Consider the following 56,214-nt stretch of genomic DNA (forward strand, 5'->3'; position numbering starts at 1 on the left):
CCCCGCTCCTGCGCGGGCCCCCGTACGGCCGACGACGTGCACCGTCAGATCAAGGGCTTCGCCACGACCGGCGCGGTCGCCCCCGGTGCGGCCATATACGAACCCAAGGTTCGTACCGGGCCTCCGGCGTCGGTCATCCCGCGGCGCAGCCGCCTATGGCAGCTGTGCTGCCCTGGCCTCGCGGCGGTTGTCGCGGAAGGTGTTCACGCGGCGGGCGGTCGCGAAGAGCGGGATCATCGCGGCCGTCACGACCTGCAGCGCGCAGCCCGTCTGGAGCAGCAGCTGGCCGGCCGGCGCGTCCAGCGCCCACGCCGCGAGCATGGCCATGCTCGCCACGATCCAGGAGAGCATCGCGACTGCGAGGCGCCCCCGCGGCTTCGGGTACTCCACCCGGCTGACCATCAGCCACGCCACGCCGATGATGGCGAGGAGCGTGGGGAGGAAGGGCAGCTCCAGCAGGACGATCGCCACGACCGTCAGCGCGCCGAACGGGCTCGGCATGCCCTGGAACATGCCGTTCGGCACCGTCACGCACGAGAAGCGGGCGAGACGCAGGATCACCGCCAGCAGCACCACCACGGCCGCCACCACCGAGACCCGCTGGTTCGCGTCCTGGGCGACCATGCCCCAGGTCACGACGAAGTACGCGGGTGCCAGGCCGAAGCTGATCAGGTCGGAGAGGTTGTCGAGCTCGGCCCCCATCGCCGAGGCCCGCAGCTTGCGTGCGACCAGTCCGTCGAAGAGGTCGAAGACCGAGGCGAGCAGCATCAGGATCACGACCATGGCGGCGCTGTGCCGCGCCATGCCGCCGTCGTCCGTGCCCGTGAGGTGCGGGATGAGGACGCCGGTGGTCGTGAAGTAGACGGCCATGAAGCCGCAGATCGCGTTGCCGAGGGTGAGCGTGTCCGCTATCGACAGCCGCGTCGACAGCGGCATGTCGTCGTCCTCCTCTTCCTCGGCCACCCAGCCCGCCTGGGTATCGGGATCAATCACGGTCAAGACGAGTCACCCCCGCTGTGGTGGCCTGGCCGACCTCGACCGCGGCCTCGACGCCCTCGGGCAGGTACACGTCCACGCGCGAGCCGAAGCGGATCAGACCGATGCGCTCGCCCTGCTCGACCTTGGTGCCCTGCGGGACGTAGGGAACGATGCGGCGGGCCACCGCACCGGCGATCTGCACCATCTCCACGTCGCCGAGCTCGGTGTCGAAGTGCCAGACGACCCGCTCGTTGTTCTCGCTCTCCTTGTTGAACGCGGGAACGAAGCCGCCGGGGATGTGCTCGACGGACGTGACCGTGCCGGCCAGCGGGGCGCGGTTCACGTGGACGTTCAGCGGGCTCATGAAGATCGCGACTCGGGTGCGCCCGTCCTTCCACGGCATGATGCTCTGCACCACGCCGTCGGCCGGGGAGATGACGCGGCCCTGAGCGATGTCGCGCTCGGGGTCGCGGAAGAACCACAGCATGCCCGCCGCCAGAGCGGTGGTGGGCACGGCGACGGCGGCCCAGCGTCCCGAGCGCCGGGAGCGGGCCAGGCTGACCGCTGCCGTCGCGACGGTCGGCAGGAGCCACGGCGACGCTCCGCGCGCGAGGCGGACGCGACCGCGGTGAGCAGAGGATTGGCTGTGGGGCATGGATGACCTTCGTAGCGGAGGATGCCGCGTAGGAATGGGGGACGCGCGGCTTTCCGGGGATGCTATCGGTTGCGAGCGGCAACTGGCCAAGAGCCAACGCCAATCCGTGGCCGAAGTCCCGTGACGGGGTGTGATCTTCTTCTCGAAGAAAACACCCCGAAACGGACATTCAGCCCTGGATTCGGTACTCCTCCAGTAGCCGGCGCCCAATGATCATTTTCTGGATCTCAGCGGTACCTTCACCGATGAGCAGCATGGGCGCCTCGCGGTACAGGCGTTCGATTTCATATTCCTTGGAGAAGCCGTAACCGCCGTGGATGCGGAAGGCGTCCTCCACGACCTCCTTGCAGTACTCGGAGGCGAGGTACTTCGCCATGCCCGCTTCCAGGTCATTCCGCTGACCCGAGTCCTTCTTGCGGGCGGCGTTGACCATCATCGCATGGGCCGCCTCGACCTTTGTAGCCATTTCGGCCAATTTGAACTGGATGGCCTGATGCTTTGCGATCGGCTTACCAAAGGTGTGCCGCTGCTGCGCGTAATCCACCCCCAGTTCGAATGCACGCTGCGCGACGCCGCAGCCACGTGCCGCGACATTCACCCGGCCGACCTCGACGCCGTCCATCATGTGATAGAAACCACGTCCGGTTTCGCCGCCGAGCACGCGATTCGCGGGGATCCGGAGGTCCTGCATGATGAGCTCGGTCGTGTCGACGCCCTTGTAGCCCATCTTCTCGATCTTGCCCGGGATGGTCAGTCCGGGGCGCACCTCGCCGAAGCCGGGCTCCTTCTCCACGAGGAAGGTCGTCATCGACTTGTGCGGCGCGGTGCCCTCGGGGTGCCCCTCGTCCGTCTTGCAGAGCACGGCCACCAGCGTCGACGAGCCGCCGTTCGTCAGCCACATCTTCTGGCCGTTGAGGACGTACTCCTCGCCGTCCCGCACCCCCTTGGAGGAGATGGCGGAGACGTCCGAGCCGAGCGCCGGCTCCGACATGGAGAAGGCGCCCCGTATCTCACCGGCCGCCATCCGGGGGAGGAAGTGGTCCTTCTGCTCCTGCGTGCCGTGCTGCTTGAGCATGTAGGCGACGATGAAATGGGTGTTGATGATGCCGGAGACGCTCATCCAGCCGCGTGCGATCTCCTCGACCGTCAGCGCGTAGGTGAGCAGCGACTCGCCGAGGCCGCCGTACTCCTCGGGGATCATCAGCCCGAAGACGCCCAGTTCCTTGAGTCCCTCGACGATCTGCGTCGGGTACTCGTCCTTGTGCTCCAGCTCGGTGGCGACCGGAATGATCTCCTTGTCCACGAAATCGCGGACGGTGGAGAGGATTTCCCGCTGGATGTCCGTCAGGCCCTCGGTCTGTGCCAGGCGCGCCATGGCTACTTCTCCTTCGCCGCGGGGGTCTTCAGCTCCGGACGGCCGGGCTGCTCGCCGCCGCGCTCCTTGATGTACGTGGCCGTCGGCACCATCACCTTGCGCCGGAAGACGCAGACCAGCGTGCCGTCCTGCTTGTAGCCCCTGGTCTCGACGTGCACGATGCCGCGGTCGTTCTTCGACTTCGACGGCGTCTTGTCCAGCACGGTCGTCTCGCCGTAGATCGTGTCGCCGTGGAAGGTCGGCGCCACGTGCTTCAGCGACTCGATCTCCAGGTTGGCGATGGCCTTTCCGGAGACGTCCGGCACGGACATGCCGAGCAGCAGCGAGTAGATGTAGTTCCCGACCACCACGTTCTTGCCGAAGTCGGTCGTGGACTCGGCGTAGTTGCTGTCCATGTGCAGCGGGTGGTGGTTCATGGTGAGCAGACAGAAGAGGTGGTCGTCGTACTCGGTGACCGTCTTGCCGGGCCAGTGCTTGTACACGTCGCCGACGGTGAACTCTTCGTAGGTACGGCCGAACTGCATGTCGTCACGCCTCCGGGGCTTCGAACTTGCTGGTGCGCTTCATGCCGGCGGCGCGGCCCTTGCCGGAGATGACCAGGGCCATCTTGCGGCTGGCCTCGTCGATCATCTCGTCGCCGAGCATCGCGGAGCCCTTCTTGCCGCCCGCCTCGGAGGTGCAGTACTCGTACGCGTCGAGGATCAGCTCGGCGTGGTCGTAGTCCTCCTGCGAGGGGGAGAAGACCTCGTTGGCCGCCTCGACCTGGCCGGGGTGCAGCACCCACTTGCCGTCGAAGCCCAGCGCGGCGGCGCGCCCGGCGACCTCGCGGAAGCCGTCCACGTTCTTGATCTGGAGGTAGGGGCCGTCGATCGCCTGGAGGTCGTTGGCGCGCGCCGCCATCAGGATCTTCATCAGGATGTAGTGGTAGGCGTCGGCGCCGTAGCCGGGCGGCTGCTCGCCGACGACCAGCGACTTCATGTTGATCGACGCCATGAAGTCGGCCGGGCCGAAGATGATCGTCTCGGTGCGCGGGGAGGCCTCCGCGATCTCGTTGACGTTGTTCAGGCCCCGGGCGTTCTCGATCTGCGCCTCGATGCCGATCTTGCCGACCTCGAAGCCCATCGTCTTCTCGATCTGGGTGAGGAGCAGGTCCAGCGCCACGACCTGGGAGGCGTCCTGGACCTTGGGCAGCATGATGCAGTCCAGGTTCTGGCCCGCGCCCTCGACGACGGTCACGACGTCGCGGTAGGTCCACTCGGTCGTCCAGTCGTTGACCCGCACCACGCGCGTCTTGCCCGTCCAGTCGCCCTCGTTGAGGAACTTGACGATGGTGTGCCGGGCCTCCGGCTTGGCGAGCGGCGCGCAGGCGTCCTCCAGGTCCAGGAAGACCTGGTCGGCGGGGAGGCCCTGGGCCTTCTCCAGGAAGCGCGGGTTGCTGCCCGGGACCGCGAGGCAGGAGCGGCGCGGGCGCAGACGGTTGACGCTGGTCATGCGGGGACCTCCAGGGGGTCGAGCTTGTTCGCGGTACGGATCTCGTCGACGATACGGCCGATGATCTCCGTGATACCGAAGTCCTTAGGTGTGAAGACGGCGGCGACACCGGCCTCGCGCAGCGCTGCCGCGTCCGCCGAGGGGATGATGCCGCCGACGATGACGGGGATGTCGTCGACGCCCGTGCGGTGCAGCCGGGCCAGTACGTCCGGGACCAGCTCGGCGTGCGAGCCGGAGAGGATGGACAGGCCGACGCAGTGCACGTCCTCGGCGACGGCCGCCGAGACGATCTGCTCGGGGGTCAGCCGGATGCCCTGGTAGACCACCTCGAAGCCGGCGTCGCGGGCCCGTACGGCGATCTGCTCGGCGCCGTTGCTGTGCCCGTCCAGGCCGGGCTTGCCGACCAGCAGGCGCAGCTTGCCGCTGCCGAGGTCGGCGGCGGTACGGGCGACCTTCTCGCGGACGGCGGCGAGCGGACTGCCCGCCTCGGCGGGGACCGCCAGCGGGGCGCTGGAGACGCCCGTAGGAGCCCGGAACTCGCCGAAGACGTCCCGGAGGGCCCAGGCCCACTCCCCGGTCGTCACACCGGCCCTGGCGCACTCCAGCGTGGCCGCGAAGAGGTTGGTGTCGCCGGCCGCCGTCTTCTTCAGCGCCGACAGGGCCTCCTGGGCACGCGCCTCGTCGCGGGCGTCCCGCCACTCGTGCAGCGCCCGCACCACCCGCGCCTCGTTGTCCGGGTCCACCGTCATGATCGCGGTGTCCAGGTCGGCGGTGAGCGGGTTGGGCTCGGTGGATTCGTAGCAGTTGACGCCGACGATCTTCTCCTCGCCGGCCTCGATCCGGCCGCGCCGCTCCGCGTGCGAGCTGACCAGCTGCGACTTGAGGTAGCCGGACTCCACGGCGGCCATCGCGCCGCCCATCTCCTGGATCCGGTCGATCTCGGCCAGTGCCTCCTCGACCAGCGCGTCCACCTTCGCCTCGATGACGTGCGACCCGGCGAAGATGTCCTCGTACTCCAGCAGGTCGCTCTCGTGCGCGAGCACCTGCTGGATGCGCAGCGACCACTGCTGGTCCCAGGGGCGGGGCAGGCCCAGCGCCTCGTTCCAGGCGGGCAGCTGCACGGCACGCGCGCGGGCGTCCTTGGAGAGCGTGACGGCCAGCATTTCGAGGACGATGCGCTGGACGTTGTTCTCCGGCTGCGCCTCGGTGAGGCCGAGGGAGTTGACCTGGACGCCGTAGCGGAAGCGGCGCTGCTTGGGGTTCTCGATGCCGTACCGCTCGCGGGTGATCCGGTCCCAGATGCGGCCGAAGGCGCGCATCTTGCACATCTCCTCGACGAAGCGCACCCCCGCGTTCACGAAGAAGGAGATCCGCGCGACGACATCGCCGAACTTCTCCGGCGGCACCTGCCCGGAGTCCCGTACGGCGTCCAGCACCGCGACGGCGGTGGACATCGCGTACGCGACCTCCTGCACCGGCGTGGCCCCGGCCTCCTGGAGGTGGTAGCTGCAGATGTTGATCGGGTTCCACTTCGGGATGTGCGCCACCGTGTACGTGATCATGTCGGTGGTCAGCCGGAGGGAGGGCCCGGGCGGGAACACGTGCGTGCCCCGCGACAGGTACTCCTTCACGATGTCGTTCTGCGTGGTCCCGGACAGCTTGGAGATGTCCGCGCCCTGCTCCTCGGCGACCACCTCGTACAGCGCCAGCAGCCACATCGCGGTGGCGTTGATGGTCATCGAGGTGTTCATCTGCTCCAGCGGGATGTCCTGGAACAGCCGGCGCATGTCGCCGAGGTGGGAGACCGGGACCCCGACCCGCCCGACCTCGCCGCGGGCGAGCACGTGGTCGGGGTCGTAACCGGTCTGCGTCGGGAGGTCGAACGCGACCGACAGGCCGGTCTGGCCCTTGGCGAGGTTACGCCGGTACAGCTCGTTGGACGCCTCGGCGGTGGAGTGCCCGGCGTACGTCCGCATCAGCCACGGACGATCCTTCTGACGCTCAGTCATGGTGTCTGTCTCCAGGACGATTCCGTCGGTCAGACGTTCCGGAAGCGGTTGATCGCGTCGAGGTGCTTGGCGCGCTTCTCGTGGTCGCGCACGCCCATGCCCTCCTCGGGGGCCAGCGCGAGGACGCCGACCTTGCCCTGGTGCAGGTTGCGGTGCACGTCGTACGCGGCCTGGCCGGTCTCCTCCAGGGAGTACGTCTTCGACAGCGTCGGGTGAATCTTGCCCTTGGCGATCAGGCGGTTGGCCTCCCACGCCTCGCGGTAGTTGGCGAAGTGGGAGCCGATGATGCGCTTCAGGGACATCCACAGGTAGCGGTTGTCGTACTGGTGCATGTAGCCGGAGGTCGAGGCGCAGGTGGTGATGGTGCCGCCCTTACGGGTGACGTACACGGAGGCGCCGAAGGTCTCGCGGCCGGGGTGCTCGAAGACGATGTCGATGTCCTCGCCGCCGGTCAGCTCGCGGATGCGCTTGCCGAAGCGCTTCCACTCGCGCGGGTCCTGGTTCTCCTCGTCCTTCCAGAACTTGTAGCCCTCGGCCTTGCGGTCGATGATCGCCTCGGCGCCCATCTTCCGGCAGATCTCCGCCTTGTCCTCGCTGGAGACGACGCAGATCGGGTTGGCGCCGCCGGCCAGCGCGAACTGGGTGGCGTACGAACCGAGTCCGCCGGACGCGCCCCAGATGAGGACGTTGTCGCCCTGCTTCATGCCGGCGCCGTTGCGGGAGACCAGCTGACGGTACGCGGTGGAGTTCACCAGGCCCGGGGCCGCCGCCTCCTCCCAGCTCAGGTGGTCCGGCTTGGGCATCAGCTGGTTGGACTTCACGAGCGCGATCTCGGCGAGGCCGCCGAAGTTGGTCTCGAAGCCCCAGATGCGCTGCTCGGGGTCGAGCATCGTGTCGTTGTGGCCGTCGGAGGACTCCAGCTCGACGGAGAGGCAGTGCGCGACGACCTCGTCGCCGGGGTGCCAGGAGTTCACGCCGGGGCCGGTGCGCAGCACGACGCCGGCCAGGTCGGAGCCGATGATGTGGTACGGCAGGTCGTGGCGCTTGCTGAGGTCGCTCAGGCGGCCGTAGCGCTCCAGGAAGCTGAAGGTGGACACCGGCTCGAAGATCGAGGTCCACACGGAGTTGTAGTTGACCGAGGACGCCATGACGGCGACCAGGGCCTCGCCCGGGCCCAGCTCCGGCACCGGCACGTCTTCGAGGTGCAGCGACTTGCGCGGGTCTTTCTCGTTGCTGGGGAGGCCGGCGAACATGTCGGCCTCGTCCTTGTGCACGGTGATCGCGCGGTACGACTCGGGGATGGGCAGGTTCGCGAAGTCCTCGCGGGTGCTGTCCGGCGCGGTGATGGCGTCAAGAATGTGGTTCACGGTGTGCCTCCGGCGAAGCCATATGAGGGACGGCTTGAGGGAACGTCGGGGGTGGTGCGAAGGCGGTGCCGTCGGTTCGGCTGTGTGGTGCTCGGCAGGCGCGGGTGTGCGCGGGAGGTTGCCTGTGACGCAGGCGCCCGGGCGCGCGGACCAGTGGTTCGCGGGGACAACCGGTACGCCGAAGATCGGGGTGTACCGGCCGCCCGGACAACATCAACGTATGACACCGCGTGCCAGCCGACAAGGCACTCGGTGCCAACAATTTCTCTCAGATGTCATCCGGGCGGCACGCATGAGCAACGCGAACCACCACGAAAGCGGATGTTCCGCCCCCGCTGGAGGGGGTGCGTGATGTTTGTTACTCGCGGGTTGCATGGGAACGGGGCGCACAGCAAAGCGCCGCCACGCCCATGGCGTGACGGCGCTCGGCCGACCGGTGTCAGCGGTGCTCGCGCAGCGCCTTCTGGATCGTGCGCATGACCTCGCTGAGCGGTGCGTCCGTACGGGCCACCGTCACCAGCACCTCGCCCTCCCGGGCCGCCGTCGCGGCGGGCGGCGGGCTCGCGGGCGTCCGGCCGGCCCCGATGCCCGTGCCGAACGTCTCGCGGACGATCGCGAAGGCGTGGTCGAGCTGCGTCTCCACATCGCCCTGCGCGCCGGCCCGCAGCCAGCGCCGCAGGACGTGGTTGTGCGCGGTGACCACCGCGGAGGCGGCGACCTCGGCGAGCAGCGGGTCGTCGTTGCCCTCGCGGTGCGCGCCCTCGTCGAAGTGGCCCAGGAGGTAGCGCGTGAAGAGGCGTTCGTAACGGGCCACCGAGGCGATCTCCGCCTCGCGCAGCGTCGGCACCTCACGGGTCAGGCGGTAGCGGGCCACCGACACCGTGGGCGAGGCCGCGTACATCCGCATGACTTCCTTGATGCCGCGGCAGACCGTGTCCAGCGGGTTCTCGTGTGCCGGTGCCGCGTCCAGCACCGCCTCGGCCCGTACGAGGGTGTCGTCGTGGTCGGGGAAGATCGCCTCTTCCTTGGAGCGGAAGTGGCGGAAGAACGTCCGCCGGGCGACGCCCGCCGCCGCGGCGATCTCGTCGACCGTCGTCGCTTCGTAGCCCTTTGTCGCGAACAGCTCCATCGCCGCCGCCGCCAATTCGCGGCGCATCTTGAGCCGCTGGGCGGCCGCGCGGCGAGAGCCGGGGGTGGTGCTGTCGTTTCCGTCGGAAGGCTGCGTACGAGCGGGCTGGGACATGTGGGGACGGTACTTCATATTCCCGCGGCCTGCGGCATTCGCCCGCGGAACGGGCGGCCGGGAGGCCGCGGGCGGGCTGCCCACGGGGTCGAGCAGCCCGCCCCAGCCACCCCCGGCGTCAGCGCTTGGCGTACTCACGGAAGCCGCGGCCGGTCTTGCGGCCGAGGCAGCCCGCGGCGACGAGGTGCTCCAGCAGCGGCGCCGGGGCCAGGCCCGGGTCGCGGAACTCCTGATGCAGCACCTTCTCGATGGCCAGCGAGACGTCCAGGCCCACCACGTCGAGCAGTTCGAACGGGCCCATCGGGTAACCGCCGCCCAGCTTCATCGCGGCGTCGATGTCGTCCGGCGAGGCGTAGTGCTCCTGGACCATCTTCACCGCGTTGTTCAGGTACGGGAAGAGCAGCGCGTTCACGATGAAGCCCGCCCGGTCGCCGCAGTCCACGGGGTGCTTGCGGACCTTGGCGCACACCGCCCGCACGGTGGCGTGCACGTCGTCGGCGGTCAGCACGGTCCGGACGACCTCGACCAGCTTCATGGCGGGCGCCGGGTTGAAGAAGTGCATCCCGATGACGTCCTGCGGGCGCGAGGTGGCCCGCGCGCACGCCACGACCGGCAGCGAGGAGGTGGTGGTGGCCAGCACCGCGCCCGGCTTGCAGACCTTGTCCAGCGTCGCGAACAGCTGCTGCTTGACCGCCAGGTCCTCGGCCACCGCCTCGACGGCGAGGTCCACGTCGGCGAAGGCGTCCAGCGAGTCCGCCGGGGTGATCGCCGCCAGCGCCGCGTCCCGGGCCTCCTCGGTCATCCGGCCCTTGGCCACCGACCGGTTCAGCGACTTCTCGACCAGACCCTTGGCCCGGTCCGCCTTCTCCTGGCTGCGGGCCGCGAGCACGACCTCGAAGCCGGACTTCGCGAAGACCTCCGCGATGCCGCTCGCCATCGTCCCGGACCCGGCCACGCCGACGCTGCGCACCGTGCGCGAGGCGGCCTGCTCGTGCTGCTCGGCGGGGGTCCCGCCGTCCGGCACGACCGTCGCGGAACCGGGCGTCTCGTACGTGTAGAAGCCGCGGCCCGCCTTGCGGCCGGTCAGCCCGGCCTCGGCGAGGTGGCCGAGGATCGGCGCGGGCGCGTGCAGCCGGTCGTGCGAGGCCGCGTACATCGCCTGCAGCACCGTGCGCGCGGTGTCGATGCCGATCAGGTCCAGCAGTGCCAACGGCCCCATGGGCAGGCCGCAGCCCAGCCGCATGGCCGCGTCGATGTCCTCACGCGTGGCGTACTTCGACTCGTACATGGCGGCCGCCTGGTTCAGGTAGCCGAAGAGCAGGCCGTCGGCGACGAAGCCGGGGCGGTCGCCCACCGCGATCGGGTCCTTGCCCAGCTCGCGGGCGAGCTCGGTGACGGCGGCGACGGCGGTCGGCGCGGTCAGCACCGAGGAGGCCACCTCGACCAGCTTCATGACCGGCGCCGGGGCGAAGAAGTGCAGGCCGACCACGCGCTCGGGGCGCTGCGAGTCGGCGGCCAGCCGGGTCACCGAGAGCGAGTTGGTGCCGGTGGCCAGCACGGTGTCCGGGCGGACGATGCCGTCCAGGGCGGTGAGGATCTGCCGCTTGAGCTCGTAGTCCTCCGGCACCACCTCGATCACCAGGTCGGCGTCGGCGGCGGCCTGCAGGTCGGAGAAGGTACGGAAGCGGGCGAGCACATCGGCCCGCTCGCGCTCGGTGAGCCGCTCGCGGCGCACGGCGCGGGCGGTGGACGATTCCAGTGCGGTGACGGAGCGGCGCACCGCGGCGTCGTCGATGTCGATGCCGATGACCTCGCGGCCGGCGCGGGCGAGCACCTCGGCGATGCCGGTGCCCATCGTGCCCAGGCCGACGACGGCGACGGTGGCGATGCCGGACGCGGCGGTGGCGGGGGACAGGGGCGAATCAGGGGTGGACGAGAAGCCCATCACGAGACTCCAGAGGGTGTTCCCCTGCGAACAGGGGAGAAGTGACGACTGAGGGTGAGCGCACACGCGGTCGACGCGGTCGAAGGGCGCGTACGGAGGGAGCTGCGCGGCGGACCCTGTCCCGGGATCGCTGCCGGTCACTCGCTGTGTGTCGTGCGTTGCGGTGCCGAACCGACTTCACTCTTGGCGGCTGCGTCACCAGGCCGCCCGAGCAGGGGTGCTGCTCGTGCCAGCAGATTAACTCGCGGGTAACGGCAAGCGCCAGGGGGAAGAGGGGGAATTAATCTGTGGCGCGGGCCACGCCGAGGCAGTGGGGGAGGAGCCACACAAATGGAAGAGCACTTCCACGAGTTGACCGACCGGGTACGGGGCGAGCTGCAGTCACCGGCCGACCTCGTCACGTACGAACGCCTGCTGGGCCTCGCCCGCAAGAACACCCCGGCCGGGCGCGAGGAGCTGGCCAGAATGCTCACCGCCGTCGAGCGTCCCCTGTGGACCCGCGAGATCGCCGCCTTCTCGCTCGGCTGCGCCGGTGACCGCCGCGCCTTCGAGACGCTCGTCCTGTTGCTGAACTACCGCGACCCCGTCCGCTGCGCCACCGCCGCGCACGCGCTGGCCCGCCTCGGCGACCCCCGTACGGCACGCGCCGCCGCGGCCCTCGCCACCAACCCCCTCCGCACCGCGTACGCCCTGCATCCCGTGCGCCTGCTGGTGGATCTCCGCGCCCCCGAGTCCGTCCCGGCGCTGATCTCCACTCTCGAACGCCTCCTCACCCCGCACACCCCCTACTGGCGCGTGGCACTGGCCTGCGTGGAGGGTCTGGGCGCGCTCGGCGACCGGCGCGCCGTCCCGGCCCTCACCTCGGCCCTGGACCACCCGCGGCTGGCGGCCGCGGCGGCGGCCTCCCTGGCGAGGCTGGACAGCGGGCGCAACGGCCGCGGCTGACCGGCGCTACAGAGAGCGGGCGTACCGGACCTCCGGTACGAGCGCGCCGGCCAGCTCCTCGGCGTCCTCCGCGCCGTCCGGGGCGAAGCCCGCGCGCTCGTAGAAGTGGCGCGCGCGGGCGTTGTGCTTGAGCACCCACAGGCGCATGCCGGAGTAACCGCGCTCCCTGGTGAGGTCGAGGGACGCGGTCATCAGCGCGCGGCCGATGCCGGTGCCGGCCTGCTCGGGCCGTACGTACAGCGCGTACAGCTCCGCGTGCGCGGGGTCCCGCCGGCCGGTCGTCTCGTCGCGGTACGGCCCGAACGCGGCCCAGCCGGTCACCGAACCGGCCTGCTCCGCCACGAGGTTGACCACCCCGGCCGGTGCTTCGCTGAAGAACTCCCGCCGCCGCTGCGCCTCTTCGGCGATGTCCAGCCCGTCCAGGAAGTGCTGGGGCACCAGCCCGGCGTATGCCCACTGCCAGCCCCGGACCCTGATCGCGCAGACCGCTCCGATGTCGTCCTCGGCCATCCGCCGTATCCGCAGCTCACCCATGGGGGCAGGCTAGGCGCGCGGGACACGGGTGTCGTGGGCATTTCGGGGGCGCGTCGCCGGGGAGTTGACCTTGACGCAGGCGGCAGGGTTCCAGACTGCCCGGCATGAGCGCAGAGAAGCAGGAGTTCGACGGGCGGGTCGTGGTGGTCACCGGGGCCGGGACCGGCATCGGGCGGGCCATCGCACGGGCCTTCGTGGCGGCGGGGGCGCGCGTGGTGGCGGTCGGGCGGCGCCCGGAGCCGCTGGCGGAGGCCGCGACCGGCCACCCGGCGATGACGCCGTACGCCGTCGACATCACCGCCGACGGGGCCCCGGAGCGGATCGCGGACCATGTGATCGCCACGCACGGGCGGCTGGACGTCCTGGTCAACAACGCGGGGATCGTGCGCAGCGGGGCGCTGGGGACCTGCACGAAGGAGTCGATCGGGCCGCAGCTCGCGACCAACCTGGTGGCGCCCGTGCTGCTGACACAGGCGGCGCTGCCGCACCTGGAGCGCGCCGGCGGCGTCGTGGTCAACGTCTCGACGGCCGTCGGCCAGCGCGCCTGGCCCGGCAACGCCGTCTACGCCGCGAGCAAGGCCGGACTCGACACGCTCACCCGCAGCTGGGCGGTGGAGCTGGCGCCGCGTGGCATACGGGTCGTCGGGGTCGCCCCCGGCGCCGTCGAGACGCCGATCGGCGAGCACCAGGGACTGTCGGCGGAACGCATGGCGGCAGTCCGCGCCTGGCAGATCGACCACACCCCGCTGGGCCGGCTGGGCGGCCCGGAGGAGGTGGCGGCGGCGGTGCTGCGGCTGGCCTGCCCGGAGGCCGCGTTCGTCACGGGCGCGATCCTGCCGGTGGACGGGGGCGCGATGGTGGCGTGAGCGGCGCCTCGGGCGGAGCCTGCGCCGCGTCCAGCGCGCGGGCCAGCCGGTCGCGGGCCTCCGTCTGCGCGGCGATCCGCGCGTCGATCAGGGCGAGCCGGTCCCGGGCGATGCGCAGGCCCTCGGGGGACGGCGGCGCGGTCGTCATGTCGCCGTCCAGGCAGCCCGCGAAGCACCGCACGTCGGCCAGCGTGAGCCCGGCGTCGAGCAGGTGCCGGATGTTCCGGACCCGTACCGCTGCCCGCTCGTCGTAGACGCGGTAGCCGTTGGCCTCGCGTACGGAGCCGATCAGCCCCTCTTGCTCGTAGTGACGCAGCGCCCGGGGCGTCGCCCCCGTGACCGCCGCCAGCTCCCCGATCCGCACCGGCCCAGCGTACGGGGGCGGGTGTCCGGGTGGTTTCTGACGGGTGGTTCCCGGCAGCCGGCAGCGGCCTGCCGTGGGGCGGGTCAGGCCTTTTCGAGGATCGTCTTCAGCTCCGACAGCATCATGGTCCAGCCACCGCTGACGCCCTCCAGCATCTTGGAGTCGGCCGAGGTGAAGCCGTCGTGGGTGATGGTCAGCTTCACGCCCAGCTCCGGCTCCTCGGCCGGTTCGATGTCGAAGGTGACCTTCGAGCGTTCCTTGACGGCCTCGGCGAACTCCGCGTCGCTCATGCCGAACATCTCCTGATGCATCGGCTGCAGCGTGTGCCAGGTGTAGGCGAGCCGCCTGCCGGGCTCCGCCTCGATGACGACCTGGCCGAGGTCCTGCGGCTCGCCGCCGTCCTCGACCGGCCACAGCACCTTGGAGCCGACCTGCCAGTCGGAGGAGGGTGCCCAGCCGCCGTGGTACTGCTTCAGGAACTCCGGGCTGGTCAGCCCCTCCCAGAGCTTCTCGGGCGTGGTGTGGATGTAGATCGTGTAGACGAACTCCGGCTTGGTCATCGCCGTTCCTTCCAGGGCGTGCTTCAGGTTGCTGAGCGCGGCCATCCGGCCTCGCTCGTACTGGCCGATCCAGCGGTCGGCGATTTCGTGGAGGGGTACGGGGTTGAGGTAGTGCAGCCTCTCCCGGCCGCGTCGGACCGTCGTGACCAAACCGGCCCCCACCAGGAGCGCCAGGTGCTTGGACACTGCCTGTCTGGACATCCCCAGCCCTGCCGACAGCTCGCGCAGGCTCTGCCCGTTTCGTTCGTTCAGCCGATCCAGCAGCCGCCGGCGGCTCGCGTCCGCGAGCGCCTTGAACACCTCGTCCATGTCGGTCCATCCCCTCACCATCAGATTGGCAACCTTTTGGTTGCGCGTCAAGCCGGCGCGGCGCGTGGCCGGCCGCAGAGGGTGCAGGTTCCGGCGCCGGCGCCGTACCGCCCGGGGGCGTCAGAGCAGCGTCAGCTGGGTGGCCTCGGCCGCCGCGGGGCCGGTGGGGGAGGGCAGGTCCGCGGGGCCGGCCTGGGCCGGTACCCGGGGCGCCGGGCGGGGCGCGACGCGGCGGTGCTCGGCGGCGTGTGCGGGGCCGATGCCGTACTCGGCGGCCAGCTCGTGGACCTGGCGGGTGATCCGCCGCTGGTACCACTTCGGGGCGTACGCGCCGTCCGCGTACAGGCGCTCGTACCGCCGCACCAGATGGGGGTGATGGCGCTCCAGCCAGGCCATGAACCACTCGCGGGCGCCCGGCCGGAGGTGCAGCACCAGCGGCGTCACGGAGGACGCGCCGGCCGCCGCGACCGCCCGTACGGTGGCCCGCAGCTGATCGGGGTGGTCGCCCAGGAACGGGATCACGGGGGCCATCAGGACGCCGCAGCCGATGCCGTGCTCGGTCAGGGTGCGGACGGCGTCCAGGCGGCGCTCCGGGGACGGCGTACCGGGCTCCACCGTGCGCCACAGCTCGCGGTCCAGGAAGCCGACCGACATCGAGATGCCGACGTCGGTGACCTCGGCGGCGGCGCGCAGCAGGTCGAGGTCGCGGAGGATCAGCGTGCCCTTGGTGAGGATCGAGAAGGGGTTCGCGTGGTCCCGGAGGGCGCCGATGATGCCGGGCATCAGGCGGTACCGGCCCTCGGCCCGCTGGTAGCAGTCGACGTTGGTGCCCATGGCGATGTGCTCGCCGCGCCAGCGTCTGCCGGACAGCTCGCGTCTCAGCAGGTCGGGCGCGTTGACCTTGACTACGATCTGGCTGTCGAAGCCGAGCCCGGTGTCCAGGTCGAGATAGCTGTGGGTGCGCCTGGCGAAGCAGTACACGCAGGCGTGCGTGCAGCCCCTGTAGGGGTTCACCGTCCATTCGAACGGCATGCGGGAGGCGCCCGGGACCCGGTTCACGATCGACCGGGCCCGTACCTCGTGGAACGTCACCCCGCGGAACTCCGGGGTGTCGATGGTCCGGCTGACCACGTCCGTGCCGAAGAGCGCGGGCGTGCGCGGCGGACCTGACGGGTCCGCCGAGCCCTCGCTCAAGTTCTCCCAGCGCATCGCGCCTCCTCATGGGTGCTGCGGCCCCCGCCGATCGATAATAGAACAGACGTTCCCATCGGTGCTGTCAACCCGGATTTGGGCGCGCCGCCCGGGAGTGGTTGGCTTGCCGCACACCGCACCACCAGCAAGCGAGCACCCTGGAGGGCAGCACACATGGGCCAGGTCGAGGCCACCACGCAGCGCGAGATCGCGGCGAACCCGGACGACGTCTTCGACGCGCTCGCGGACTACTCCGGCACCCGCCCGAAGCTGCTGCCCGAGCACTTCAGCGAGTACGAGGTCCGCGAGGGCGGCGACGGCAAGGGCACGCTGGTGCACTGGAAGCTCCAGGCGACCAGCAAGCGCATCCGTGACTGCCTGCTGGAGGTCGACGAGCCGACCGACGGCCAGCTGGTGGAGAAGGACCGCAACTCCTCGATGGTCACCACCTGGACCGTCACCCCCGCGGGCGAGCAGCGGGCCCGGGTCGTCGTCACCACCACCTGGCAGGGCGCGGGCGGCGTCGGCGGCTTCTTCGAGCGCACCTTCGCGCCCAAGGGCCTCGGCCGGATCTACGACGCGATGCTCGCCAACCTCGCGGCGCACACGGAGAAGTGACCGCGCCCGCGGGGGAGCGGGAGCCGGGCCACGCGCCTCACCGGATCGAGTGGTTTCCCACCCTGCCCGCATGACGCGCGCCGCCCGCGGCCGACGGGCTAAAGCCCTGATGGGGGCCGGACGTGCCGCCCCCGTAAGGCCGTTGGCGGCGCAATCTGCCCCGTACGCTCCGTTTCGTCACGCTTGATCGCAGTTGTCGCCCGATGCGAGAACAGGGCGCGGCACAGGCGTGACGAGGGGAGCAGCACGTGGGAGGGACCACACTGGCGGAGCCGGACGGGAGGTCGGGGCCACCGGCGTCCGGCGCGGCCACGGCCGGACCGGACGCGGCGCGGCCCGCCGAGCCCGGCCCCGCGGAGACGGAGCGGCCCGGACCCCGCCGCGTCCGTACGGCGACCGCGCTCGGTCTGGCCCCGGCGCTGCTCCTCGCGGCTCTGGGCCAGACCGTCGTGGCCGGCCCGCTCCCGGAGCTCGCCGGCCGGCTGGCCGGCACCGACCGGACCGCGTGGCTGGTGCCCGCGTACCTCCTCGCCTCGGCCGTGGCCCTGCCCCTGTACGGCAGGCTCGGCGACCGCTTCGGCCGCAAGCCGGCGCTCCTCCTCGCCCTCCTCGTCTTCGTGGCCGGCTCCGCGCTGGCCACCCGTGCGCACACGATGGACGCACTGCTCGCCGGCCGCGCCCTTCAGGGCCTCGGCGCCGGCGGCATCATGGGCGGCGTACAGGCGCTGGCCTCGGAGACCGAGCCGCGCCGGGCACGCGTCCGCGCCACGGTCCTCACCGGCGCCGCCTACGGGCTCGCCACCGCCGCGGGCCCGCTCGTCGGCGGCCTCCTCGCCGAACACGCCTCGTGGCGCTGGTGCTTCGGCGCCAACGTGCCCCTCGGGCTCTTCGCCCTCCTCGTGGTGGCCGTCGCCCTGAAGGTGCCCCGGCCCGCCCGGCGGCCGGGGACCGATCCCGTGGGCGTCCTGCTGCTCGCCGCGTTCTCCGTGTGCGTGATCCTGCTCGCCTGCTGGGCCGGCACGGAGCACGCCTGGGATTCGCGGGTCGTGCTCGGCCTCTCCTGCGGCGCGCTCGGCAGCGCCCTCCTCCTCGCGGCCGTCGGGTACTTCACCGCCGAACCGATCCTTCCGCCGCGCCTCCTCCGCGACCGGACGTTCCTCGCCACCGGTGCCGTCGGCGCGGCGGCCGGCGCCGCGCTCCTCGGGGCCGTCGTACACCTTCCGGCCTTCCTCCAAGGGCCCGGCGGCACTTCGGCCCTCGAAGGCGCGCTGCCGCTGCTCCCGATGGCGGGCGGCTTCGTCCTGGCGGCGGCCGTCGCCGGCCGGCTCACCGGCCGCACCGGTCACCACAAGCTGTTCCCGGTACTGGGCTGCGCCCTCGCCGCCGAAGGCATGTGGCTCCTCTCCCACCTCCGGGCGGACACCGCACACGCCACCGTGGCGCTCTGGACGGCCATCCTCGGGTTCGGCCTCGGCTTCGTCCTGCCGGTCCTCCCCGTGGCCGTGCGGCAGGCCGAGCGCCCCGACGGCTCCACCACCGCCCTCGCCGCCGGTGCGTACGCGCGACAGCTCGGCGCCGCCGCCGGCGCGGCCGCCCTCGGTGCCGTGCTCGCCGTACGGGCGGCCGGACCGCTCCACGAAGGCCACGTTGCCGCCCACGCCGAGGCCGTGCCCGGCCTCCTGCGCCTCCTCGTGCCCGTGCTCCTCCTCGGGCTGTTGCTCGCCTTCTTCCTCAAGGAGAACCCCCAGGTGTCCCACGCTGCCTACTCCCCGCACGACCCGCAGACCGCCCCGGGCGAGGGCGGCGCGGAGGCCGTCGCGACCGTCCCGGCGGCCCGCACCGCGCCCGCCGCCGCCCCGTACTCCCCGGCCGGCGTGCCCGTCTGCGGCACCGTGCAGCACCACGACGGCTCCGTCGTGCCGCGCGCCGCGCTCACCCTCATCGACGTCACCGGGCGGCAGATCGGGCGCGGCGCGACCGGCGAGGACGGGCGGTACGCGCTGAGCACCCCGGGCGCCGGGTCGTACGTGCTGATCGCGGCGGCCGGCGGCCATCAGCCCCGGGCCGTCAGCGTCACGGTGGGGGACCGGCCGGTCGACCTGGACGTGGTCCTCGGCGGCGCGGGGCGGCTCGCGGGCACGGTCACCACGGCCGACGGCACGCCCGTGCGCGACGCCATGGTGACGCTGACGGACGTGCGGGGCGAGGTGGTGGCCACGACGCGCAGCGGACGCGAGGGCGGGTACGTGATCGGCGAGCTGGTGGCGGGGGAGTACACGCTCGCCTCCAGCGCCCCCGCCTTCCGGCCGGCCGCGTTGCCGGTGACCGTCCAGGCGGCCCGCGAGACCCGCCAGGACGTCGAACTGGCGGGCGGGGCCGTGCTGCGCGGCACCGTACGGGCCGGCGGCGGGCGCCCCGTGGAGGACGCCCGGGTCACGCTCCTGGACGCGGGCGGCAACGTCGTGGACACCGCGACCACGGGCCCCGACGGCCTCTTCCGCTTCGTGGACATGGCCGCGGGCGAGTACACCGTGGTCGCCGCCGGCTATCCGCCGGTGGCCACGGTGCTCCAGGTGGCGGGCGGCGGCCGGACGGAACGCGATCTCCAACTCGGGCACGAGGACTGACCGCCGGCCCCGGACGGCACGCCGCGAGGCACCCGGAGCGCGGCACTCCGGAGTGCACGCGCGTCCACGGGGCGCACTCGGCGGAAATATGCACCTTCGTGCGTCCACGGCCCCCGCGACGCGCTCCTTTCCGCTACGGTCCCGTGCTCGTGGACGACGGTCGTCCACGGGACCGGCGGGAGGTGTGCGGGCGATGGGAAAAGCGTGTGTGTCGTGGAGTAACGCGAGGCAGGACGCCCTTCGGCCGCGGTACGGCACTTCCCGGAATGCGCCCCGTCAGGCAGCGTGTGGCCGTACCGTGGTAGCGGGACGCAGATCATGCGTACGCGTACGAAGGAGCAACCGCCCATGGAGCGTGGCCCGTCGCACGGCGACGACATGGTGAGCGCGGCACAGGGGGTGCCCGCGCCGCGGGACCCCGAGCCCGGCCGGATCCCCCTGGCCGTCGTCGTGGTCGATGCCCGCGGGCTGGTCTCCCACTGGAGCCGCGGCGCGCGCCGGCTCTTCGGTCCCTCGCGCGAGGAGGCGGTGGGCGCGCCCGCCGTGGAGCTGATGCCCGTCTCCGGGGCGCTGGGCTCGGACGAGTGGAGCGGCCCGGACGGCGTCGAGGACCCGCACGGCCCCGACCTGGAGTCCGCGCTCGGCGGCGAGACCTCCTACCCGCGGGCCGGGCGGGCCCGTACGGCGGATCCGGAGCGCGGCCGGGTCGACATCCTGTGGTGGGCATACCCCCTGGTCGGGCCCGGCCCCGAGCGGCTGCTCGTGCTGGCCGCCGACGCGGGGCAGCTGCACGGCGAGGGCGAGGAGCAGGAGGGGCGGGACCGGGAGCGGTACGCGCCGGGTTTCGCGCTGCACACGGACTTCCCCGGCTCCCAGGAGCTGGCCCGGCGGCTGCCCGAGATCCTGCCGAGCATGAGCCCGCAGGACAGCGCCCGGATCGTCTCCCAGGTGCTCGAACTGGGCTATCCCGTACTGGAGATCAGTCAGCAGGAGCGCTTTCCGGTCACGCCGGACTGGGGTGTGCCCCGGCGTGTGGAGCGGCGGGCCCGGCTGCTGCGCGCCGCCTCCGAGGAGGCCGCCGATCCGCAGGCCGCGGCGGCGGCCGCCGCCGAACTGGCGTCGGACCTCGAATACGCCGCGGTCCGCGAGCGCCTGGAGTTCCTGAACGAGGTCAGCGGCCGCATCGGCTCCTCGCTGGACCTGGCCCGCACGATCCAGGAGGTCAGCGAGGCCGTCGTGCCCCGCTTCACCGACGTCGCGGGCACGTATCTGCGCGAGCAGGTCATCGCGGGCGAGGGCTTCCCCGACGGCCCGCCGGACACCACGACCATGTGGCACCGCGTGGCGCTGGAGCACAACGACGAGCCGGGCCGCTGGGACGACGTGGTGCCGGTCGGCGAGTCGATGCCGTTCCCGGCGCACACCCCGTTCTTCCAGTGCATGACCACCGGTGAGCCCGTGCTGATCCCGCGGATCAGCGAGGAGATGGGCAACGCCATCGCGGCGCAGTTCGAGAAGCGCGACATCAGTCCGCTGATCAACCTGCGTTCCATGCTGGTCGTCCCGCTGAAGGCGCGGAACGTCGTCCTGGGGTTCATGATCCTGCTGCGCCACCCGGAGCGCGCGGAGTTCAACGACATGGACCGGGTCACGGGCGCCGAACTGGCCGCGCGTGCGGGCCTGGTGCTCGACAACGCCCGTATGTACACGTACCAGGAGAACGTCGCGGAGACGCTGCAGGACAGCATGCTCCCGCACATCGAGCCCCGGATGGCGGGCTGCGACACCGCCACCCGTTATCTGCCGGGCACCCGCCTCGGCCGGGTCGGCGGCGACTGGTTCGACACCATCAAGCTGCCCGGCTCCCGTACGGCGCTGGTGGTCGGCGACGTCATGGGGCACGGGCTGAACTCCGCAGCGATGATGGGGCAGTTGCGGACCGCCGTACAGACCATGGCCGCCATCGACATGCCGCCGGCGCAGCTGCTGCGCAGTCTGGACGACCTGGCTCAGCGCCTCGGCGACAACTACCTGGCGACGTGTCTGTACGTCGTCTACGACCCGATCGGGTCCCGGCTGACCATCGCCAACGCCGGGCACATCCCGCCTGTCGTCGTGCGCGCGGCGGACGGCCGCAGCGAGCTGCTGGACCTGCCGACGGGCGCCCCGATCGGCGTCGGCGGGGTGCCCTTCGAGGCGGTGACCCTGCCGGTCGCGCCCGGTGACCGGCTCGTGCTGTGCACGGACGGCCTGGTGGAGGTGCGCGGCGAGGACATCGGCGTCGGGATGGCCGCGCTCGCCGAGTCCGCTGCACACCCGGCAGCCTCCATGGACGACGCCTGCGACATGATCATCCGGTCGCTCGCGGCGACCCTGAACGAGGGCCGGGGCGGCCGCAAGGACGACGTCGCGCTGCTGATGGCCCGGCTGAACGGCATCGAGCGCGCGGACGTGGCCGAGTGGCGGCTGCCCATAGCGGCGAGCGAGGTCTCCCGGGCCCGCCGGCTGGTCCGCGGCCAGCTCGCCGTCTGGGGTCTGGAGTCCGCGTCGGACACCGCCGAGCTGCTGGTCAGCGAGGTCGTGACCAATGCCGTACGGCACGCGCACACGCAGCACGTCGTGCTGCGCCTGGTGCGGACGGACGCGCTGCTCTGCGAGGTGTCGGACGACGACCACAGCCTGCCGCAGCTGCTGAGCGTGAAGGACGACGACGAATTCGGGCGCGGGCTGCGGGTGGTGAGCAGGCTGGCCCGGGAGTGGGGCACGAGCCGTACGTCCACGGGCAAGACGGTGTGGTTCGAGCAGACGCTGCCGAGGACACGTCGGGGAGCAGGCTCGAACAAGAGGTGAAAGATCGACTACCACTCTTGAAAGAAGTGTTATCACTCTTGCGGCCTGGCGAAGCTCGGCAGTAGCAATTGGCCATGAGCGCGTCGAGGCACGGATCAACGGCATGGGAAGGCTTCTGGCGCGATGCGCCGGCGGGCGAGGGCGAGGTGTTCTGGGACGCGGCGCCCGCACAGGCGGTCGCGCTCCATCTCCCGCTCTTCGAGGAGCACTTCGACGCGGGGCTGCCCGTCATCGATCTCGGGTGCGGAAATGGCACACAGACCCGCTTTCTGGCCGAACGGTACCCGCGTGTGATCGGCATTGACGTCTCGGCTTCCGCAATTGACCGGGCTCGGTGCGAGGACCCTGCCCACCTGGCCGAATACCGACAGGTCGATGCCGTGGACACCGGCCAGACGACGGCGCTGCACGAGGATGTGGGCGATGCCAATGTCTACATGCGCGGAGTACTGCACCAGTGCGCCCCCGAGGACCGCCCGGCCATCGTCGCGAACATCGCCCGCCTTCTCGGCGCCCGCGGCAGACTCTTCCTCGTGGAGCCGTCCGAGGACGCCAAGAACGTCCTGATGTCCCTGGTGCAGCGCCCGGGCGGCCCGCCGCCCAGAGTGCGCGCCATCTTCCAGCACGGCATCGCGCCCGCCGAGATGCCGGACGGCTCCATACCGGACCTGCTGACCACCCACGGCCTGGAGACGGCCGGCTCCGGCCGCCTCCCCCTGATCACCACCGAAATCCGCCCCGACGGCACCGCCGTCGAGGTCCCGACCAACTGGCTGGTGGCGAGGCCCCGGACGGCGTGAGACCGGTACGCGGGTGACCGCCGCCGGGCTCAGGCGGGGTCGGCCGCGGTGGTGACGGCGTCCTGTACCCGCTCGGCGATCTCCGCCACCGAGCCGTCGGCGTCGACCGTCACCAGCAGGTCCGCGTACGTCGCCAGCAGCGGTGCGGTCTGCCGGCGGTACACCTCCAGTCGGTTGCGGATGACGTCCTCGGTGTCGTCGGGGCGGCCGCGGCCCAGCAGGCGGTCCACCACGACCTCCTCGGGCACGGCGAATTCCAGTACGGCGGTCAGCCCGGTGCCGTCCGCGGCCAGCAGGTCCGCGAGCACGCCGGCCTGCCGGACGGTGCGCGGATAGCCGTCGAGCAGGAAGCCGTCGCGGGCGTCGGGTTCGGCCAGCCGCCCGCGCACCATGTCATCGGTCAGCTCGTCGGGGACGAGGTCGCCGGCGTCGAGGTAGCGCCGGGCGGCCCGGCCCAGCCAGGTGCCGTCCGCGAGGTGGGCCCGGAACAGGTCGCCGGTGGACAGGTGCGGGACGCCGAGCCGTTCGCTCAGCACGGCCGCCTGGGTGCCTTTGCCCGCGCCGGGCGGGCCGATGAGCACGAAGCGCATGGGTGAGGGTGCCTTTCGGGAGGGGGAGGGGCGGGAAGAGCGCGGGCGCGTCAGCCGTCGGCGAGGCCCTGCTGGATCGAGGCCATGACGGAGGCGTCGGCCAGCGTGGTGACGTCCCCGATCTCGCGGTTGTCCGCCACGTCCCGCAGCAGCCGCCGCATGATCTTGCCCGAGCGGGTCTTCGGCAGCTCCGGCACGACCATGATCTGCCGGGGCTTGGCGATCGGCCCGATCTCCGCGGCCACGTGGGCGCGCAGCGGGCCCACGACGTCCGTGCCGCCCGGCGCGCTGCCGCGCAGGACGACGTACGCGACGACGGCCTGCCCGGTGGTCGCGTCGGCCGCGCCGACCACGGCGGCCTCGGCCACGCTCGGGTGCGAGACCAGCGCCGACTCGACCTCTGCGGTGGAGATGCGGTGCCCGGAGACGTTCATGACGTCGTCCACCCGGCCCAGCAGCCAGATGTCGCGGTCCTCGTCGTAGCGCGCGCCGTCACCGGCGAAGTAGTAGCCCTGGCGGGCAAATCGCGACCAGTACGTCTCGCGGAACCGCTCCTCGTCGCCCCAGATGCCGCGCAGCATCGCGGGCCACGGCCGGTCCAGTACGAGGTAGCCGCTCTCGCCGCGGCCGACCGGTTCGCCCCGGTCGTTGACGACGGCGGCCGAGATGCCGGGCAGCGGGGCCTGTGCCGAGCCGGGCTTGGGCGGCTTCGCGTCCGCCTCCGTGGGCAGCGGAGAGATCATGACGGCGCCGGTCTCGGTCTGCCACCAGGTGTCCACGACGGGTGTCCGGTCGCCGCCCAGGTGCGTGCGGTACCACCGCCACGCCTCGGGGTTGATCGGCTCGCCGACGCTGCCCAGCACCCGCAGCGTCGACAGGTCGTACCGGCCCGGCAGCTCCTCGCCCCACTTCATGAAGGAGCGGATCAGGGTGGGCGCGGTGTAGTAGAGCGAGACGCCGTACTTCTGGATGATCTCGAAGTGCCGCCCCTCGTGCGGGGTGTTGGGCGTGCCCTCGTAGAGGACGGAGGTCGCGCGGTTGGCCAGCGGTCCGTACACGATGTAGGTGTGTCCGGTGATCCAGCCGACGTCGGCGGTGCACCAGTAGACGTCGACGCCGGGGCGGTGGTCGAAGACGGTGCGGTGGGTGTAGGCGGCCTGGGTGAGGTAGCCGCCGGAGGTGTGCAGAATGCCCTTGGGGCTGCCGGTCGTGCCCGAGGTGTAGAGGATGAACAGCGGGTGCTCGGCGTCGAACGCCACCGCCTCGTGCATGTCGGACTGCGCGTCCACCAGCTCGTGCCACCACAGGTCGCGCCCCTCGGCCCACGCCACTTCGCTGCCGGTGCGCCGGACGACGAGCACGTGCTCGATGCTCGGGGTGTGTGCCGTGGCCTCGTCCGTACCGTCCTTCATCGGTACGGCGGTGCCCCTGCGGTACTGCCCGTCCGCCGTGATCAGCAGTTTCGCCCCGGCGTCCGTGATGCGGGACCGCAGCGCCGCCGGCGAGAATCCGCCGAACACCACGCTGTGCGGCAGCCCGAGCCGCGCGCAGGCCAGCATCGCGAACACCGCCTCGGGGATCATCGGCAGCTGGATGGCCACCCGGTCGCCGGCCGTCAGGCCCAGCGAGAGCAGGGCGTTGGCGGTGCGGCACACCTCGCGCCGGAGGTCGGCATAGGTGATCGTGCGGGTGTCGCCCGGCTCGCCCTCCCAGTGGAAGGCGACCTGCTCGCCGTGGCCGTCCGCGACGTGGCGGTCGACGCAGTTGTACGCGACGTTCAGCCGGCCGCCGGAGAACCACTGCGCGAACGGGGCGTCGGACCAGTCCAGCACCTCGGCCCACGGCCGTTCCCAGTGCAGCCGCCGGGCCTGCCCGGCCCAGAAGGCCGTCAGTGCCGGGTCGGACTGGGCGAGCGGATCGCCGGCCGGGCCGGACTGCGCGGTGCCGGCGGTCTGTTCGGTGGGCGGCGGGACGGACATGAGGGGGCCTCCGGGCGTGGCGTCGGGCAGCGGGGAGAGGTGTATGCGCTCAAGCGAGCGGGGGTGCACTCAATGTGGCGCGGGAAGGTTGGTGGAAGGTTGGTGCGCCGGGTGCGGTGCAGGAGGGTGCGGCGCTGAGCCGGGCCGCCGGGACGGTGCTGCGGCCGTCCGTACGATCCGCGGCAGCAGCGGGCCCGCGGTCCGGCGGCGGAGCGCACCGCGCCACACACCCCAGCCGTACGCGAGGTCGTCCAGGCGGCGGACCGCCACGTGTGTCAGCGGACCGAGGCCGGAGGCGGCGCGCCGGTGGTCGAGCAGCCCCTCGGCGAGTGCGGCGGCGAGCAGCACCCGGCGGGCCCGGCGGCTCGCCACGCCCGCTGCCAGCGCCAGCGGCCAGTGGTGCCGGGTCGCGCAGCGCAGCAACTGCTCGGCGGTGCCCCGCAGTCCGGCGAGGGTGAGCAGCGCGGCGGCGCGTACCGGTGTGTCGGCGTCCGGCATCCGGCGGGCCAGCCGCACCGCGGTCACCCCGGCCAGCGTCACCGCGGCCGCGGCCGGCAGCGGGCGCCCGCGCAGCAGCAGGGCGCAGGCCGCCACCGACCAGGGCGCGGCGTGCAGGGGTGGCACCTGCCCGGGGTGACGCAGTGCCAGTTCGGCCGCACCGGTGCCGTAGCCGGCTCGCTGCCCGAGCCAGCCGCGCAGGCCGGTGCGGTGGTGATGGCCCACGGTGACCTCGGGGACGTACCGCAGCCGCCAGCCCGCCTCGTGCAGCCGCATGCAGAGGTCCACGTCCTCGGCCACGCGGAGCCGTTGATCGAAACCGGCGCCCAGCGCGGCCCGCCGGACGACGAGCGTCGCGCTCGGCACGTACGCGAGCGCCGACAGCGGCACGACGGGGCCCTCCCGCGCGCCCATGTCCAGCGGCGATCTGACGTCCTCGTAGCGGTCCAGGACGCCGCGCCGCCCAGGGGCCGGTGCCGCGACGATCCGGGGCGCGACGAGCGCCACCGAGGGGTCGGCGAACTGTGCCAGCAGCGGCGCCAGCCAGCCCGGACCGGGCGCGACGTCGGAGTCGAGGAACGCGACGTACGGGGTGGCGGCGTGCCGCAGCCCGGTGTTGCGGGCCGCGGCGGGGCCGAGGTTGCGGGGATGGCGGAGGAGGGCGGCGCCGTGCCGGTCGGCGGCCCGCGCCAGCGCCAGTGCCGCAGGCTCGTGCGATCCGTCGTCGACGACGAGCACCGGCAGTCGGGCGGTCCGCGGATCGGCCCGCAGCCGGGCCAGCAACCGGTCCACGAGGTCGGCGCGGTCGTGGACGGGCACGACAACGGTCGTGCGGGGGGCCTCCTTACCGCTCTCCGGGCGCGCGGCCGCGGCTCCTGCGGGCGGCCGGGGGTGCACCGCACCGATGTCCAGCAGCCGCCGCGCGAGCGCCGCGGAAGTCCGGCCGGTCACCGTGAACCGGCCTCCGTCCAGCAGCCGCGCGGCCGTCGGCCCGAGCCGGAGCAGCCGGGGCGGGGCGCCGGCGAACAGTAGCCGCCCGTCGCGCGACCGGTGCGCGTCGGCGGCGAGTTGGACGGCGAAGCCGATGGGGAGGCGGGTGTCCCAGGGGCCGGGCAGGGGCGCGGGGAGGGGAGTGGCGGTCATCCGGTGAAGCCTCCGTCCGCGTGCAGGACCGATCCGGTGACGGCGCCGGCCTCGCGGGCGCAGGCCCAGGCGACCACGGTGGCCACCTCCTCCGGTGCCAGCACCCGCCCGACCAGTTGGCTCGCGGCGAGTTCGGCGGTGTCGTCGAGGCCGTACAGGGCGGCGGTGGCGTGCAACATGGCGGTGTCGGTGGAGCCGGGCGAGACCGCGACCGCGTTGACACCGGTGTCCCGGAGGTCGCAGGCGAGGCCGCGGACCAGGCCCAGTACGGCGTGCTTGGCCGCGCAGTAGCCGCCCAGGCCCCACAGGCCGCGGTGCGCGGCGGCCGAGGCGAGGGCGACGAACCGGCCGTGCCGGGGCTCCGGCCTGCGGAGCAGTGCGGGCACGGCGGCGCGTGCCAGGTTCAGTACGCCGGTGACGTCCACGTCGAAGAGCGTCCGCCAGTCCGCTTCGGGCAGCTCCCAGACCGGGCCGCCGCCCAGGATCACCGCGCCGGCGGCCACCGCCGCGTCCAGCCCGCCGAACTTCCGCTCGGCCAGCTCCACGGCACGCCGCAGGCCGTCGGCGTCGCGGACATCGGCCCGTACGGCATGAACATCGGCGAACTCCCTTTCCAGTAAGGCAAGTTCGACCGGATCGGCCAGGGCGTAGGGGACGCCGGGATCGTCCGCGCAGGCGTCGACCGCGACCACCGCCCAGCCCGCGCCGGCCAGCCGCCGTACGACCGCGGCGCCGATGCCCCGCGCGGCTCCGGTGACCACGGCCACCCGCCGCTCCGGCCGCGTCATCGGGCTGCCTCGCGCACCGCTCCGGCCGGCTGCGCGGTCCGTCCGCCCAGCCGTCCGTCCGCGCCCACCCGCCAGCCGCCGGCGTCCGCCGCCAGCCGCTCGGCCATCCCGGCGAGCAGCCGTTCGCCCTCGGCCGCGTGCGCACCGGCCGGGTCGCCGAGGACGCCCGACGGGCTGACCGCGCGGACCGAACTCGCCCGCAGCCGGGGCAGCAGCCGCTCGATGGGGTCGGTGGCTCCGGCGACCGCGCGACCGGTGCGTACCGCCGCAGGGCGCAGCCGCAGCATCATCGACGTCTCGGCGCGCCCGGCGTGCGCGTCGGAGCCCGGCGGCACGCACGGCCACCAGGCGGCGTCCCGGCCCTCGTACCGCAGCAGGGCCACCGCCCGGGACAGTGCCTCGACGTTGCCGCCGTGCCCGTTCACCACCAGCAGCCGGCCCGCCCAGCGCAGCAGCGAGCGCCCCAGCTCCACGACGAGCAGTTCCAGCGCGGCCTGCCCGAGGGAGACCGTGCCGGCGAAGCCTTCGTGCTCGCCGCTCGCGCCGTACGGCTGGACCGGCGCGACCACGACGTCCGGCGAATCCCCGGCGTCGGCGAGCCGCGCGGCGGACCGTTCGGCGACCGCTTCCGCCACCGCCGCGTCGGTGTCGAGCGGCAGGTGCGGGCCGTGCTGCTCGCAGGAGCCGAGGGGCAGGAGCACCAACGGGCGGCGATCCGTCAGTTCGGGCCAGGTGGCCCCGGCCAGCGGGGCGGGCTCGGCGGGCATCTCAGACCGCGCCCAGGGTGCGGGTGAAGCCGGGCGGGACCACCACGTCGTCGCGGGTCAGCTCGTGGACGGACGAGCGGCCCAGGCCCAGCAGGGCGGAGTCGACGCCGCCGCGCAGGATGTCGAGCACGTTCTCCACCCCCGCCTGGCCGTTGGCGGCCAGGCCCCACAGGTAGGCGCGGCCGATCATCACGGCCTGCGCGCCGAGCGCCAGCGCCTTGACCACGTCGCTGCCCCGGCGGACGCCGCTGTCCAGCAGCACCTCGATGTCGTCGCCCACCGCGTCCGCGACGGCCGGCAGCACGCGGATCGGGGCCGGGGTGCCGTCGAGGTTGTTGCCGCCGTGGTTGGTCACCGAGATCGCGGTGACTCCGGCGTCCACCGCGCGCCGGGCGTCGTCCACCCGGCAGACGCCCTTGAGCAGGAACGGCCCGTCCCACTGCTCGCGCAGCCAGCGCACGTCCTCCCAGGAGGGGGGCGGGGTCTGCATCCACTCGCCGTACGCCCCGAAGAATGTGGGCGCGTCGCGCCCCGGCTCGGTCAGGTTGGGCGTCGTCAGGTCGGGCAGGCTGCGGGACCTGACGAAGTCCCGCAGCCAGCGCGGGCGCGCGAGCGCCTCCGGGGCGAACCGCGCCATCGCCTTGAGGTTCAGCCGCTCGGGAATCTTCGGGCTGCCCCAGTCGCGGCCGTGCGAGAAGGACCAGTCGAGGGTGGCGATCAGCGCCTTGGCCCCGGCCTCGCGGGCGCGTTCCATCCGCTGGAGCATGTCGTCCCGGGTCCCCATCCAGTACATCTGGAAGAACGTCCGCGGGTTGGCCGCGACGACGTCCCGCAGCGGCTTGCTGGCGAAGGAGCTCAGGCCCATCGCCGTGCCGCGGGCCGCGGCCGCGCGGGCCACGGCCACCTCGCCGTCGGGGTGCACCGCCTGCACACCGGTCGGGGAGATGATCACCGGCAGCGCTATCCGCTCGCCCAGGACTGTCGTCGCCAGCTCCCGCTTGGCCGACAGCCCGGCGACGTGCGGGGCGAACCCGAGCTGCGCGAAGGCCGCGGTGTTGTCGTCGTAGGAGACGCCCTTCTCGGAACCGGCGAGCAACGCGCTGTAGACGGATTTCGGCAGCCGCTTCCGGGCCCTGCGCTGCGCCTCCGCCACCGTCTCGAACCAACCGCTCATGATCTTCCTCTCTCGTCGTCGCTGTCCGTTCGCGCGCCGCGGCGACCGCTCACCGCAGGTCCATGTCGGCCAGCGGGCTCTCGTCGCAGATGCGGTCCGGCCGGCCGACCCGCAGCGCGGGCATGCCCAGGGACACGGGGCGCGGCGCCGGGCTCGTACGGTGCGAGTGGTCCTTGCCCTGCGGCGGCAGGCCCTGCCGGTCGACGGCGGCCAGCGCGGCGGCGCCGTGGCCCTTGACGCACTCGGGGTCCGGGCCGTCCAGCGGCAGCCCGGTGAAGAACTTCGCGGCCATGCAGCCGCCCTGGCAGACGTCGAACGCCGAGCAGGACGTGCACGCGCCCGAGGACTGCTCACCGCGCAGCTCGGCGAAGAGTGCGGAGGAGCGCCAGACCTCGTCGAAGCCGCCGGGTGAGCGGACGTTGCCCGCCTTGAAGGCGTCGTGGATCGCGAACGGGCAGGCGTACACGTCGCCCACCGGGTCGATCAGACAGACCACCCGCCCCGCGCCGCACAGGTTCAGGCCCGGGATCGGGTCCGTGCCCAGTGCGTTGAGGTGGAAGAAGGAGTCCCCGGTGAGGACCCGCTCACCATTGCCGACCAGCCAGTGGTACAGCTCCAACTGCTGCTCGGCGGTGGGGTGCAGCTCGTCCCAGACGTCCGCGCCGCGTCCGGACGGCCGCAGCCGGGTGATGCGCAGCTGGGCCCCGTACCGGTCGGCGATGGCGGCGAAGTCGTCGAGCTGCGAAACGTTCTGCCGGGTCATGACCACCGAGATCTTGAAGTCCCGGAAGCCGGCCTCGGAGAGGTTCTCCATGGCCCGGATCGCCATGTCGTACGAACCGGGCCCGCGCACCGCGTCGTTGACCTCGCGGGTCGCGCCGTCCAGGGAGATCTGGATGTCGACGTAGTCGGTGGCGGCCAGCCGCTCGGCACGCTCCGGCGTCAGCCGCAGCCCGTTGGTGGAGAACTTCACGCCCACCTGGTGCGCGATCGCGTAGTCCAGCAGTTCCCAGAAGTCCGGGCGTACGGTCGGTTCGCCGCCGCCGACGTTGACGTAGAACACCTGCATCCGCTGCAGCTCCCGGATCACCGACTTGATCTCGTCGGTGGTCAGCTCCATCGGGTCCCGCCGGCCCGAGGAGGACAGGCAGTGGGCGCAGGACAGGTTGCACGCGTAGGTCCACTCCCAGGTCAGACAGATCGGGGCGTGCAGGCCGCCCTTGAACTGCTCGACCAGGGCCGGGACCGGCTCGGCGTGCGGGGCTTCGTCGAGGGTGGTCATCACCGGACTCCTCTTCCGCTTCTCTTCCGCATCACTGCGGGATGATCATGTCGGCGGCGGCCAGCGAGGCGAGGGCGCGCAGGAAGGCGGCGCGGCGCCCGCCGGGGACGCGGTCCAGCGCCTCTGTCACGCTGGGGTGCCGGTCGAGCCCGGTGACGAGCTCGACCAGCTCGGGTGCCTTCAGGAAGGACAGCCGCCGGTTGCCGAAGTGGTACGCCAGCGCCCCGAACGGCTCGGGGCGCAGCGCGACACTCGGGTTCAGCCGGTAGGGCCGTCCGGCGTCGAAGGGGCCACAGGGGGAGGTCACGGCGGGGCCTAGTAGACGCCGCACATGCCGTCGATGGAGACCTCCTCGACGAGCAGTTCTTCGACGATGCCGTCCTCCGGGCCGGCGGGGGCGACGGTGTCGGCAGGCTCGGTGGTACGGGTGTCCTCGTGCATCGCAATTCCTCTCGAGCTGGGTGATTCGGGAGCCGTCGTGCTCCTGGAACGACGCTAGGACGGCGGCCCGCACCGCCTCGCCGTGCCTTCGGCCGCCGTCGCCCCCTCCGTTCGGAGGGGGCCCGTGCCCTGCGTCCGTGCCGTACGCGTCGCCGGTCGGCCGGGATCGTCCCCGCACCGCTTCCACGGCGGGAAGCGGGCCGCCTACGTTCGGCCCGTCCGAGCTCCCCACCGCGGAGAGGAAACGTGTCCCCATGCAGGTCGACGAACTTCTCAAGCCGTTCCCGATCAAGGAGTTCCACCCGTTCCCGCGGGCCCTCCTGGGTCCCGGCGCCCACGAGCTGATCGGCCCCGAGGCGAAGAAGCTGGGCTTCCGGCGCGTCCTGGTGATGACCACGGGCCTGCGCGGCAGCGACACCGTGCACAAGATCGTGGAGTCGATGAAGTACCACGGCCTGGAGGTCGTGGTGTACGACCAGGTCGAGTCCAACCCCAAGGACTACAACGTCATGGACGCCGTGGCGCTGTACCAGCAGAACAAGTGCGACTCCTTCGTCTCGATCGGCGGCGGCTCCTCGCACGACGCCTGCAAGGGCGCACGGATCTCCGTGGCTCACGACGGCCGCAGCGTCAACGAGTTCGAGGGCTTCAACAAGTCCGAGAACCCCAAGAACCCGCCGCACATCGCGGTCTCCACCACCGCCGGCACCGGCTCGGAGACCTCCTGGGCGTACGTCATCACCGACACCACGACCGACCCGGAGAACCCGCACAAGTACGTGGCGTTCGACGACGCCTCCGTCGCCACCCTCGCGATCGACGACCCGACGCTCTACTACGACTGCCCGCTGGACTACACCGCCCAGTGCGGCTTCGACGTCCTCGCGCACGCCTCCGAGCCCTACGTCTCCCGGCTCGACTTCCAGCCCTCGCTGGGCAACGCGCTGCACGCCATCAAGCTGACCGCGAAGAGCCTGCGGCAGGCGGTCTGGAACGGCCAGGATCTGGCCGGACGCGAGGGCATGATGTACGCGCAGTACATCGCGGCGCAGGCCTTCAACTCCGGCGGGCTGGGCATCATCCACTCCATCTCGCACGCCGTCAGCGCCTTCTACGACACCCACCACGGGCTCAACAACGCCATCGCACTGCCCCGGGTGTGGGCGTTCAACATGCCGGCGCACTACGAGCGGTTCGCCGACATCGCCGAGGCGATGGGCGTGGACACGCACGGCATGACCAAGGTGCAGGCCGCCGAGGCGGCGCTGGCGGCCGGGATCCGGCTGCTGCGCGACGTCGGCATCCCCGAGCGGTTCGTGGACGTCAAGCAGGACTCGTACGCCAAGAACCGGCTGGGCAAGGGGCCCACCGCGTACTACGAGAAGGCCTCCGTGATCAACGGCGACGCCACCGACGTCGACCGCATCACGCACCACGTCCTCGGCGACGCCTGCACCCCGGGCAACGCCAAGGAGTGCACCTTCGACACCGTCCGCCCGGTCGTCGAGCACTGCATGACCGGTGACCTGGACGACCTGCTCGGCTGAACCACAGCGGAGTCTGACCCCCACCCGCGTCTGACCCACAGCCGCGCCGGGCGGGGCCGGCCGCACACCGGCCCCGCCCGTCCCGGACGGACGGAGGAGCCGTGCCCGCAACACCCGCCCTGACCGATGACACCGCCACCGAGACCGACATCGCCACCGACACCGCCTTCGCCTCGGTCGAGGACGTGACCGAGCGGTTCGCCGCCCACGGTTACCTCGCCGACCGCCGCCTGGCCACCACGGTCTTCCTGCTCTCCCGGCTGGACAAGCCGGTCCTGCTGGAGGGCCCGGCCGGCGTCGGCAAGACCGAGCTGGCCAAGACCCTCGCCGCGGCCACCGGCCGCCGCCTGCTCCGCCTGCAGTGCTACGAAGGCCAGGACGAGAGCAAGGCGCTGTACGAGTGGGACTACGGCAAGCAGCTGCTCTACACCCAGATGCTGCGCGACAAGATCGGCGACATCACCGCCGACGCGCCCGACCTCGCGAGTGCCGTGCAGCGCATCGGCGGCCAGGACAGCGTCTTCTTCTCCGACCGCTTCCTCGCCCCGCGCCCGCTGCTGGACGCCATCCGCGGCGAGCAGCCCGCCGTGCTGCTGATCGACGAGGTGGACCGCGCGGACGAGGCGCTGGAGGCGGTGCTGCTGGAGTGCCTGGCCGAGTTCCAGGTCTCGGTGCCGGAGATCGGTACGTACACCGCGAAGGTCCCGCCGTACGTCGTGCTCACTTCCAACAACACCCGCGACCTGTCCGCCGCGCTCAAGCGGCGCTGCCTGCACCTCTTCCTGGACTACCCGGACGCCGAACGGGAACTGGCCATCCTGCGGTCCAAGGACACCGGGCTGCCGGAGGCCGCGGTGCACCGGCTGGTGGAGGTGGTGCGCGGGCTGCGCGAGCTGGACCTGCGCAAGAGCCCCAGCATCTCCGAGACCGTCGACTGGGCCCGCACCCTCGCCGTGCTCGGCGTCGAGGAGCTGGACGCCCCGGTGCTCGCCGAGACCGCGAACGTGGTCCTGAAGTACGAGCGTGACATGGACCGCGCGCTGGAGGTGCTGCCCCGCCTCGTGGACCCGAACGCTGAGCTGCCGGTGCCGCACGGGCACCACCACGGACGCGGACACCACCACGGCCACGACCACGGGCATCATCACGACGACGCGGCGACGAGCGGCCCGGCCCCCGCGGCGCCCGCGCCCGCCGCCGGGTCCGGCCAGGGCGCCCGCGCGTTCTCCGCGATCACCCGCCGCAAGGCATAGGGGGCGGTGACGTGGAGAGCGGCCTGCACCGGTTCATACGCATCCTGCGCCTGTTCGGCCTGCGGGTGTCGGTGTCGGAGGCGGTGGACGCGATGCGCTGCGCGGCCCAGCCGGGCGTGCTGGCCGAACGGGAGACGCTGCGCGAGGCGTTGCGGCTGGCGCTGGTGAAGGACCGGCAGGACGACCCGGTGTTCGACGAGCTGTTCACCGCGTTCTTCTCGCTGCGCCCGGTGGGCGGCCGGGACGACGGGCACGGCCACAGCCATGAGCACGACGACCTCACCGACACCGGCGCGCTGGAATCCTTCACCGTCTCCGAGGAGCCCTCGGAGACGCCCCAGCAGGGTCACAGCCACGGCAAGCCGGCCGACATCCGGGACTACTTCGACCAGCGGGACCTGGCCGAGCAGTACAACCTCCACCAGGAGGCCAACAAGATCGACCTGGCGTCCATGACCGACGAGATCGTGCTGTCCAAGGACGGTGCGAGGGCGGGCGGCGACGACGTGCCCTCCGTACAGCTGGAGACCGAGCGGCTGCACGGCGCCGGCGTCCCCGGTGAGCTGTCCGCCGCGACCGGCCACCGGATCGACACCGAGCTGTCCGTCGCCCAGCAGGATGCCCTCCTGGGGTGGCTCGCGGGCGGCGAGGACTCCGACGACCTCGACCGGGAGGCGCTGGACGCCCTGCGCCGCCGCCTCGCCGGCACCCTCGACAACCTCCCCGAACTCCTCAAACGCCACCTGGACCGGCTCGCCGAACTGGAGTCGGCCGCCGTGGAGACCCGGATCGCCGAACAGGCCCGCGCCGAACGGGTCGACGAGGACGAGCGGGCCGAGCTGGAGGAGGTGCTGCACCGGGTGGCCCGCTTCCTGACCGGCGCGCTGACCAGCCGTAAGCGCAACACCCCGCGCGGGCGGGTGCATCCGGGCCGCACAATGCGCCGCAACATGCGGTACGACGGCGTGCCGTTCCGCCCGGTCACCGTCACCCGCGCCGAGGACAAGCCCCGGCTCGTCGTCCTCACCGACGTCTCGCTCTCCGTACGGTCCACCGCGCGCTTCACCCTGCATCTCGTGCACGGCCTGCAGTCGCTCTTCGCGCAGGTGCGGACCTTCGCCTTCGTCGACGAACCGACCGAGATCACCGAGCTGTTCGCCGAGCATCCGCTGGAGCGCGCGCTCGGCCTGGTCTTCGACGGCCTGCCGGCCGGCGGACTGCTCGACACCGACGCCAACTCCGACTACGGCAGCGCCTTCGACCAGCTGTTGCACGACCACGGCGGCGCCTTCAACCGCCGGACCACGTTCCTCGTCCTCGGCGACGGCCGCGGCAACGGCAACGACCCGGGCACCGGGGCCTTCGCCGAGCTGACCCGCCGCGTCCGCCGCACCCTCTGGCTCACCCCCGAACCCCGCTACTCCTGGGGCCTGGGCGCGTGCGACCTGCCGCGGTACGCGGAGTACTGCGACCGCGTCCACGTCGTCGGCGACCTCGCCGGGCTGCGGCGCACCGCGGACCGGATCTCCGCGGAGGTGACGGGCCGGTGACCGGGCCCGACCGGCTGCGGCTCGCCGCCACCGCCATCGACCCGCTCGCCCCGCACCGGCCGGGCCACTACGCCGACCACCTGGTCAGCGTCGTCCGGGACGGCGCGAGCGGGACCGCCCGCACCCCGGCGGCGCAGGAGCCGCCGGTGGTGCGGACGGACCACTTCTGCCTGCGCCGCCGCGCCCACCGCATCGAGGTGGCCCACCGGATCACTCCCGAAGCGCTCGACAACGACCTGGCCGGGCTGCTCGCCGGCGAGCTGTTCGCGCCCGGCTGGCTGTCCGGCCCCGACGTCTTCGAGCGGGTCTTCACCGGCGTCGTGCGCTCCTGCGTGCCCGGCCCGGTCGCCTCCTGGGCCCGCTTCTACGACAACACCCTGGCCCGCATCCGCGCCTGCTGGCAGGGCCCGGCGCCGGCCGGCCACTCCTCGATCGCCGGATTCGCGCCGGTCTACCGCCGCACTCTGGACCTGGTGCCAACCGGCAGCGTCCTGGACCTCGGTGCCTGCTTCGGCTTCCTCGCCCTGCTGCTCGCGCGGCAGCCGGACCGCGCCGTCCTCGCCTCCGACGTGTCGTCCGGCACGATGCGGCTGCTCGAAGCGGTCGCCGGCACCCGCGGCACGCCACTGCGCACCCTCACCTGCGACGCGGCACGGGTGCCGCTGCCGGACCGCGCCGTGGACACCGTCACCGCCATCCACCTGCTGGAACACCTGGACCCCCAGCACGGCGCCGCGGTTCTGGCCGAGGCCCTGCGGCTGGCCCGGCGCCGGGTGGTGGTCGCGGTGCCGTACGAGGACGAGCCGACCGCCGCGTACGGGCACGTCCGCTGCTTCGACCGGGACCAGCTCACCGCGCTCGGCCGGGCCACCGGACGCCCCTGCGCGGTCACCGACTTCCATGGCGGCTGGCTGGTGCTCGACGCGGAGTGAGGGGCGCCGGGCCGGCGGTCAGATCACGCCCATCTTGCTCGCCTCGTACACCGCCTCGGCCCGGCTCGCCGCGTCCAGCTTCCGCATGATGTTGCGGACGTGGAACTTCACCGTCGTCTCGGAGATGTAGAGCCGGGTGCCGATGTCGCGGTTGCTCAGGCCGCGGGCGAGCAGCTCCAGCACCCGCAGCTCCCGCTCGGTGAAGACCGGCCGGTCGGCCGGCGGCCGCAGGGAACGCACCATCGCGGCCGCCGAACGGGAGTCGAAGGCACTCTCGCTGCGGGCCACGGCCCGGATCGAGCGGAGCAGTTCGGTGGTGTCCACGTCCTTGACGACGTAACCGCGCGCGCCGTGCTGGATCGCGCCCACCACCAGCGCGTCGTCGAGGAAGGTGGTCAGGACGAGGACCGCCAGGCCGGGGTAGGCTCCGGTGAGCCGGGCGCACAGCTCCAGGCCCTCCGCGTCGGCGCCGGTGGACAGCTTCAGGTCCAGCAGCACGATGTCGGGACGGGTGCGCTCGGTGACCGCGATGGCCTCCGCCGCCGTACTGGCCTCGCCGACGATCTCGAGGTCCGGTTCCCGTTCCAGGATGGACCGCAGCCCCTGCCGCACGATCGCGTGGTCGTCGACGAGGACGACCCGCACCCGGGCGGTGGGCGCGGCGCCCGGCGCCGCGTCGGGCGTCCGCTGTTCAGTGGTCATCGGAGGCCTCCGGATCGGTAGGGACCGGCAGCGGGATCTGCACCCGCAGCTGGATGCCGCCCAGCCGCGCCCGCCGGATCGACAGCGTGCCGCCCAGCTCCTCGGCCCTGGCCAGCATGTTGGCCAGCCCGCGGTGGCGGCCCGAGAGGTCGGCCGCCCGGCACAGCCGCAGCGCCCGCCGCAGCTGCGCCGGCTCGCCCGTACCGTCGTCCGACACACTCAGTACGACCGTGTCCGGGCGGTACCCCAGGCGGACGACGGCCCGGCCGGCGCCGCCGTGCGCCCCCGCGTTGAACAGCGCCTCGCCCGCCAGCCGCAGCAGCGACTGCTCGGCGCGCGGCGGCAGCGGCACGGGGCTGCCCGCCACCCGCACGCGCACCTCCAGGTCCGACTGGAGATGCACCGAGGACAGCCGTTCCAGCATCACCGGGAGCGGGCCCGGGGGCTCGTCGGCGGTGTGGTGCAGCGCGTAGATGGCGGCCCGCAGCCGCTCCACGGCCTGCCGGTTGAGGTCCTTGGCGGCCGCGAGCCGGCCGACGATCCCGGCCACCGGGTCGCCCAGGGTGGCCAGTTCGGCCCGGCAGACCTCCATCGTCATGCCCGCGCTGAGCACGTACTGCGTGACGCTGTCGTGCAGTTCGCGGGCTATCCGGTGCCGTTCGTCGTCCAGCGCCTGCCGCTGCATCGCCTCGACCAGCCGCGCCTGCGTCTCGGCCAGCTCGGCGCTGCGTGCCGCGAGGTCCCTGGCCTGCCGGGCCGCGGCCTCGGAGAGCTGTTCCGTACGGCCGCGCAGCCGGGTCGCGGAGTGGAAGAGGTAGGAGTTGTGCAGCGCGACGGCCGCCTGGTTCGCCAGGACGCGCAGGATCGCGAGGTCGGTGTCGGCGACTTCGAGGCCGGTGCCGGGCTGCGCCGCGATCCCGCCCACCGGCTCGTCGTCCAGCGTCATGGGCGCCCGTACCCAGCCGTCCCCGCCGTCCGCCGACTCCGCCTCCCACGGCCGGGTCCGCAGCACCGCCAGGTGCGCGCGCACGTCGGCGGGGAGCATCGTCTCGTCGTCGATCAGCACGTCGTCGGCGAGCAGCAGGAAGCGCGGGCGGGCCGCGCGGAGCGCGCCGTCCGCCACGGCCAGCAGCAGCCGGCGCGCCCGCAGGTGCTCGGCGGCGGTGCGCACCACCGCCTCGACCAGCGCCCGCGGCCCCTCGGCCGTGCGCACCAGGGCGCGCGAGATGCCGTCCAGCGCCTCCACGGCCCGCTCCAGGCGCTCGGTGGAACGGACGTACGCCGGATAGAAGGACCGCTTGCCCGAGCGCAGCCCGGTGAGCGCGCCCAGGTCCGTACCCGCGCCGGGCCCTTGATCCGCGAAGCTCATCGCGACCGCCTCACAGCGCGGCCCGGAAGAGGGCTTCGATGTCCCCTGCTCCGGCGTCCCGCGGATTGGTGGCCAGGCAGGCGTCCTTGAGGGTCGTCCTGGCCAGCCGGGGCAGGTCGGTCTCGGCGACGCCGAGGCTGGCCAGCCCCTTCGGCACGCCCACGTCGTCCGCGAGCGTCCTGACCCGCTCGGCCAGCGCCAGCGCCGCCTCCTCCGGCGGTACGCCGTCGGTGGGCAGCCCGGCGGCCGACGCGAGCGCGACGAAACGGTCCGGCCGAGTCACCGCGTTGAAGCGGATCACATGCGGCAGCAGCACCCCGTTGACCACCCCGTGCGGCGCGTCCAGCAGACCGCCGACCTGGTGGCTCATGGCGTGCGTCGCGCCCAGGATCGCGTTGGTGAAGGCCATGCCGGCCTCCAGCGAGCCCTGCGCCATCGCCAGCCGCGGACTGACCTCCTTGGGCCGGGTCTGCGTGCCCCGCAGATGGCCGGTGATCAGTTGTACGGCGTGCAGCGCGAGGTTGTCGGTGAGCGGGTTGTGGGCCCGGGAGACGAACGACTCGATGGCGTGCGTGAGGGCGTCCAGGCCGGTCGCGGCGTTCAGCCAGTCCGGCATGGTGGTCAGCAGCCGCGGGTCGATCAGCGAGATCTCCGGGACCAGCGTCCGGCTGATGATCGTGATCTTTACCTGCTCCGTGGTGTCGGTGATCACCGCGAACTGCGAGACGTCCGCGCCCGTACCGGACGTGGACGGCACCATCACGGTCGGCGGGATCGGCAGCCCCACCAGGTCCACGCCCTCGAAGTCCAGGATCCGGCCGCCGTTGCTGGCCAGGATCGCCACGCCCTTCGCCGCGTCGATGCACGACCCGCCGCCCAGCGCGACGATCACGTCGCTGCCGCTCTCCGCGTACCGCTGGAAACCGGCCTCCACCTCGTGGTCCTTGGGGTTCGGCGTCAGCTCGTGCCACACCACGGGCCGCAGTCCGACCTGCCGCAGATGGCCGACCGCCTCGTCCACCCAGCCCGCCTCGATCAGGCCCGGATCCGTGACGAGGAACGGGCGGCGGCCGCCGACGCGCAGCGTGCAGTGGCCCAGCTCGGCCAGCGAGCCCGTACCGAAGACCACTTCGGGCGCGTGGAACTTCGCCAGCTGCGCGGGGGCTTCGGTACCGCCGGCCGTCACGGCGCCGTCCGACAGCGGCATGCACCCTCCTGAGACGGTGGTCTGTGCTCCGTGCGCGGAGCGCAGTATTTTTGCGTTCACCGATCAATAACACCCCTGTCACACGCACACAACGCTACGGGCGGCGGGGGTGAGGGCAATACCGTCCTCCGGGACGGGGACGTCCTGTCCGTCCGGACAGGTGCGCTCCGGCGGCTTCCGGGAGACGATTATTGGTTGACCCTGCTGGAGACGACAAGGTTCGGGACGTCCATGTCATCAGTGCGGAGTGACCTCCGGCAGCGCAGAGCCGCGCTGGAGAACGAATGGGCCCGCTGGGTACCGGAGCTGCGCGAGGCCCGGCGGGTGCTGGAAGACGAGGCCCCGCTGCGCCGGGAGGTGGCCGACTCCTGGGTCCGCTCGCTGCACACCGTGGACCCCGGCGCCGCCAGCGCGCCGGTGACCGACGGCGGCGAGGTGCGCCCCCGGTGGGCCGGCTCGCTGCTGCGGGGCCCCGTCGTCGACCTCGCCGACGAGCTGAACAGCATCGCCGACGACGCGGGGTTCGTCGCCGGCGTCACCGACGAGTCCGGCACCCTGTTGTGGACCTGCGGCGGTCGCGTCATGCGGCGCCGCGCCGAGCGGGTCAACTTCGCGCCCGGCGGCCGCTGGGACGAGCAGGCCATGGGCACCAACGCCCTCTCGCTCGCGCTCCGCACCGGCCGTCCCAGTGCCGTCTTCTCCGCCGAGCACCTGGTCGAGGCGCTGCACGGCTGGGCCTGCTACTGCGCCCCGATCCACGCCCCCGACGGCCGCATCCTCGGCGTACTGGACCTCTCCACCACCTGGGACCGCTCGCACCCGCTCGCCATGTCCACGGTCCGCACCCTGGTCTCCACCATCGAGACCCGGCTCCGCGCCGATCACGCCGACCGCGCCGACCGCCGGGGGAGCGGCCCGGCGGCCCGGCCCGGCGCACCGGCCGGCGTCCGGCTGGCCTGTCTGGGGGCCGAGGAGGTGGTACGGGCCGGTGCCCCGCTGCGGCTGCGCCCCCGCCAGCTGGAGATCCTGACGCTGCTCGCGCTGGAGCCGGCGGGGTACACCCCGGAACGGCTGCGGGACGCGCTGTACGGCGAACGCCCGGTGACCGCGTCCACGTTCAAGGCGGAGGTCTCCCATCTGCGGCGGGCCCTCGGCGGCGCGGTCGCCACTCGCCGGTACGCGCTGACCGTGCCCGTCGACTGCGACGCCGTGGAGGTGCTGCGGGCGCTGGAGGCCGGCGACACCGACCGGGCGCTCGGCCGGTACCGGGGCCCGCTGCTGCCGCATTCCGAGGCGCCGGGCATCGTGGCCTGGCGGGAGCACCTGGAGGTCGCGGTCCGCGAGGCCGTCCTGGCCAGCCCGGTCCCGGACCACGCCCTCGTGTACGGCGAGCGCGCCCCGCACGACGCCGAGATCCATGAGCACGCGCTGCGCGTCCTGCCGGCCGGCGACCCCCGCCGCGCCCTGGCCGCGGGCCGCCTGAGCACCGCGCTGCGCGACTGACGGCCCGCCGGGTGCCGGCCCGGCGGACCGCGGAAAGGTGCCGCCGGACCGCGGGGAGGGCCACGCCAACCTTTCGCCAACCTCAGGGGTCGAGGGTGTGCCGCACCCCGTACAGACCCGTACCTCTGAGGAGCGCACAATGGTGTACGCGCAGCCCGGCAGCGATGGCAGTGTCGTCAGCTTCAAGCAGCGCTACGACAACTTCATCGGCGGCGACTGGGTCGCCCCCGTGAAGGGGCAGTACTTCGACAATCCCTCGCCGGTCGACGGCCGGACGTTCACCCAGGTCGCGCGGTCCACGGCGGCCGACGTGGACCTCGCCCTGGACGCCGCGCACGCGGCCGCGCCGAAGTGGAGCCGCACCTCCACCACCGAGCGCGCCAACCTCCTCAACAAGATCGCCGACCGGATCGAGGAGAACCTCGAGAAGCTCGCGGTCGCGGAGACCTGGGAGAACGGCAAGCCGGTCCGCGAGACGCTGGCCGCCGACCTGCCGCTGGCCGTGGACCACTTCCGCTACTTCGCGGGTGCCGTGCGCGGCCAGGAAGGCTCGATCTCCGAGATCGACGAGGACACCGTCGCGTACCACTTCCACGAGCCGCTGGGCGTGGTCGGCCAGATCATCCCGTGGAACTTCCCGCTGCTCATGGCCATCTGGAAGCTGGCCCCGGCGCTGGCCGCGGGCAACTGCGTGGTCCTCAAGCCCGCCGAGCAGACCCCCGCCAGCATCCTGGTCCTCGTCGAGCTGATCGCCGACCTGCTGCCGCCGGGCGTGGTCAACGTCGTGAACGGCTTCGGCGTGGAGGCCGGCAAGCCGCTCGCGTCCAGCCCGCGGATCGCCAAGGTGGCGTTCACCGGCGAGACCACCACGGGCCGCCTGATCATGCAGTACGCCAGCGAGAACATCATCCCCGTCACGCTGGAGCTGGGCGGCAAGAGCCCGAACATCTTCCTGCCGGACGTGATGGCCGCCGACGACGACTTCCTGGACAAGGCCGTCGAGGGATTCGTGATGTTCGCGCTCAACCAGGGCGAGGTCTGCACCTGTCCGTCCCGCGCGCTCATCCACTCCTCGATCTACGACGCGTTCATGGCCCGCTGCGTGGAGCGCACGAAGGCCATCACCAGCGGCAACCCGCTGGACCCGGCGACCATGATCGGCGCGCAGGCCAGCAACGACCAGTTCGAGAAGATCCTCTCCTACATCGACATCGGCAAGAAGGAGGGCGCCGAGCTGCTCACCGGCGGCGCCGCCCGGACCGTCGACGGCTTCGAGGGCGGCTACTACGTCGAGCCGACGATCTTCCGCGGCACCAACGACATGCGGATCTTCCAGGAGGAGATCTTCGGCCCGGTCGTGTCGGTGACCACGTTCGACTCGACCGACGAGGCCCTGAAGATCGCCAACGACACGCTGTACGGCCTGGGCGCCGGCGTGTGGACCCGGGACGGCAACGCCGCCTACCGCATGGGCCGCGAGATCAAGGCAGGACGGGTGTGGACCAACTGCTACCACGCCTACCCCGCGCACGCCGCGTTCGGCGGCTACAAGAACTCCGGCATCGGCCGGGAGAACCACAAGATGATGCTGGACCACTACCAGCAGACCAAGAACCTGCTGGTCAGCTACTCGGCGAAGAAGCTCGGGTTCTTCTGATGGACGCCCTCACCCGACGCGTCGAACTGACGCCGGCCGCCGAGGAACTGGTGGCCCGGCTGGCGGAGACGCACGGCCCGGTGATGTTCCATCAGTCCGGCGGCTGCTGCGACGGCAGCGCGCCGATGTGCTACCCGCGCGGTGAGTTCAAGGTCGGCGCCGTCGACGTCCTCCTCGGCCACGTCTCCGGGGACGTGCCGTTCTGGATGAGCGCCGACCAGTTCACCTACTGGCAGCACACCCACCTCACCGTCGACGTCGTACCGGGCAGGGGCAGCGGCTTCTCGCTGGAGGCCCCCGAAGGGGTCCGCTTCCTCATCCGCTCCCGGCTCCTCACCGACGAGGAGCTGGCCCGCATCGAAGCGGAGCCGCCGCTCCCCACGGGAGCCGACACCGCCGGCTGAGGCCTTCGAGCACGGCCCGGGGCGTGGACGGCGCGCCCCGGGCCGTCCGGCGTTCACGCCGGGAGCGGCCGTTCGTACACCACGTGCTTCATCACGAGGGTGGAGCTGAGCCGCTGCACGCCCGGGAGCGTGGCCAGCTTCTCGTCGTAGAGCCGCTGGAAGGCCGGCAGGTCGGTACTGACGATGCGCAGCAGATAGTCGGGGTCGCCGAAGAGGCGCTGCGCCTGCAGCACCTGAGGGATGTCCGCGACGGCTTCCTCGAAGGCGGACACGGTGCCGCGGTCCTCCTGGCGCATGGTGACGAAGACCAGCGCCTCGAACTTCAGCCCGACCACCTCGGCGTCCACGACCGCGCGGTAGCCGCGGATGGCGCCGCTGCGCTCCAGCTCACGCAGCCGGCGGTGGCACGGCGAGAGGCTGAGCCCGACCCGCGCCGCCAGTTCCGTGACCGTGAGGCGGCCGTCCTCCTGCAGCTCCGCAAGAATCGTCCGGTCCAAGTCGTCCATGGGGAAAATCCTTCCACAGGTGCCCCGCGTGGCGACCATATCGGGAAACACTTTCCGGGCTGTCGTGACTAATCTCCCTCTCTGTCGCCTTCCGACCAGAGAGAACCAGCGAGAACCACGTCATGGCCGCCAGCTCCATAGCCGCCTTCTGGGCAGTGTCCGTCCTCCTCGTCCTCGTGCCGGGCGCGGACTGGGCGTACGCCATCACCGCCGGCCTCCGCGACCGGTCCGTCCTGCCGGCGGTCGGCGGGCTGATGCTCGGCTATGTCGGACTCACCCTCGTGGTCGTCGCCGGCGTCGCCGCCGTGGTCGCGAGCAACCCGGCGGTGCTCACCGTCCTGACGGTGCTCGGCGCGCTGTACCTGGTCTGGCTCGGCGTCATGACCCTGCTCCGGCCGGCGGCGCCCGCTTCGGCCGACCCGTCCGAGGCCCCGGCCGGCGCCGGCACCGGAGCGAGGCTCCTCAAGGGTGCCGGCATCAGCGGCCTCAACCCCAAGGCGCTGCTGCTCTACATCGCCCTGCTGCCGCAGTTCGCCGCCGCCCACGCCGGCGGCAGCAGCTGGCCGCTCGCGGCCCAGATCGGCGTGCTGGGCCTGGTCCACATGGCCAACTGCGGCGCGGTCTACACGGGCGTCGGCGTGCTGGCCCGTACCGTGCTGCGCGCCCGGCCCGCCGTCGCCCGCGCGGTCACTCGCGTCTCGGGCGCCGCCATGATCCTGATCGGCGCGCTGCTGCTCGTGGAACGCCTCGCGCCCTGACCCGGGAACGCCGCCGTACGGACGGGGCGCGGCGGCGGGGCGCCCTCAGCCGGCGAACCGGCGGACGTACCGCTTCTGCCAGGGCGTCTCCACGGCGTGCCGGTCGTAGTGGCGCCGTACGAACTCCACCGCCTCGTCGGCCGGGACGCCGTCCAGCACGGCCAGGCAGGCCAGCGCCGTACCCGTCCGGCCGCGGCCCCCGTCGCAGGCGAACTCGACCCGTTCGGCGCCGGCCCGCTCCCACGCCTCGGTGAGCACGGCCGCCGTCCGGGCGCGGTCGCTGGGCAGCCGGAAGTCCGGCCAGCGCACCCATTGCGACTCCCAGGGAAGCTCCGGCGGCGGCTTGCCCAGCAGATAGACGCCGTACGTGGGGTCCGGCCCGGCGGGCAGTGCCCGCCGCAGCCCCCGCCCTCGCACCAGCCGTCCGGAGGGCAGCCGCAACACACCGTCGTCGGTGGACTTCCAGGACCCGGTCATGCCGTCACGGTACCGGCGAAGTCGCCCGCACCGAAGGCCCTTTGCGCAGTCCCCCCGCAGGTCACATGGGTAGCGGCGAAGCCGCGGGCGGCTCGCGGGGGCTTTCGGAGGACTGGACCTCAGGAGTTTTCCACAGGCATGGCCCGGCCCGGTGGGGTCGCGTAACGTGACGAGGTGTGAAGATCCCCGCGTCGCGCGGGGATCGCCCGCGTCACGTCCCTGACCTGCGATAGGACTGGTGCATGGTGAAGATCCTCATCTCCGCCGACATGGAGGGCGCCACCGGCGTGACCTGGCCCGCCGACGTGCTGCCGGGGGCGAGCCAGTGGGAGCGCTGCCGTCACCTGTTCACCTCCGACGTCAATGCCGCGATCGCCGGATTCTTCGACGGCGGCGCCGACGAGGTGCTGGTGAACGAGGCGCACTGGACGATGCGCAATCTGCTGCTGGAGAAGCTCGACGAGCGGGCGCAGATGCTGACCGGCCGGCACAAGTCGCTGAGCATGGTCGAGGGTGTGCAGCACGGCGACGTCGACGGCATAGCGTTCGTCGGCTATCACACGGGCGCCGGGACGGAAGGCGTGCTCGCGCACACCTACCTCGCCAATTCGATCACCGGTGTGTGGGTCGACGGCGTGGCGGCGAGCGAGGGCTATCTGAACTCCCTCGTGGTCGCCGAGTACGGCGTTCCGGTGGTGCTGGTGACCGGGGACGACCGGACGTGCGCCGACGCGAAGGGGTACGCACCCGAGGCCCGGGGCATCGCAGTGAAGGACTACGTGTCGCGGTATGCGGCGGTGTGCCGCCCGCCGGCGCGCACCGCGGCCGACATCAGGGCCGGCGCGCGGGAGGCGGCGGCGCTGGCGCGGCGGCACGAGCCCGCGCGCCGCGGCCCGTTCACCGTGGAAGTGGAGTTCGACGCCGAGCACCTCGTGGGAGCGGCCACGGTCGTGCCGGGCGTGGAGCGCAGCGGCACCCGCCGCGTCCGTTACGAGAGCCCGACCATGTACGAAGGTATCCGCTGCTTCAAGGCGGTCACCACCCTCGTCTCGTCCGCCGTGGAGGAGCAGTATGGCTGAGCAGATGACCGATGTGGAGGAGCTGGTCGACGGCGAAAGACCGGCGCCGGGCGCCCGGCCGGACAGTGCCGTCGATGCCAAGGCGCTGGACGAGGTGGTCCGCTTCACCTCGGAGCTGATCCGCATCGACACCACCAACCGGGGCGGCGGGGACTGCCGGGAGCGGCCGGCCGCCGAGTACGTCGCCGAGCAGCTGGCCGACGCGGGGATCGAGCCCACCCTGCTGGAGCGCAGCCCCGGCCGGACGAACGTCGTGGCGCGCATCGAGGGCACCGACCGGAGCGCCGACGCGCTGCTGGTCCACGGCCATCTGGACGTGGTGCCCGCCGCGCCGGAGGACTGGAGCGTGCACCCCTTCTCCGGCGAGGTCCGGGACGGGGTGGTCTGGGGCCGCGGCGCGATCGACATGAAGAACATGGACGCGATGGTGCTGGCCGCGGTGCGGGCCTGGGCGCGTGCCGGGGTCCGGCCCCGGCGGGACATCGTGCTGGCCTTCACCGCCGACGAGGAGGCCAGCGCCGAGGACGGCTCCGGCTTCCTCGCCGACGAGCACCCCGGCCTCTTCGAGGGCTGTACGGAAGGCATCAGCGAGTCCGGCGCCTTCACCTTCCACGCGGGCGACGGGCTCCAGCTGTACCCGATCGCGGCGGGGGAGCGGGGCACTGCCTGGCTGAAGCTCACCGCGACGGGCAAGGCCGGCCACGGCTCCAAGGTGAACCGCAGTAACGCCGTGAGCCGGCTCGCCGCCGCCGTCGCCCGCATCGGGGCACACGAATGGCCGGTGCGGCTGACCCCCACCGTCCGGGCCGCGCTGCGCGAGCTGGCCGCGCTGCAGGGCGTCGCGGCCCGGCTGGACGCCACGGAGCAGCAGGACCTCGCGCGGGACGTAGACGCGCTGCTGGCCGCGCTCGGCCCGTCCGCCGACCTGGTCGCGCCGACGGTGCGCAACAGCGCCAATCCGACGATGCTGACGGCCGGTTACAAGGTCAATGTGATCCCCGGGAGCGCCACCGCCTTCGTGGACGGGCGGGTGCTGCCCGGCGGCGAGGAGGAGTTCCGCACCACCCTTGACCGGCTCACGGGCCCGGAGGTGGAGTGGGAGGTCGACCACGGCGAGGTGGCACTGGAGGCTCCCGTGGACGGTCCCACGTACGCCGCGATGCGGGCCTCGATCGAGCGCTTCGACCCGCGGGCCAAGGTCGTGCCGTACTGCATGTCGGGCGGCACGGACGCCAAGCAGTTCTCCCGGCTGGGCATCAGGGGGTACGGCTTCTCGCCGCTGCGGCTCCCCGAGGGCTTCGACTACCAGGCGCTCTTCCACGGCGTCGACGAACGCGTGCCGGTGGCGGCGCTGCACTTCGGGGTCCGGGTGCTGGACGACTTCATGGTGCACAGCAGGGGATGAGCGCGGGCGGGAGCAGCCCGCCGCCGCGCTGACGGAGACGAACGGACTGAGAGGAACACCGCCATGGTGACCACGGCGCCCTACGGGACCTGGCCGTCACCCATCGACGCCCGGCTGGTGGCCGCCAACGACGGCCGTCCGGAGTACCTCGGCGTGGTGGGCGACGAGGTCTGGTGGACCGAGCCGCGGCCCGAGGAGGGCGGCCGCCGCGCGCTGATCCGGCGCGGCCCCGAGGGCGCCGAGGAGTCGGTGCTGCCGCCGCCGTGGAACGTCCGCAGCCGGGTCATCGAGTACGGCGGCCAGCCCTGGGCCGGTGCCCAGGACGCGCACGGGGCGACGCTCCTGGTCTTCGTCCACTTCGCCGACCAGCGGCTGTACGCCTACGCGCCGGGCGAGGGCGGCGAGCCCCGGCCGCTCACCCCGCTCTCCGCGGTCGGCGGCGGGCTGCGGTGGGCGGACCCGGTGGTGCTGCCGGACCGCGGTGAAGTCTGGTGCGTGCTGGAGGAGTTCACCGGCGAGGGGCCGTCGGACGTGCGCCGGCTGATCGCCGCCGTACCGCTGGACGGCTCGGCGGCGCAGGACCGCACGGCCGTGCGCGAGCTGAGCGACGACCGGCACCGCTTCGTCACCGGCCCGCGGCTCTCCCCGGACGGCCGGCGTGCCGCCTGGATCGCCTGGGACCACCCGCGGATGCCGTGGGACGGCACGGCCGTGATGCACGCGGACGTCACCGAGGACGGCGGCTTCACCGGCATCCGGCAGCTGGCCGGGGGGACCGACGAGTCCGTCGCCCAGATCGAGTGGGCCGCCGACGGTTCGCTGCTGTACGTGTCCGATGCCGACGGCTGGTGGGAGCTGCGGCGCATCCGCCCCGGCGCGGCGGGCGGCGGGAGCGTGCCGGGCGCCCGGCTGTGCTCCGCACGCCGGGAGGAGTTCGGCGGGCCGCTGTGGAAGGTCGGGCTGCGCTGGTTCCTGCCGCTGGCGGACGGCACGATCGCCACGCTGCACGGCCACGGCGCGAACTGCCTGGGCATCCTCGACCCGGTCGGCGGTGAGCTGGTCGACGCGGCCGGGCCGTGGACGGAGTGGGCCCCCTCGCTCGCCGTGCACGGCAGCCGGGTCATCGGCATCGCCGCGAGCCCGCGCAGCGCGTACGAGATCGTGGAACTGGACACGGTGACGGGCCGGGCGCGGGTGATAGCGGCGCGGCACACCGACGCGCTGGACCCGGCGTACTACCCCGAACCGCAGATGCGTACCTTCACCGGCCCCGACGGCCGGGACATCCACGCCCACGTCCATCCGCCGCACAGCCCCACGCACGCTCCGCCGGACGGTGAGCCCGCCCCCTTCGTGGTGTGGGCGCACGGCGGCCCGACCGGGCACGCCCCGCTCGTCCTCGACCTGGAGATCGCCTACTTCACCTCGCGCGGCTTCGGTGTCGCGGAGGTCAACTACGGCGGCTCGACGGGGTACGGCCGGGAGTACCGCGAGCGGCTGCGCGAGCAGTGGGGCGTGGTGGACGTCGAGGACTGCGCCGCGGTCGCCGAGGCGCTCGCCGCCGAGGGCACCGCCGACCGCTCCCGGCTCGCCATCCGCGGCGGCAGCGCCGGCGGCTGGACCACCGCGGCCTCGCTGGCCGGTACGGACCTCTACGCCTGCGGCACGATCACCTACCCCGTCCTGGACCTGACGTCCTGGGCGGACGGTGAGACCCACGACTTCGAGTCGCAGTACCTGCACTCGCTGGTCGGGCCGCCGGACGAGGTCCCGGGCCGGTACCGGGACCGCTCGCCGGTGCATCAGGTGGACCGGATCTCCGCGCCGTTCCTGCTGCTCCAGGGGCTGGACGACGTGATCTGCCCGCCCGCGCAGGCCGAGCGGTTCCTCGCCGAGGCCACCCGCTGCGGCATCCCGCACGCCTACCTGACCTTCGAGGGGGAGGGGCACGGCTTCCGCCGCGAGGACACCATCGTCCGTGCCGTCGAGGCGGAGCTGTCCCTGTACGCGCAGGTCTTCGGCATCGAACGCACGGACGTGCCCGCGCTGGAACTGGGCAAGTGAGGGGCGGGCGCGCGGCGGAGGGGCCGCGGTGACCGTGCGGGCGGGTGCCAGGCCGCCGCGACTGCGGCCCGGAGACCGGGTGACGGTGGTCGCGCCCAGCGGCCCGGTCGCCCCCGAGCGGCTGGACGCGGGCCTGGACATCCTGCGCGGCTGGGACCTCGACCCCGTACTTGCGCCGCACGTCCGCACCGGGCACGCCGAGCTGGCGTACCTCGCGGCGCCGGACGAGTGCCGGGCCCGGGACCTCCAGGACGCCTGGTGCGACCCCGGGGTGGCCGCGGTGTTCGCCGCGCGCGGCGGGTACGGCGCCCAGCGGATGGTGGACCTGCTGGACTGGCCGGCGGTCCGGGCGGCGCGGCCCAAGCCGCTGGTCGGGTTCAGTGATGTGACGGTGGTGCACGAGGCGTTCGCGCAACGCGCCGGGGTGGCGACGCTGCACGGACCGGCAGTGGCCGGCGAGGTCTTCCTCAAGGACGAGCCGACCAGGGACCACCTGCGCCGCACGCTCTTCACCCCCGAGGACGCGGCCGTGACGACCCTTGCACCCGGTACGGCGCGCACGCTGGTGCCGGGCCGGGCGCACGGCGTCACCTTCGGCGGCTGCCTGGCGCTGCTGGCGAGCGGGGTGGGCACGCCGGACGCCCGGCCCGACGCGGCGGGCGGCCTGTTGCTGCTGGAGGACGTGGGCGAGCAGCCGTACGCCGTCGACCGGGCGCTGACCCAGTTGCTGCGCTCGGGCACGCTGGCCGGGGTCGCCGGGATCGTGCTCGGTTCGTGGGCGCGCTGCGGTCCGTACGACCGGGTCCGGGCGGTGCTGGCGGACCGGCTGGGCGGGCTCGGGGTGCCGGTGGTCGAGGAGTTCGGGTTCGGCCACGGCGACTCGGCGCTCACGATGCCGCTGGGCGTCCCGGCCACGCTGGACGCGGACGCGGGGACCCTGACGTTCGACGTGCCTCCACTGCTCTGACGCTGCTGCGGCGAAAGCGCCGCCGCACCCGCAACAATCCGGGGCTGCCCCCTCAACGACCTGGGGCTGCCCCTCAACAACAGTGTGACCAGCGGTAACTGACGTACCAGTAAGAAGTTTCGTCAACTCCGTTGACATGTCCAAAACGCATGCCGGACCATGAGCGCGCCGTACTGACTGGTAGGTATGGCGTGTCTCTGTGGAGGTCAGCGTGTACCGAGCAGTGTCCCGCCCCGTTCTGCGCACGTCGCTCGCCCTGTTGGCCGCCGGTACCGTGGCCGCCCCGCTCGGCCTCGCGGCCCCCGCGGCAGCCGCCGCACCGTACGACGTCACCGCCGTGAAGCTGACCGTGCCGGCGGGCGACCGCGACTGCACCGTGGACGCCGACCTCTACCGCCCGGCCGGCGTCGACGCGGCACATCCGGCGCCCGCGATCCTGACCACCAACGGCTTCGGCGGCGACAAGGCGGACGGCTCGACCGCCGCCACGGCCCAGGCGTTCGCCGCGCGCGGCTATGTCGCGCTCTCCTACTCCGGTCTCGGCTTCGGCAAGTCCGGCTGCCCGATCTCGCTCGACGACCCCACCGTCGACGGCAGGGCCGCGAGCCGGCTCATCGACTTCCTCGCCGGTACGCGCCCCGCGGACGACGGCACCCGCATCGATTACGTCACCAAGGACGGCAAGGGCGGGGCGGAGGCCGCCGATCCGCGCGTCGGCATGATCGGCGGTTCGTACGGCGGCGCGATCCAGCTGGCCACCGCTGCCGTCGACCGCCGCGTGGACGCGCTCGTACCGCTGATCACCTGGAACGACCTGGCCTATGCGCTGGACCCCAACAACGCCGACCAGCCGGCGGGCAGCGTCAGCAACGATGTCCCCGGCGTCTACAAGAAGCAGTGGACCAACGGCTTCTTCCTGATCGGTGAGGCGCAGGGGCTGCTGAACCCGAGCCTGGACCCGTCCCGCCTCGGTGGCGCCGGCTGCCTGCACTTCGTCGCGAAGGCCTGCGAGACCAAGCGTTGGCTGGACTCGGGCCGGTACCCGGCCGACAGCACGAAGCCGATCCTCGACTACGCGCGCAGCGTCAGCCCCGTCTCGTACCTGAAGGATGTGAAGGCGCCGACCCTGCTCGTGCAGGGCCAGGCGGACAGCCTGTTCAACCTCAACGAGGCGGCGGCCACCTACCGGACGCTCAAGGCGCAGGGCACCGACACCAAGATGATCTGGCAGTCCTGGGGGCACAGTGGCGGCATGACCGACCCGGCCTCCGGCGAACTGAATCTGTCCGAGGGCAATCTGGAGACGAGCTACGTCGGGCAGCGCATCCTCGCCTGGTTCGACCGCTACCTCCAGCACAAGAAGGACACCGACACCGGTCCCGCTTTCGCCTACTACCGCGACTGGATGCCGGCCGGGCAGACGTACGGCACGTCCGCCACGTTCCCCGCGAGCGGCGACGCCTGGAAGCTGTACCTCTCCGGCGACGGCAAGCTCGTCGACGACCGCGCGAAGGTGGCACGCGGCAGCCGCGAGTACCGCAACCGGCTGCTGCCCACCAGCCATTCGGAGTCCCAGCTCGCGGGCATTCTCGGGCTGCCGGACCCCGCGCCGTACGACCTGAAGGGCACGTACCTGGACTGGACGTCCGCGCCGGTCGAGGGCCGGCCGGTCGACGTGGTCGGTGCGCCGAAGGCCACGCTGAAGGTGGTCTCGCCGCGTACGGAGCGGGTGCAGAACTCCGGTGACGCCGCCGACAAGCTGGTCCTCTTCGCGAAGCTGTACGACATCGCGCCGGACGGCTCCAAGATGCTGGTGCACCGGCTGGTGGCGCCCGCGCGGGTACCGGACGTGACCCGTCCGTTCACCGTCGAGCTGCCCGCCATCGTGCACCGCTACCAGCCCGGCCACCGCCTGCGGTTCGTCGTCGCGGCGAGCGACACGGCGTACTACGGCAACAAGGGCGTCAAGCCGGTCACCGTCGTCAGCGCGCCCGAGGACACGGGCACGCTGGAACTCCCGCTGGCGGGCCGGTAACCGGGGCGGGTCAGTCCTCCGCGATCGTGATGGCCTGCACCGGGCAGGCGCGGGCTGCCTCACGCGCGAGGGGGTCCTCGGACGCCCTCTCGTCGGGCGGCAGCAGGGCGCTGAAGCCGTCGTCGTCCTGCGTGAACGTCTTCGGCGCGGTCAGGGCGCACTGCCCCGAGCCGATGCAGACGTCCGTGTCGATGCTGATGTGCTGGGTGGTCGGCATGGTCTGTCCCTGAATCCGTGAGTGGCGTGTGGGGTAGGGGCCGGCCCGGCGCGGTGGTGGTGCTGCCGTGTCGGGGACGGGGCCGGCTCCGGTGGTGCAGAGCGGTGCGGTCAACTGCTACCAGGCGACGGGGAGTTCCACCATGCCCTGGATGGTGTCGCCGGGCTTGAACGGGATCTCCTCGGCCGGCGCCGCGAGGCGGAGGCCGGGGAACCGGGTGAGGAGCGAGTGCATCGCGATCTCCAGCTCGGCGCGGGCGAGGTTCTGCCCGAGGCACTGGTGGATGCCGAAGCCGAAGGCGATGTGGTGCCGCGCGGAGCGGTCCCAGTCCAGCTCGTCCGGGGCCGCGTACGCCGTGGCGTCACGGTTGACGAGCGAGGTGGAGAGCACCACGCCCTCGCCCTTCTTGACGGTCACGCCGCCGACCTCGATGTCCTCGGTCGCCACCCGGAGCATGCCGTCGGCGATGGAGAGGTACCGCAGTAGCTCCTCGACCGCGGCGGGCATCAGCGAGGCGTCCGCGCGCAGCGCCGCCAGCTTCTCGGGGTGCTGGAGCAGCGTGAAGGTGCCCAGCGAGATCATGTTGGCGGTCGTCTCGTGCCCGGCCACCAGCAGGATCATGGCCATGCTCACCAGCTCGTCGCGCTCCAGATCACCGGTGCGCAGCCGGTCCGCGATCAGCTCGTCCAGCAGCCCGTCGCCCGGCTCGGCCTCCTTCCGGGTGATCAGCTCGCCGAAGTACTCCTCCAGGTCGTCCAGCGCCTTGCGGGAGTCGGCAGCGGCCGGTCCGCGCAGCAGCCGGCGCGAGGCGTCCTCGAAGAACTCGTGGTCGGTGTACGGGACGCCCAGCAGCTCGCAGATGACCATGGAGGGCACCGGCAGCGCGAACGCCGAGACCAGCTCGGCCGGGTGACCGCCGGCCTCCATGTCGTCCAGCAGCCGGTCGACGATCTGCTGGATGCGCGGGCGCATCGCCGCGATCCGCTTCAGGCCGAAGCTGGGGATGAGCATCCGCCGCTGGACGTTGTGCTCGGGGTCGTCGACCCCGAGGAGCGTGGTGCGGCTCTTGCGGTCCTCGGTGCGCAGCCCCTCGAACCGGGCGCTGGGGACCGGGAAGTCGGGGTTCAGGCGGTCGGACGACAGGCGCTGGTCGGTGAGCAGAGCGCGTGCCTCGGCATGCCCTGTCACAACCCACACCTCCCGTCCGTCGTAGAGCTGGACACGGCTGAGGGGCTGCCCCTGGTCACGCAGGGGCGCGTAGGCGGTGGGCGGGTGGTAAGGACAGGCGCGGTCCTGCGGAAACTTGACGGTTTCCGTGACCGCTTCCGATATGACTTCCGACACGGCGTACCTCCGGTGCGCTGACTCGGTTGTGCCACTTCTCATTTCATGTCATGCCAGGAGAAATCACTACGCCAAGTCCAGCCAAGTGGACAGCTACTGCCATGAGTTGCCTCCTCTTCTGGTACGCGGTGGCTGAACAGGGCGTTCCGGTGGGACGTCGGGTTTCGTGGCGCCGGCCAGGAGTCACGGGCGGAGCCCGCAGCTCCTCAAGAACGTCGCCCGGTCGGCCCCGGCGTGGCCGAGAAGCGCCGGGTACGGCGAGGAGTTCGCGCCGAACCGCTCCCGGCGCCGCACACTTCTCGCAGGTGGCACTCAGTGCCACACTGGCGTCATGAACGACGACGCGCGGTACCGAGGGGACGCGGCGGCCCTGGCCTGGGCCGCACTCGGCGGCGAGGCCGGCCTGACCGAACGGGTGCGCCACGGCGGTCCGCGCGGGCTGCTGCCCGCGCGGCTCCCGGTCATGGACCTGGCCAGGGCGACCGTCACGGTGTGCGCGCTGGCCGGCGCGGAGCTCGCCGCGGCCCGTACCGGCGGCGCCCTGCCGGCCGTCGAGGTCGACGACGGCGCCGTGGCCACCGCCTTCCTCAGCGAACGGCACCTGCGCATCGACGGCCGGGCACCCGCGGTCTTCGCGCCCCTCTCCGGCTTCTGGCACACCGCCGACGGCTGGCTGCGCACGCACGCCAACTACCCCCACCACCGCGACCGGCTGCTCGCCGCGCTCGGCCTGCCGGAGTCCGCGGGGCCCGAGGCGCTCGCCGCGGAACTGGCGGGCCGGAGCGCGGCGGAGACCGAGGCGGCGGTGTACGCGGCCGGCGGCCTCGCCGTCGCCGTACGGGATGGCAAGGAGTGGGGCGAGGGCCCGCAGGGCGCCGCGGTGGCCCGCCGGCCGCTGCTCCGCCTCGAACCGCTCGGCGCCGCCACGCCGCCCCTCCGCGCGCCCCTCCCGGCGGGCGGTCCGCTGCTGCCCGCCGCCGGTCTGCGCGTGCTGGACCTGACGCGGGTGATCGCCGGGCCGGTCGCCACCCGTACGCTCGCGCTGCTCGGCGCCGACGTGCTGCGGATCGACGCGCCCGGCCTGCCGGAGAGCCGGGACGCGCACGCCGACACCGGCTTCGGGAAGCGCTCGGCCGTCCTGGACCTGGGCTCCCGGGCGGGGCGCGCGACGTTCGAAGAGCTGCTGTCGTACGCGGACGTGGTGGTCACCGGCTACCGGCCGGGCGCCCTGGACCGCTTCGGCCTGGCGCCGGAAGCGCTCGCCGAGCGCCGCCCCGGCATCGTTGTCGCGCGCCTGTCCGCCTGGGGCGACTACGGCCCCTGGGGCGGCCGCCGGGGCTTCGACAGTCTCGTACAGGCCGCCACCGGCATCGCCGTGACCGAGGCCGCGGCCGACGGCACCCCCGGGGTGCTGCCCGCCCAGGCCCTGGACCACGGCACCGGCTATCTGCTGGCCGCCGCCGTGCTGCGGGCGCTGACCGAGCGGTCCCGTACGGGCGGCGCGCGGCTGGCGACGCTGGCCCTCGCGCAGACCGCCGCACTGCTCACCGACGTCCTGCCGCGGCGCGCCCCCGGCCCCGCCGACGCGTACGACCCGGCCGTCCGGCTCGCGGAGACCACCGGGCCCCTGGGCCGGCTGCGGCACGCGCTGCCGCCGGTCTCCTTCGCCGGCGGCCCCGCCAACTGGGCCCGGCCGCCGGGGGAGTGGAGCGCCGACACGCCCACGTGGGCGTGAGGACACGGAAGCACCGAGCGCGGGGCACTCCGTACGGCCGACCGATAGCATCCGACTGTGACCGACGACCGACGCTCTCCGACCGCATCCGTACCGGAATCCGACCGCTACCTC

General features: G+C 72.6%; 50 protein-coding genes (1 of these 50 only partly in view). 21 read left to right on the plus strand and 29 right to left on the minus strand.

Translation table 11 applies throughout. The annotated features are described in order from the left end of the window. Positions 1 to 153 precede the first annotated feature (153 nt). From pssA to ABZ840_RS34760, 9 genes are all read right to left on the minus strand, one after another. A complete protein-coding gene (gene pssA / locus ABZ840_RS34720) occupies positions 154 to 999 on the minus strand; it encodes a CDP-diacylglycerol--serine O-phosphatidyltransferase (RefSeq protein WP_361567063.1) in 846 nt (281 codons plus the stop codon). After that, the gene (locus tag ABZ840_RS34725) at positions 986 to 1,633 is read right to left on the minus strand and encodes a phosphatidylserine decarboxylase (protein WP_030612964.1); all 648 of its coding nucleotides are present in this window, start codon (positions 1,631 to 1,633) and stop codon (positions 986 to 988) included. The genes pssA and ABZ840_RS34725 overlap by 14 nt, the downstream gene beginning before the upstream one ends. 169 nt (positions 1,634 to 1,802) lie before the next feature. Further along, complete coding sequence (locus ABZ840_RS34730; protein ID WP_361567067.1) at positions 1,803 to 3,008, minus strand: acyl-CoA dehydrogenase family protein; 1,206 nt, start codon at positions 3,006 to 3,008, stop codon at positions 1,803 to 1,805. Positions 3,009 to 3,010: 2 nt separating this feature from the next. Then, the gene (locus ABZ840_RS34735; protein ID WP_361567070.1) at positions 3,011 to 3,532 is read right to left on the minus strand and encodes a MaoC family dehydratase; all 522 of its coding nucleotides are present in this window, start codon (positions 3,530 to 3,532) and stop codon (positions 3,011 to 3,013) included. Between the two features lie 4 nt (positions 3,533 to 3,536). Next, entirely contained in the window at positions 3,537 to 4,499 is a 963-nt protein-coding gene (locus ABZ840_RS34740) for a CoA ester lyase (RefSeq protein WP_361567073.1), read from the minus strand. Beyond that, positions 4,496 to 6,508 (minus strand): protein meaA, encoded by a 2,013-nt coding sequence (locus tag ABZ840_RS34745; protein ID WP_361567076.1) that lies wholly within the window; start codon positions 6,506 to 6,508, stop codon positions 4,496 to 4,498. Before ABZ840_RS34745 ends, ABZ840_RS34740 begins: the two co-directional genes overlap by 4 nt. Positions 6,509 to 6,537: 29 nt before the next feature. Then, entirely contained in the window at positions 6,538 to 7,875 is a 1,338-nt protein-coding gene (gene ccrA / locus ABZ840_RS34750) for a crotonyl-CoA carboxylase/reductase (protein ID WP_361567079.1), read from the minus strand. 439 nt (positions 7,876 to 8,314) lie between these two features. After that, entirely contained in the window at positions 8,315 to 9,118 is an 804-nt protein-coding gene (locus ABZ840_RS34755) for a TetR family transcriptional regulator (RefSeq protein ID WP_361567082.1), read from the minus strand. Positions 9,119 to 9,236: 118 nt separating this feature from the next. After that, positions 9,237 to 11,063 carry a 3-hydroxyacyl-CoA dehydrogenase family protein gene (locus tag ABZ840_RS34760; RefSeq protein WP_361567084.1) on the minus strand — a complete coding sequence of 609 codons (1,827 nt, stop codon included), beginning with the start codon at positions 11,061 to 11,063 and terminating at the stop codon, positions 9,237 to 9,239. A 330-nt stretch (positions 11,064 to 11,393) separates the two neighbouring features. Here ABZ840_RS34760 and ABZ840_RS34765 point away from each other — a divergent pair, with 330 nt between their 5' ends. Next, positions 11,394 to 12,008, plus strand: a complete 615-nt coding sequence (locus ABZ840_RS34765) for a HEAT repeat domain-containing protein (RefSeq protein ID WP_361567087.1) — start codon at positions 11,394 to 11,396, stop codon at positions 12,006 to 12,008. 6 nt (positions 12,009 to 12,014) lie between these two features. Here the strand turns inward: ABZ840_RS34765 and ABZ840_RS34770 are convergent, their stop codons facing one another. After that, positions 12,015 to 12,542, minus strand: a complete 528-nt coding sequence (locus tag ABZ840_RS34770; RefSeq protein ID WP_361567090.1) for a GNAT family N-acetyltransferase — start codon at positions 12,540 to 12,542, stop codon at positions 12,015 to 12,017. A 104-nt stretch (positions 12,543 to 12,646) separates the two neighbouring features. Here ABZ840_RS34770 and ABZ840_RS34775 point away from each other — a divergent pair, with 104 nt between their 5' ends. Continuing rightward, positions 12,647 to 13,408, plus strand: a complete 762-nt coding sequence (locus ABZ840_RS34775; RefSeq protein WP_361567092.1) for an SDR family oxidoreductase — start codon at positions 12,647 to 12,649, stop codon at positions 13,406 to 13,408. On the opposite strand, the gene ABZ840_RS34780 is transcribed toward ABZ840_RS34775, so the two are convergent. The 3 genes from ABZ840_RS34780 to ABZ840_RS34790 form a co-directional block, all read right to left on the minus strand. Beyond that, the gene (locus tag ABZ840_RS34780) at positions 13,362 to 13,772 is read right to left on the minus strand and encodes a MerR family transcriptional regulator (protein WP_361567095.1); all 411 of its coding nucleotides are present in this window, start codon (positions 13,770 to 13,772) and stop codon (positions 13,362 to 13,364) included. The genes ABZ840_RS34775 and ABZ840_RS34780 overlap by 47 nt on opposite strands. A gap of 83 nt (positions 13,773 to 13,855) precedes the next feature. After that, a complete protein-coding gene (locus ABZ840_RS34785; RefSeq protein ID WP_361567097.1) occupies positions 13,856 to 14,641 on the minus strand; it encodes a metalloregulator ArsR/SmtB family transcription factor in 786 nt (261 codons plus the stop codon). Positions 14,642 to 14,761: 120 nt separating this feature from the next. Further along, positions 14,762 to 15,850, minus strand: a complete 1,089-nt coding sequence (locus ABZ840_RS34790; protein WP_361567100.1) for an Rv2578c family radical SAM protein — start codon at positions 15,848 to 15,850, stop codon at positions 14,762 to 14,764. A 156-nt stretch (positions 15,851 to 16,006) separates the two neighbouring features. Here ABZ840_RS34790 and ABZ840_RS34795 point away from each other — a divergent pair, with 156 nt between their 5' ends. The 4 genes from ABZ840_RS34795 to ABZ840_RS34810 all read left to right on the plus strand — a co-directional run bounded on the left by ABZ840_RS34795 (position 16,007) and on the right by ABZ840_RS34810 (position 22,727). Next, entirely contained in the window at positions 16,007 to 16,450 is a 444-nt protein-coding gene (locus ABZ840_RS34795; protein ID WP_361567103.1) for an SRPBCC family protein, read from the plus strand. A 248-nt stretch (positions 16,451 to 16,698) separates the two neighbouring features. Next, complete coding sequence (locus tag ABZ840_RS34800) at positions 16,699 to 19,077, plus strand: MFS transporter (protein WP_361567106.1); 2,379 nt, start codon at positions 16,699 to 16,701, stop codon at positions 19,075 to 19,077. Between the two features lie 378 nt (positions 19,078 to 19,455). Then, on the plus strand, positions 19,456 to 21,927 hold the full coding sequence (locus tag ABZ840_RS34805; RefSeq protein ID WP_361567259.1) for a SpoIIE family protein phosphatase: 2,472 nt from the start codon (positions 19,456 to 19,458) through the stop codon (positions 21,925 to 21,927). Positions 21,928 to 22,001: 74 nt separating this feature from the next. Continuing rightward, a complete protein-coding gene (locus tag ABZ840_RS34810; protein WP_361567110.1) occupies positions 22,002 to 22,727 on the plus strand; it encodes a class I SAM-dependent methyltransferase in 726 nt (241 codons plus the stop codon). 29 nt (positions 22,728 to 22,756) lie between these two features. On the opposite strand, the gene ABZ840_RS34815 is transcribed toward ABZ840_RS34810, so the two are convergent. The 9 genes from ABZ840_RS34815 to mftA all read right to left on the minus strand — a co-directional run bounded on the left by ABZ840_RS34815 (position 22,757) and on the right by mftA (position 31,389). Continuing rightward, positions 22,757 to 23,317, minus strand: coding sequence for an adenylate kinase (locus ABZ840_RS34815; RefSeq protein ID WP_361567112.1), 561 nt, complete (start codon positions 23,315 to 23,317; stop codon positions 22,757 to 22,759). 50 nt (positions 23,318 to 23,367) lie between these two features. Next, complete coding sequence (acs, locus tag ABZ840_RS34820; protein WP_361567115.1) at positions 23,368 to 25,296, minus strand: acetate--CoA ligase; 1,929 nt, start codon at positions 25,294 to 25,296, stop codon at positions 23,368 to 23,370. 69 nt (positions 25,297 to 25,365) lie between these two features. Further along, a complete protein-coding gene (gene mftF / locus ABZ840_RS34825) occupies positions 25,366 to 26,937 on the minus strand; it encodes a mycofactocin biosynthesis glycosyltransferase MftF (protein ID WP_361567118.1) in 1,572 nt (523 codons plus the stop codon). Continuing rightward, entirely contained in the window at positions 26,934 to 27,725 is a 792-nt protein-coding gene (locus tag ABZ840_RS34830; RefSeq protein WP_361567121.1) for a mycofactocin-coupled SDR family oxidoreductase, read from the minus strand. The genes mftF and ABZ840_RS34830 overlap by 4 nt, the downstream gene beginning before the upstream one ends. Then, the gene (gene mftE / locus ABZ840_RS34835; RefSeq protein WP_361567124.1) at positions 27,722 to 28,492 is read right to left on the minus strand and encodes a mycofactocin biosynthesis peptidyl-dipeptidase MftE; all 771 of its coding nucleotides are present in this window, start codon (positions 28,490 to 28,492) and stop codon (positions 27,722 to 27,724) included. The genes ABZ840_RS34830 and mftE overlap by 4 nt, the downstream gene beginning before the upstream one ends. A 1-nt stretch (position 28,493) precedes the next feature. Then, positions 28,494 to 29,666 carry a pre-mycofactocin synthase MftD gene (gene mftD, locus ABZ840_RS34840; RefSeq protein ID WP_361567127.1) on the minus strand — a complete coding sequence of 391 codons (1,173 nt, stop codon included), beginning with the start codon at positions 29,664 to 29,666 and terminating at the stop codon, positions 28,494 to 28,496. A 49-nt stretch (positions 29,667 to 29,715) separates the two neighbouring features. Then, positions 29,716 to 30,948, minus strand: coding sequence for a mycofactocin radical SAM maturase (mftC, locus tag ABZ840_RS34845; protein WP_361567130.1), 1,233 nt, complete (start codon positions 30,946 to 30,948; stop codon positions 29,716 to 29,718). A gap of 31 nt (positions 30,949 to 30,979) precedes the next feature. Beyond that, positions 30,980 to 31,255 (minus strand): mycofactocin biosynthesis chaperone MftB, encoded by a 276-nt coding sequence (gene mftB / locus ABZ840_RS34850; RefSeq protein WP_361567133.1) that lies wholly within the window; start codon positions 31,253 to 31,255, stop codon positions 30,980 to 30,982. An 8-nt stretch (positions 31,256 to 31,263) separates the two neighbouring features. Continuing rightward, on the minus strand, positions 31,264 to 31,389 hold the full coding sequence (gene mftA, locus ABZ840_RS34855) for a mycofactocin precursor MftA (RefSeq protein WP_361567136.1): 126 nt from the start codon (positions 31,387 to 31,389) through the stop codon (positions 31,264 to 31,266). A 254-nt stretch (positions 31,390 to 31,643) separates the two neighbouring features. Between mftA and mdo the strand changes: the two genes are divergently transcribed. From mdo to mftM, 4 genes are all read left to right on the plus strand, one after another. After that, positions 31,644 to 32,936 (plus strand): NDMA-dependent methanol dehydrogenase, encoded by a 1,293-nt coding sequence (gene mdo / locus ABZ840_RS34860; protein ID WP_361567139.1) that lies wholly within the window; start codon positions 31,644 to 31,646, stop codon positions 32,934 to 32,936. 101 nt (positions 32,937 to 33,037) lie between these two features. Next, complete coding sequence (locus tag ABZ840_RS34865) at positions 33,038 to 34,189, plus strand: MoxR family ATPase (protein WP_361567142.1); 1,152 nt, start codon at positions 33,038 to 33,040, stop codon at positions 34,187 to 34,189. Positions 34,190 to 34,200: 11 nt separating this feature from the next. Further along, positions 34,201 to 35,739 carry a VWA domain-containing protein gene (locus tag ABZ840_RS34870; protein ID WP_361567145.1) on the plus strand — a complete coding sequence of 513 codons (1,539 nt, stop codon included), beginning with the start codon at positions 34,201 to 34,203 and terminating at the stop codon, positions 35,737 to 35,739. Continuing rightward, positions 35,736 to 36,671 (plus strand): mycofactocin oligosaccharide methyltransferase MftM, encoded by a 936-nt coding sequence (mftM, locus tag ABZ840_RS34875; protein ID WP_361567147.1) that lies wholly within the window; start codon positions 35,736 to 35,738, stop codon positions 36,669 to 36,671. Before ABZ840_RS34870 ends, mftM begins: the two co-directional genes overlap by 4 nt. Before the next feature lie 18 nt (positions 36,672 to 36,689). Here the strand turns inward: mftM and ABZ840_RS34880 are convergent, their stop codons facing one another. Genes ABZ840_RS34880 through ABZ840_RS34890 form a run of 3 tightly spaced genes read right to left on the minus strand, consistent with a single transcriptional unit; the run spans position 36,690 to position 39,949 of the window. Beyond that, positions 36,690 to 37,373, minus strand: coding sequence for a response regulator transcription factor (locus ABZ840_RS34880; protein ID WP_361567150.1), 684 nt, complete (start codon positions 37,371 to 37,373; stop codon positions 36,690 to 36,692). After that, entirely contained in the window at positions 37,363 to 38,742 is a 1,380-nt protein-coding gene (locus ABZ840_RS34885; protein ID WP_361567153.1) for a histidine kinase, read from the minus strand. Before ABZ840_RS34885 ends, ABZ840_RS34880 begins: the two co-directional genes overlap by 11 nt. Positions 38,743 to 38,752: 10 nt before the next feature. Next, on the minus strand, positions 38,753 to 39,949 hold the full coding sequence (locus ABZ840_RS34890; RefSeq protein WP_361567155.1) for an iron-containing alcohol dehydrogenase: 1,197 nt from the start codon (positions 39,947 to 39,949) through the stop codon (positions 38,753 to 38,755). A 231-nt stretch (positions 39,950 to 40,180) separates the two neighbouring features. Between ABZ840_RS34890 and ABZ840_RS34895 the strand changes: the two genes are divergently transcribed. The 3 genes from ABZ840_RS34895 (at position 40,181) to ABZ840_RS34905 (ending at position 43,513) form a co-directional block, all read left to right on the plus strand. Beyond that, complete coding sequence (locus tag ABZ840_RS34895; protein ID WP_361567157.1) at positions 40,181 to 41,452, plus strand: GAF domain-containing protein; 1,272 nt, start codon at positions 40,181 to 40,183, stop codon at positions 41,450 to 41,452. 139 nt (positions 41,453 to 41,591) lie between these two features. Further along, positions 41,592 to 43,109, plus strand: coding sequence for an aldehyde dehydrogenase (gene adh / locus ABZ840_RS34900; RefSeq protein ID WP_361567159.1), 1,518 nt, complete (start codon positions 41,592 to 41,594; stop codon positions 43,107 to 43,109). Continuing rightward, the gene (locus ABZ840_RS34905; protein ID WP_361567162.1) at positions 43,109 to 43,513 is read left to right on the plus strand and encodes a DUF779 domain-containing protein; all 405 of its coding nucleotides are present in this window, start codon (positions 43,109 to 43,111) and stop codon (positions 43,511 to 43,513) included. Before adh ends, ABZ840_RS34905 begins: the two co-directional genes overlap by 1 nt. Before the next feature lie 53 nt (positions 43,514 to 43,566). On the opposite strand, the gene ABZ840_RS34910 is transcribed toward ABZ840_RS34905, so the two are convergent. After that, on the minus strand, positions 43,567 to 44,019 hold the full coding sequence (locus ABZ840_RS34910) for an Lrp/AsnC family transcriptional regulator (protein ID WP_361567165.1): 453 nt from the start codon (positions 44,017 to 44,019) through the stop codon (positions 43,567 to 43,569). Positions 44,020 to 44,141: 122 nt separating this feature from the next. Here ABZ840_RS34910 and ABZ840_RS34915 point away from each other — a divergent pair, with 122 nt between their 5' ends. Continuing rightward, complete coding sequence (locus ABZ840_RS34915; RefSeq protein WP_361567168.1) at positions 44,142 to 44,777, plus strand: LysE family translocator; 636 nt, start codon at positions 44,142 to 44,144, stop codon at positions 44,775 to 44,777. 45 nt (positions 44,778 to 44,822) lie between these two features. On the opposite strand, the gene ABZ840_RS34920 is transcribed toward ABZ840_RS34915, so the two are convergent. Further along, positions 44,823 to 45,254, minus strand: coding sequence for a protein-tyrosine phosphatase family protein (locus ABZ840_RS34920; RefSeq protein ID WP_361567171.1), 432 nt, complete (start codon positions 45,252 to 45,254; stop codon positions 44,823 to 44,825). 245 nt (positions 45,255 to 45,499) lie between these two features. On the opposite strand from ABZ840_RS34920, the gene ABZ840_RS34925 reads away from it, so the two are divergent. The 5 genes from ABZ840_RS34925 to ABZ840_RS34945 all read left to right on the plus strand — a co-directional run bounded on the left by ABZ840_RS34925 (position 45,500) and on the right by ABZ840_RS34945 (position 52,804). After that, positions 45,500 to 46,333 (plus strand): M55 family metallopeptidase, encoded by an 834-nt coding sequence (locus ABZ840_RS34925; RefSeq protein WP_361567262.1) that lies wholly within the window; start codon positions 45,500 to 45,502, stop codon positions 46,331 to 46,333. Then, positions 46,326 to 47,738, plus strand: a complete 1,413-nt coding sequence (locus tag ABZ840_RS34930) for a M20/M25/M40 family metallo-hydrolase (RefSeq protein WP_361567174.1) — start codon at positions 46,326 to 46,328, stop codon at positions 47,736 to 47,738. The genes ABZ840_RS34925 and ABZ840_RS34930 overlap by 8 nt, the downstream gene beginning before the upstream one ends. A gap of 63 nt (positions 47,739 to 47,801) precedes the next feature. Further along, positions 47,802 to 49,802, plus strand: coding sequence for a prolyl oligopeptidase family serine peptidase (locus tag ABZ840_RS34935; RefSeq protein ID WP_361567177.1), 2,001 nt, complete (start codon positions 47,802 to 47,804; stop codon positions 49,800 to 49,802). A 28-nt stretch (positions 49,803 to 49,830) separates the two neighbouring features. Then, positions 49,831 to 50,769: an LD-carboxypeptidase gene (locus ABZ840_RS34940; RefSeq protein ID WP_361567180.1), complete on the plus strand. Its 939-nt coding sequence runs from the start codon at positions 49,831 to 49,833 to the stop codon at positions 50,767 to 50,769. A 238-nt stretch (positions 50,770 to 51,007) separates the two neighbouring features. Further along, positions 51,008 to 52,804, plus strand: coding sequence for a CocE/NonD family hydrolase (locus ABZ840_RS34945; RefSeq protein WP_361567265.1), 1,797 nt, complete (start codon positions 51,008 to 51,010; stop codon positions 52,802 to 52,804). Between the two features lie 10 nt (positions 52,805 to 52,814). Here ABZ840_RS34945 and ABZ840_RS34950 read toward each other — a convergent pair whose 3' ends face one another. Both ABZ840_RS34950 and ABZ840_RS34955 read right to left on the minus strand, forming a co-directional pair. Next, entirely contained in the window at positions 52,815 to 53,021 is a 207-nt protein-coding gene (locus tag ABZ840_RS34950) for a ferredoxin (RefSeq protein WP_361567183.1), read from the minus strand. Positions 53,022 to 53,138: 117 nt separating this feature from the next. Next, a complete protein-coding gene (locus ABZ840_RS34955) occupies positions 53,139 to 54,407 on the minus strand; it encodes a cytochrome P450 (RefSeq protein ID WP_361567186.1) in 1,269 nt (422 codons plus the stop codon). Between the two features lie 289 nt (positions 54,408 to 54,696). On the opposite strand from ABZ840_RS34955, the gene ABZ840_RS34960 reads away from it, so the two are divergent. Both ABZ840_RS34960 and ABZ840_RS34965 read left to right on the plus strand, forming a co-directional pair. Next, entirely contained in the window at positions 54,697 to 56,100 is a 1,404-nt protein-coding gene (locus ABZ840_RS34960) for a CoA transferase (protein WP_361567188.1), read from the plus strand. 57 nt (positions 56,101 to 56,157) lie between these two features. Then, positions 56,158 to 56,214, plus strand: partial view of a GNAT family protein gene (locus tag ABZ840_RS34965; RefSeq protein ID WP_361567191.1) — the 5' end (the start) only. Its footprint extends 528 nt past the window's final position; only the first 57 of its 585 coding nucleotides appear in the window; it begins with the start codon at positions 56,158 to 56,160; the stop codon falls past the right edge of the window.

The sequence above is a fragment of the Streptomyces sp. NPDC047117 genome (assembly GCF_040643545.1).
Classification (GTDB): Bacteria; Actinomycetota; Actinomycetes; order Streptomycetales; family Streptomycetaceae; genus Streptomyces.

What these genes read in the sequence shown, in the direction of transcription:
- mftA (WP_361567136.1), bottom strand. Translation starts at nt 31,389, where the DNA reads ATGCACGAGGACACCCGTACCACCGAGCCTGCCGACACCGTCGCCCCC.
- ABZ840_RS34775 (WP_361567092.1), top strand. Translation starts at nt 12,647, where the DNA reads ATGAGCGCAGAGAAGCAGGAGTTCGACGGGCGGGTCGTGGTGGTCACC.
- ABZ840_RS34745 (WP_361567076.1), bottom strand. Translation starts at nt 6,508, where the DNA reads ATGACTGAGCGTCAGAAGGATCGTCCGTGGCTGATGCGGACGTACGCC.
- ABZ840_RS34725 (WP_030612964.1), bottom strand. Translation starts at nt 1,633, where the DNA reads ATGCCCCACAGCCAATCCTCTGCTCACCGCGGTCGCGTCCGCCTCGCG.
- ABZ840_RS34790 (WP_361567100.1), bottom strand. Translation starts at nt 15,850, where the DNA reads ATGCGCTGGGAGAACTTGAGCGAGGGCTCGGCGGACCCGTCAGGTCCG.
- ABZ840_RS34770 (WP_361567090.1), bottom strand. Translation starts at nt 12,542, where the DNA reads ATGGGTGAGCTGCGGATACGGCGGATGGCCGAGGACGACATCGGAGCG.
- mftC (WP_361567130.1), bottom strand. Translation starts at nt 30,948, where the DNA reads ATGACCACCCTCGACGAAGCCCCGCACGCCGAGCCGGTCCCGGCCCTG.
- ABZ840_RS34755 (WP_361567082.1), bottom strand. Translation starts at nt 9,118, where the DNA reads ATGTCCCAGCCCGCTCGTACGCAGCCTTCCGACGGAAACGACAGCACC.
- ABZ840_RS34815 (WP_361567112.1), bottom strand. Translation starts at nt 23,317, where the DNA reads ATGCGCTTCGTGCTCATCGGCCCGCCCGGCGCGGGCAAAGGCACCCAG.
- ABZ840_RS34930 (WP_361567174.1), top strand. Translation starts at nt 46,326, where the DNA reads ATGGCTGAGCAGATGACCGATGTGGAGGAGCTGGTCGACGGCGAAAGA.
- ABZ840_RS34735 (WP_361567070.1), bottom strand. Translation starts at nt 3,532, where the DNA reads ATGCAGTTCGGCCGTACCTACGAAGAGTTCACCGTCGGCGACGTGTAC.
- ABZ840_RS34955 (WP_361567186.1), bottom strand. Translation starts at nt 54,407, where the DNA reads ATGAGAAGTGGCACAACCGAGTCAGCGCACCGGAGGTACGCCGTGTCG.
- ABZ840_RS34960 (WP_361567188.1), top strand. Translation starts at nt 54,697, where the DNA reads ATGAACGACGACGCGCGGTACCGAGGGGACGCGGCGGCCCTGGCCTGG.
- ABZ840_RS34830 (WP_361567121.1), bottom strand. Translation starts at nt 27,725, where the DNA reads ATGACGCGGCCGGAGCGGCGGGTGGCCGTGGTCACCGGAGCCGCGCGG.
- ABZ840_RS34730 (WP_361567067.1), bottom strand. Translation starts at nt 3,008, where the DNA reads ATGGCGCGCCTGGCACAGACCGAGGGCCTGACGGACATCCAGCGGGAA.
- ABZ840_RS34885 (WP_361567153.1), bottom strand. Translation starts at nt 38,742, where the DNA reads ATGAGCTTCGCGGATCAAGGGCCCGGCGCGGGTACGGACCTGGGCGCG.
- ABZ840_RS34880 (WP_361567150.1), bottom strand. Translation starts at nt 37,373, where the DNA reads ATGACCACTGAACAGCGGACGCCCGACGCGGCGCCGGGCGCCGCGCCC.
- ABZ840_RS34915 (WP_361567168.1), top strand. Translation starts at nt 44,142, where the DNA reads ATGGCCGCCAGCTCCATAGCCGCCTTCTGGGCAGTGTCCGTCCTCCTC.
- mdo (WP_361567139.1), top strand. Translation starts at nt 31,644, where the DNA reads ATGCAGGTCGACGAACTTCTCAAGCCGTTCCCGATCAAGGAGTTCCAC.
- ABZ840_RS34760 (WP_361567084.1), bottom strand. Translation starts at nt 11,063, where the DNA reads ATGGGCTTCTCGTCCACCCCTGATTCGCCCCTGTCCCCCGCCACCGCC.
- mftF (WP_361567118.1), bottom strand. Translation starts at nt 26,937, where the DNA reads ATGACCGCCACTCCCCTCCCCGCGCCCCTGCCCGGCCCCTGGGACACC.
- ABZ840_RS34895 (WP_361567157.1), top strand. Translation starts at nt 40,181, where the DNA reads ATGTCATCAGTGCGGAGTGACCTCCGGCAGCGCAGAGCCGCGCTGGAG.
- ABZ840_RS34935 (WP_361567177.1), top strand. Translation starts at nt 47,802, where the DNA reads ATGGTGACCACGGCGCCCTACGGGACCTGGCCGTCACCCATCGACGCC.
- ABZ840_RS34890 (WP_361567155.1), bottom strand. Translation starts at nt 39,949, where the DNA reads ATGCCGCTGTCGGACGGCGCCGTGACGGCCGGCGGTACCGAAGCCCCC.
- mftD (WP_361567127.1), bottom strand. Translation starts at nt 29,666, where the DNA reads ATGAGCGGTTGGTTCGAGACGGTGGCGGAGGCGCAGCGCAGGGCCCGG.
- ABZ840_RS34740 (WP_361567073.1), bottom strand. Translation starts at nt 4,499, where the DNA reads ATGACCAGCGTCAACCGTCTGCGCCCGCGCCGCTCCTGCCTCGCGGTC.
- ABZ840_RS34905 (WP_361567162.1), top strand. Translation starts at nt 43,109, where the DNA reads ATGGACGCCCTCACCCGACGCGTCGAACTGACGCCGGCCGCCGAGGAA.
- ABZ840_RS34950 (WP_361567183.1), bottom strand. Translation starts at nt 53,021, where the DNA reads ATGCCGACCACCCAGCACATCAGCATCGACACGGACGTCTGCATCGGC.
- acs (WP_361567115.1), bottom strand. Translation starts at nt 25,296, where the DNA reads ATGTCCGTCCCGCCGCCCACCGAACAGACCGCCGGCACCGCGCAGTCC.
- ABZ840_RS34810 (WP_361567110.1), top strand. Translation starts at nt 22,002, where the DNA reads ATGAGCGCGTCGAGGCACGGATCAACGGCATGGGAAGGCTTCTGGCGC.
- ABZ840_RS34920 (WP_361567171.1), bottom strand. Translation starts at nt 45,254, where the DNA reads ATGACCGGGTCCTGGAAGTCCACCGACGACGGTGTGTTGCGGCTGCCC.
- ABZ840_RS34805 (WP_361567259.1), top strand. Translation starts at nt 19,456, where the DNA reads ATGGTGAGCGCGGCACAGGGGGTGCCCGCGCCGCGGGACCCCGAGCCC.
- mftE (WP_361567124.1), bottom strand. Translation starts at nt 28,492, where the DNA reads ATGCCCGCCGAGCCCGCCCCGCTGGCCGGGGCCACCTGGCCCGAACTG.
- ABZ840_RS34785 (WP_361567097.1), bottom strand. Translation starts at nt 14,641, where the DNA reads ATGGACGAGGTGTTCAAGGCGCTCGCGGACGCGAGCCGCCGGCGGCTG.
- ABZ840_RS34795 (WP_361567103.1), top strand. Translation starts at nt 16,007, where the DNA reads ATGGGCCAGGTCGAGGCCACCACGCAGCGCGAGATCGCGGCGAACCCG.
- adh (WP_361567159.1), top strand. Translation starts at nt 41,592, where the DNA reads ATGGTGTACGCGCAGCCCGGCAGCGATGGCAGTGTCGTCAGCTTCAAG.
- ABZ840_RS34765 (WP_361567087.1), top strand. Translation starts at nt 11,394, where the DNA reads ATGGAAGAGCACTTCCACGAGTTGACCGACCGGGTACGGGGCGAGCTG.
- ABZ840_RS34910 (WP_361567165.1), bottom strand. Translation starts at nt 44,019, where the DNA reads ATGGACGACTTGGACCGGACGATTCTTGCGGAGCTGCAGGAGGACGGC.